Annotated in this window: 47 protein-coding genes and 2 pseudogenes; 29 read left to right on the top strand and 20 right to left on the bottom strand. The window is 51.6% G+C overall.

Features of this window, described 5'->3' with window-relative positions; genetic code table 11:
• Both EHN07_RS11260 and EHN07_RS11255 read left to right on the top strand, forming a co-directional pair.
• The coding region (locus EHN07_RS11260; protein WP_124024232.1) for an Ig-like domain-containing protein at positions 1-771 on the top strand (771 nt) is incomplete at its 5' end.
• Positions 772-829: 58 nt separating this feature from the next.
• Positions 830-1,180, top strand: coding sequence for a tryptophan synthase subunit beta (locus EHN07_RS11255; RefSeq protein ID WP_124024231.1), 351 nt, complete (start codon positions 830-832; stop codon positions 1,178-1,180).
• A 71-nt stretch (positions 1,181-1,251) separates the two neighbouring features.
• Here the strand turns inward: EHN07_RS11255 and lapD are convergent, their stop codons facing one another.
• Genes lapD through EHN07_RS11230 form a run of 5 tightly spaced genes read right to left on the bottom strand, consistent with a single transcriptional unit; the run spans position 1,252 to position 7,891 of the window.
• Positions 1,252-3,192 (bottom strand): cyclic di-GMP receptor LapD, encoded by a 1,941-nt coding sequence (lapD, locus tag EHN07_RS11250; protein WP_124024230.1) that lies wholly within the window; start codon positions 3,190-3,192, stop codon positions 1,252-1,254.
• Positions 3,193-3,201: 9 nt separating this feature from the next.
• The gene (gene lapG, locus EHN07_RS11245) at positions 3,202-3,879 is read right to left on the bottom strand and encodes a cysteine protease LapG (protein WP_244202391.1); all 678 of its coding nucleotides are present in this window, start codon (positions 3,877-3,879) and stop codon (positions 3,202-3,204) included.
• A gap of 50 nt (positions 3,880-3,929) precedes the next feature.
• Entirely contained in the window at positions 3,930-4,790 is an 861-nt protein-coding gene (locus EHN07_RS11240) for an amino acid ABC transporter substrate-binding protein (RefSeq protein WP_124024229.1), read from the bottom strand.
• A 1-nt stretch (position 4,791) separates the two neighbouring features.
• Positions 4,792-5,706 (bottom strand): amino acid ABC transporter substrate-binding protein, encoded by a 915-nt coding sequence (locus EHN07_RS11235; RefSeq protein WP_124024228.1) that lies wholly within the window; start codon positions 5,704-5,706, stop codon positions 4,792-4,794.
• On the bottom strand, positions 5,696-7,891 hold the full coding sequence (locus tag EHN07_RS11230) for a putative bifunctional diguanylate cyclase/phosphodiesterase (protein ID WP_124024227.1): 2,196 nt from the start codon (positions 7,889-7,891) through the stop codon (positions 5,696-5,698). Before EHN07_RS11230 ends, EHN07_RS11235 begins: the two co-directional genes overlap by 11 nt.
• Positions 7,892-8,643: 752 nt before the next feature.
• On the opposite strand from EHN07_RS11230, the gene EHN07_RS11225 reads away from it, so the two are divergent.
• The 11 genes and pseudogenes from EHN07_RS11225 (at position 8,644) to EHN07_RS11180 (ending at position 21,946) form a co-directional block, all read left to right on the top strand.
• A complete protein-coding gene (locus EHN07_RS11225) occupies positions 8,644-10,836 on the top strand; it encodes an EAL domain-containing protein (RefSeq protein ID WP_124024226.1) in 2,193 nt (730 codons plus the stop codon).
• A 59-nt stretch (positions 10,837-10,895) separates the two neighbouring features.
• Positions 10,896-12,998 carry a methyl-accepting chemotaxis protein gene (locus EHN07_RS11220; RefSeq protein ID WP_244202390.1) on the top strand — a complete coding sequence of 701 codons (2,103 nt, stop codon included), beginning with the start codon at positions 10,896-10,898 and terminating at the stop codon, positions 12,996-12,998.
• Positions 12,985-14,055, top strand: coding sequence for a chemotaxis protein CheB (locus EHN07_RS11215; RefSeq protein WP_124024225.1), 1,071 nt, complete (start codon positions 12,985-12,987; stop codon positions 14,053-14,055). The genes EHN07_RS11220 and EHN07_RS11215 overlap by 14 nt, the downstream gene beginning before the upstream one ends.
• Complete coding sequence (locus EHN07_RS11210; RefSeq protein WP_124024224.1) at positions 14,052-15,476, top strand: CheR family methyltransferase; 1,425 nt, start codon at positions 14,052-14,054, stop codon at positions 15,474-15,476. The genes EHN07_RS11215 and EHN07_RS11210 overlap by 4 nt, the downstream gene beginning before the upstream one ends.
• Before the next feature lie 8 nt (positions 15,477-15,484).
• Positions 15,485-17,629 (top strand): hybrid sensor histidine kinase/response regulator, encoded by a 2,145-nt coding sequence (locus tag EHN07_RS11205; protein WP_124024223.1) that lies wholly within the window; start codon positions 15,485-15,487, stop codon positions 17,627-17,629.
• A gap of 24 nt (positions 17,630-17,653) precedes the next feature.
• Positions 17,654-18,022 carry a response regulator gene (locus EHN07_RS11200; RefSeq protein WP_124024222.1) on the top strand — a complete coding sequence of 123 codons (369 nt, stop codon included), beginning with the start codon at positions 17,654-17,656 and terminating at the stop codon, positions 18,020-18,022.
• A 4-nt stretch (positions 18,023-18,026) separates the two neighbouring features.
• A complete protein-coding gene (locus EHN07_RS11195; protein ID WP_244202389.1) occupies positions 18,027-19,715 on the top strand; it encodes a diguanylate cyclase in 1,689 nt (562 codons plus the stop codon).
• Positions 19,712-20,239 carry a chemotaxis protein CheW gene (locus tag EHN07_RS11190; RefSeq protein ID WP_124024221.1) on the top strand — a complete coding sequence of 176 codons (528 nt, stop codon included), beginning with the start codon at positions 19,712-19,714 and terminating at the stop codon, positions 20,237-20,239. The genes EHN07_RS11195 and EHN07_RS11190 overlap by 4 nt, the downstream gene beginning before the upstream one ends.
• Complete coding sequence (locus EHN07_RS20865; RefSeq protein WP_425267180.1) at positions 20,223-20,582, top strand: hypothetical protein; 360 nt, start codon at positions 20,223-20,225, stop codon at positions 20,580-20,582. Before EHN07_RS11190 ends, EHN07_RS20865 begins: the two co-directional genes overlap by 17 nt.
• A pseudogene (locus EHN07_RS20660) lies at positions 20,583-20,756 on the top strand (acetyl-CoA C-acyltransferase); the annotation flags it as partial.
• Between the two features lie 506 nt (positions 20,757-21,262).
• Positions 21,263-21,946, top strand: a complete 684-nt coding sequence (locus EHN07_RS11180; RefSeq protein WP_124024220.1) for a porin — start codon at positions 21,263-21,265, stop codon at positions 21,944-21,946.
• 216 nt (positions 21,947-22,162) lie between these two features.
• Here EHN07_RS11180 and EHN07_RS11175 read toward each other — a convergent pair whose 3' ends face one another.
• A complete protein-coding gene (locus EHN07_RS11175; protein ID WP_124024219.1) occupies positions 22,163-23,338 on the bottom strand; it encodes an oligogalacturonate lyase family protein in 1,176 nt (391 codons plus the stop codon).
• Between the two features lie 391 nt (positions 23,339-23,729).
• Here EHN07_RS11175 and kduD point away from each other — a divergent pair, with 391 nt between their 5' ends.
• Positions 23,730-24,491, top strand: coding sequence for a 2-dehydro-3-deoxy-D-gluconate 5-dehydrogenase KduD (kduD, locus tag EHN07_RS11170; RefSeq protein ID WP_124024218.1), 762 nt, complete (start codon positions 23,730-23,732; stop codon positions 24,489-24,491).
• Positions 24,492-24,546: 55 nt separating this feature from the next.
• On the opposite strand, the gene EHN07_RS11165 is transcribed toward kduD, so the two are convergent.
• The 5 genes from EHN07_RS11165 to EHN07_RS11145 all read right to left on the bottom strand — a co-directional run bounded on the left by EHN07_RS11165 (position 24,547) and on the right by EHN07_RS11145 (position 29,998).
• Positions 24,547-25,677 carry an oligogalacturonate lyase family protein gene (locus EHN07_RS11165; protein WP_124024217.1) on the bottom strand — a complete coding sequence of 377 codons (1,131 nt, stop codon included), beginning with the start codon at positions 25,675-25,677 and terminating at the stop codon, positions 24,547-24,549.
• Between the two features lie 77 nt (positions 25,678-25,754).
• Positions 25,755-27,044: an ABC transporter substrate-binding protein gene (locus tag EHN07_RS11160; protein ID WP_124024216.1), complete on the bottom strand. Its 1,290-nt coding sequence runs from the start codon at positions 27,042-27,044 to the stop codon at positions 25,755-25,757.
• A 15-nt stretch (positions 27,045-27,059) separates the two neighbouring features.
• On the bottom strand, positions 27,060-28,187 hold the full coding sequence (locus EHN07_RS11155; protein ID WP_124024215.1) for an ABC transporter ATP-binding protein: 1,128 nt from the start codon (positions 28,185-28,187) through the stop codon (positions 27,060-27,062).
• Positions 28,188-28,200: 13 nt separating this feature from the next.
• A complete protein-coding gene (locus EHN07_RS11150) occupies positions 28,201-29,115 on the bottom strand; it encodes a carbohydrate ABC transporter permease (protein ID WP_124024214.1) in 915 nt (304 codons plus the stop codon).
• Positions 29,108-29,998, bottom strand: a complete 891-nt coding sequence (locus EHN07_RS11145; protein WP_124024213.1) for a carbohydrate ABC transporter permease — start codon at positions 29,996-29,998, stop codon at positions 29,108-29,110. Before EHN07_RS11145 ends, EHN07_RS11150 begins: the two co-directional genes overlap by 8 nt.
• A 665-nt stretch (positions 29,999-30,663) precedes the next feature.
• Here EHN07_RS11145 and wzz(fepE) point away from each other — a divergent pair.
• Positions 30,664-31,779 carry an LPS O-antigen length regulator Wzz(fepE) gene (gene wzz(fepE), locus EHN07_RS11140; protein WP_124024212.1) on the top strand — a complete coding sequence of 372 codons (1,116 nt, stop codon included), beginning with the start codon at positions 30,664-30,666 and terminating at the stop codon, positions 31,777-31,779.
• A gap of 63 nt (positions 31,780-31,842) precedes the next feature.
• Here wzz(fepE) and EHN07_RS11135 read toward each other — a convergent pair whose 3' ends face one another.
• A complete protein-coding gene (locus EHN07_RS11135; protein ID WP_124024211.1) occupies positions 31,843-32,166 on the bottom strand; it encodes a cupin domain-containing protein in 324 nt (107 codons plus the stop codon).
• 173 nt (positions 32,167-32,339) lie between these two features.
• Positions 32,340-33,263, bottom strand: a complete 924-nt coding sequence (locus tag EHN07_RS11130; RefSeq protein ID WP_124024210.1) for a LysR family transcriptional regulator — start codon at positions 33,261-33,263, stop codon at positions 32,340-32,342.
• A gap of 113 nt (positions 33,264-33,376) precedes the next feature.
• On the opposite strand from EHN07_RS11130, the gene lysA reads away from it, so the two are divergent.
• Positions 33,377-34,636 (top strand): diaminopimelate decarboxylase, encoded by a 1,260-nt coding sequence (lysA, locus tag EHN07_RS11125; protein WP_124024209.1) that lies wholly within the window; start codon positions 33,377-33,379, stop codon positions 34,634-34,636.
• On the opposite strand, the gene EHN07_RS11120 is transcribed toward lysA, so the two are convergent.
• Complete coding sequence (locus EHN07_RS11120) at positions 34,609-35,637, bottom strand: LacI family DNA-binding transcriptional regulator (RefSeq protein ID WP_124024208.1); 1,029 nt, start codon at positions 35,635-35,637, stop codon at positions 34,609-34,611. The genes lysA and EHN07_RS11120 overlap by 28 nt on opposite strands.
• A gap of 317 nt (positions 35,638-35,954) precedes the next feature.
• On the opposite strand from EHN07_RS11120, the gene EHN07_RS11115 reads away from it, so the two are divergent.
• The 3 genes from EHN07_RS11115 (at position 35,955) to EHN07_RS11105 (ending at position 39,643) form a co-directional block, all read left to right on the top strand.
• Positions 35,955-37,292 (top strand): PTS sugar transporter subunit IIC, encoded by a 1,338-nt coding sequence (locus EHN07_RS11115; RefSeq protein WP_124024207.1) that lies wholly within the window; start codon positions 35,955-35,957, stop codon positions 37,290-37,292.
• 7 nt (positions 37,293-37,299) lie between these two features.
• Entirely contained in the window at positions 37,300-38,727 is a 1,428-nt protein-coding gene (locus EHN07_RS11110) for a glycoside hydrolase family 1 protein (protein WP_124024206.1), read from the top strand.
• A gap of 109 nt (positions 38,728-38,836) precedes the next feature.
• On the top strand, positions 38,837-39,643 hold the full coding sequence (locus tag EHN07_RS11105) for a GntR family transcriptional regulator (protein WP_425267179.1): 807 nt from the start codon (positions 38,837-38,839) through the stop codon (positions 39,641-39,643).
• Between the two features lie 25 nt (positions 39,644-39,668).
• Here EHN07_RS11105 and galR read toward each other — a convergent pair whose 3' ends face one another.
• A complete protein-coding gene (gene galR / locus EHN07_RS11100) occupies positions 39,669-40,676 on the bottom strand; it encodes an HTH-type transcriptional regulator GalR (RefSeq protein ID WP_124024205.1) in 1,008 nt (335 codons plus the stop codon).
• Between the two features lie 505 nt (positions 40,677-41,181).
• Between galR and aas the strand changes: the two genes are divergently transcribed.
• Positions 41,182-43,341, top strand: coding sequence for a bifunctional acyl-ACP--phospholipid O-acyltransferase/long-chain-fatty-acid--ACP ligase (aas, locus tag EHN07_RS11085; RefSeq protein ID WP_124024202.1), 2,160 nt, complete (start codon positions 41,182-41,184; stop codon positions 43,339-43,341).
• Complete coding sequence (gene lplT, locus EHN07_RS11080) at positions 43,334-44,530, top strand: lysophospholipid transporter LplT (RefSeq protein ID WP_124024201.1); 1,197 nt, start codon at positions 43,334-43,336, stop codon at positions 44,528-44,530. Before aas ends, lplT begins: the two co-directional genes overlap by 8 nt.
• 35 nt (positions 44,531-44,565) lie before the next feature.
• On the opposite strand, the gene EHN07_RS11075 is transcribed toward lplT, so the two are convergent.
• From EHN07_RS11075 to EHN07_RS20655, 5 genes and pseudogenes are all read right to left on the bottom strand, one after another.
• The gene (locus EHN07_RS11075) at positions 44,566-45,606 is read right to left on the bottom strand and encodes an NADP(H)-dependent aldo-keto reductase (RefSeq protein ID WP_124024200.1); all 1,041 of its coding nucleotides are present in this window, start codon (positions 45,604-45,606) and stop codon (positions 44,566-44,568) included.
• Between the two features lie 144 nt (positions 45,607-45,750).
• Positions 45,751-45,969 (bottom strand): YgdI/YgdR family lipoprotein, encoded by a 219-nt coding sequence (locus EHN07_RS11070; RefSeq protein WP_124024199.1) that lies wholly within the window; start codon positions 45,967-45,969, stop codon positions 45,751-45,753.
• Between the two features lie 125 nt (positions 45,970-46,094).
• Positions 46,095-46,808, bottom strand: coding sequence for a TerC family protein (locus tag EHN07_RS11065; RefSeq protein ID WP_124024198.1), 714 nt, complete (start codon positions 46,806-46,808; stop codon positions 46,095-46,097).
• 76 nt (positions 46,809-46,884) lie between these two features.
• On the bottom strand, positions 46,885-47,571 hold the full coding sequence (gene mutH / locus EHN07_RS11060; protein WP_124024197.1) for a DNA mismatch repair endonuclease MutH: 687 nt from the start codon (positions 47,569-47,571) through the stop codon (positions 46,885-46,887).
• 150 nt (positions 47,572-47,721) lie between these two features.
• A pseudogene (locus tag EHN07_RS20655) lies at positions 47,722-47,808 on the bottom strand (hypothetical protein); the annotation flags it as partial.
• 440 nt (positions 47,809-48,248) lie between these two features.
• Here EHN07_RS20655 and rppH point away from each other — a divergent pair.
• The 8 genes from rppH to EHN07_RS11020 all read left to right on the top strand — a co-directional run bounded on the left by rppH (position 48,249) and on the right by EHN07_RS11020 (position 54,838).
• Entirely contained in the window at positions 48,249-48,779 is a 531-nt protein-coding gene (gene rppH, locus EHN07_RS11055) for an RNA pyrophosphohydrolase (protein WP_034457550.1), read from the top strand.
• Positions 48,780-48,791: 12 nt separating this feature from the next.
• Positions 48,792-51,038 carry a phosphoenolpyruvate--protein phosphotransferase gene (ptsP, locus tag EHN07_RS11050; protein WP_124024196.1) on the top strand — a complete coding sequence of 749 codons (2,247 nt, stop codon included), beginning with the start codon at positions 48,792-48,794 and terminating at the stop codon, positions 51,036-51,038.
• A gap of 174 nt (positions 51,039-51,212) precedes the next feature.
• Positions 51,213-52,088, top strand: coding sequence for a prolipoprotein diacylglyceryl transferase (lgt, locus tag EHN07_RS11045; RefSeq protein ID WP_124024195.1), 876 nt, complete (start codon positions 51,213-51,215; stop codon positions 52,086-52,088).
• Positions 52,089-52,094: 6 nt separating this feature from the next.
• Positions 52,095-52,889: a thymidylate synthase gene (thyA, locus tag EHN07_RS11040; protein ID WP_124024194.1), complete on the top strand. Its 795-nt coding sequence runs from the start codon at positions 52,095-52,097 to the stop codon at positions 52,887-52,889.
• A gap of 185 nt (positions 52,890-53,074) precedes the next feature.
• Positions 53,075-53,548, top strand: coding sequence for a prepilin peptidase-dependent protein (locus EHN07_RS11035; RefSeq protein ID WP_124024233.1), 474 nt, complete (start codon positions 53,075-53,077; stop codon positions 53,546-53,548).
• Positions 53,539-54,099, top strand: coding sequence for a prepilin peptidase-dependent protein (locus tag EHN07_RS11030; RefSeq protein WP_124024193.1), 561 nt, complete (start codon positions 53,539-53,541; stop codon positions 54,097-54,099). The genes EHN07_RS11035 and EHN07_RS11030 overlap by 10 nt, the downstream gene beginning before the upstream one ends.
• On the top strand, positions 54,096-54,530 hold the full coding sequence (locus tag EHN07_RS11025) for a DUF2509 family protein (RefSeq protein WP_124024192.1): 435 nt from the start codon (positions 54,096-54,098) through the stop codon (positions 54,528-54,530). The genes EHN07_RS11030 and EHN07_RS11025 overlap by 4 nt, the downstream gene beginning before the upstream one ends.
• Positions 54,512-54,838 (top strand): prepilin-type N-terminal cleavage/methylation domain-containing protein, encoded by a 327-nt coding sequence (locus EHN07_RS11020; RefSeq protein WP_124024191.1) that lies wholly within the window; start codon positions 54,512-54,514, stop codon positions 54,836-54,838. The genes EHN07_RS11025 and EHN07_RS11020 overlap by 19 nt, the downstream gene beginning before the upstream one ends.
• Positions 54,839-54,915: the final 77 nt, after the last annotated feature.

The following is a 54,915-nucleotide window of genomic DNA, read 5'->3' as shown; positions in this document are numbered from 1 at the left end:
CATCATGTGACGATGGATACCCACGCTGATGCCACGATCGTTATTGATAAAGTAACTGGTGACAACCACATAGACTCGCAAGAAGCGCGTCACCATACGACGCATATTACCGGTCAGATTGATAGTGATGATGTCAATGCCAACGATCATATGAACGCCACTATCAATGGCAAACATTATGATGTGACATTGCACGAAGAGAATGGGCACTTGACCTACGATATTCCGGTTAATACCGCCGAACTTCATGCCGGTAAGAATCACGTGGATGTTGCAGTTATTGCTCACGATAATCATGGCAATACCAACGTTATTCATCAACAGGCTAGTATTACGGTGGATGATCCATCCCATCGTGGCAAGCATGACGCGAACGTCGCGGACAGCTCGCAGCATGCCGCTCCGGAAGATGATGAAGATGGGTTAAGCAATCTGTTTGGTGACAGCCATGAGCCGCTCTCCTTCAACCTTGCCCATGATTCGAAAGGCCATCACGGTGACGAAGAGGCTAAGGTCTTTACCGGTAAAGAAAACCAGGCTCATGAGAAAGTCGATCTCAGCGATCTGGCGCATGAGCTACATGAAGGCACGGATATTACGCAGATGATTAAGGGCGGTGATGCACACCATAGCAAGGGAGGCGCTGCCGATGCGCCATCTGCAAGTCCAGCAGATGGCGGCGATGCGCGCCATGTGAGCTATGACTCAGCCGGGGCCGCAACCCATTCGCTGGATCATCTGATCGCCAAGCCTGAACATTACCATTCATAATTGATCCCTCCCGCCCTTAACCGGGCGGGATATCACCTGCAATTAAAAGGTAGCGAAAATGTATTACGTACAACGTAATGAACAAGGCCAGCTTACGCGGGTTGAAAACGAGCCATTTAGCGGCATGACCGGTGAGGTTTTTTCACAGACCGCGGAGATTGCCGCGTGGAATAATGCCCGCAGCATGGTTGATGAGACGTCGCTGCATCGTGAGTTGTTGCAACGAAGCGATCTGGAAATGGTTCGCGTGCTGGACGACCTGATATTCCTGCTGATTCAAAAAGGGGTGATAAGCATTACCGATCTGCCGCCAATGGCGCAGGTCAAGCTGATGAATCGTGCGCAGGCACGTCAGGGATTGGGCGGTCTGGAGGATTTACTGAATAGTGACGATCAGGGCATTTTCTAAATATTCGTTATCCTTTCGGACTGCAATGATAAAGGGTGGCTAAGCGCTTCGTCTTATCCACCCTTTAGGCATCAGAACGGCGCGGGCTCGCCCAGCAGCTGCCCCATGGCGCCATAAATTCCCACCTCTTGCAGAACCCGTAGCTCGCCTGCAGTTTCCACGCGTTCGGCAATCAATGGCAAATCAATATTGTTGGTCGCGCTGTGCAACACATAAATAAACAAGCGCTTATCGTTTTCGATATCAATATGGCGAATATAGGTGGAGTCGATTTTCAGGTACGCCAGCCCCCACTGTGATAAATGGCCAATCATATCGAAGCGGCTGCCGAAGTGTTGCAGGCCCAGGCCGCAGCCGTACTGATTGAGCGACTTGATAAACAGCTCCATCTGCTCAGGCTCTGGTAGCTGATTTTCATCCAGCTCCAGAATTAATCGGCCGGCAAGCTGTGGGTTAAGCTTGAGCGGGGTAAGCAATTGCCTGATGGTTGCCTCATTTGCCAGTGAGTTGCCGGACAGGCTGAGCGCCAGCGATCCAGGATAGCTTTTCAACTGTTTCAGCGTCAGGCTTAACATCACCTGATCAAGACGCTGGCTCCAGCCGAAACGGTGGATCCACGGCAGGAAACGCCCCGCGGTAATGCTGTTCCCTTCTTCATCAATGATGCGTGACAGCACCTTATAGTGAATGATCTCCTGGGTGTTCTGGCACCTGACGACCGGCTGGAAGAAGAGCTGGAACTGCTCTTTACTCAGCGCATTCTCGAGACGGGTAAACCACAGGTGCTGATCTTCGGTAGCGGTGAGGGTGTCCACTACCGGCAGAACATTAGTTTGATGTGTGGTATGAGTCTCGGCTTCCATCAGCGCGCGGTCAGCCTGTACGAACAGCGACTGCGGGGAGTCACCGTGGCTAAACGGCACCATTCCGGTATACGCCACCGGATTCATATCAGACATTCCGGTGGCATAGAAAGAGGCCAGCTGCTGATGAAGTGAATGTTGCAGGTTCAGCATTTCATTATGCGTGATGCCCGGACAGAGCAGGGCAAACTCCCCTCCGCGAATACGGGCAACAATGCTGTCGGCGTTGGCGTGCTGGTTTTTCACCACGTTCATCATATCGGCAATATGCCTGAGCAGGTTATCGGTATGCGGGCCGCCAAAACGTTGGTTTAAGCCACCGAGATCCTGAATCCGTAGCAACAGCAGATAGCCGGAAGAAGACTCTTCGTCGCTTAAACGCGTTTGCATCTGCAGGTCGAAAGCGCGGCGGTTGGCAACCCCGGTCTGGCTGTCGAGATAGGCTTCGTTGTGCAGACGTTCGCTGTGCTCAGCCTGATCTTCAAACAAGGTTTTAAGCTTGGTGACCATCAGGTTCATCGCTTCAACCACGCGGCGCAGCTCAGGGGTTTTCGGTAAGTCAATTTGGGTCAGGTATTCACGGCGAGTAATCGCCTGTGATTGTTTAACCATATAGTCGAGCGGGCGTAACTGACGGCGTAATAGTGCGGCGCCGGCCAGAATACACACCGCGCTACAGGCCAGCATCCACAGCAGGTTCGCCAGCGTGCTTTGCCACAAACGCTTTATCGCAAATACCGGATTACTCACCACTTCAACGCGGGCCGCCTGTTGCCAGCCGCGCATAATGGTGGCTTCTGCGGGCTGTGCTGAGACATCAACCAGCGCGACAAACCAGGCTGGCACCTCAGGAACAGATAAAGAGGCGGTACGCTCAAGGATAGTTTTACCGCTAGCCTGATCGATAACCCGGATAGCATCGTAGTAGCCGCTATCAAAAATCGAACTGACCATCAGTTCAATCATCGCGGGATCGTCAACGTGCGGGGTGAGTGATAAACCCAGCGCGGTGGCCGCATCCTGCGCGTGCGAAAGCAACTGATTATTGTACTGCTCCCGAGAGCTTTCGAGATTCACAATAAAGCTGCCGCTGAAAATAATCAGCATAAAAACAAAGATAGCTATAAGAAGCTGTTTGAAAAGTGACACAGGCTTATCCTATTCATCAGTCGGGAAACCTTCTTCCCGCATTTTTTTCAACACATCCTGCCAGCGAGAAAGGCGCTTGCTATCCCCGACTCGTTTATTATTCTGACTTCCCGGTAACCACAGGCCGCTATCATTAAAGGAATACACAGGTAATAAATCGGTACGCTTGGTTGCAGGTAAAATATTATCCATCAAACTATCAAGGACTATTGGTATTGCATCGGGCGTCTGATACCAGGTTAACACCATATGCGCCCTGTCCAGACGCAAAGCTTTAACATAGGTAATACGCAGCTTTTCTCCTGAAACACCTAAATGGCGCAACGTGAAATACTTAGCGATAGCATAATCCTCGCAGTCCGCTTCCCCTTTGCGCAGCGACTCTATTGGAGTCGCCCAGTAATCCACCGCATGCCAGATATCCGTATCTTCACGGTAGCGCAGCTTCTGGTTAAAAAAGCGATTCACGGCGCTTAATTGTTCGGACTCACTCTGATTGCGCAACTGTAGCAGCAGCTGTTGCCATGCATCAATGCGCTGCCCGGCATCCGCCGTGGCGGGGCCATAGAGGGCGTCGGTGCGTTGCGTAATAGTGGTGAAATCCCAGGCTGCACGTAACGAGCTTGCTGCCAATAAAAACAACAGTGCGCCAGAAAACAGCAGCTGCCGGGATAATCTGATGCGCAAGAATTGCCTGACCGAGTTCAATAACACGTCCACATAGAGATACTTAATATTTAATTATTCTGGGGACTTTTCATCATCACTTTCTGCACCAGCCATTTATTAGCTATCTGCGCGTGCCGTGGTGACCTGAGGATTTGCTCCAGCGTTTTATCAACAAATGCCACAAACAGCGGATCATCCTTTCTCATCATAAGGCCATATTTCATTTTTTCACCAACAACTTCATGAGAAACGGTGAAATCTTCCGGATGCTCGCTTTGGTTGATGAACTGATAGGCCAGGATATCATCCAGCAGCAGAGCGGCGGTACGCTTTTTCGCCATCATCTCGAAAGCCTCTTCCGTGGTGTCAGAAGTCACAAACGAAATACTAAGCTTTTTTTCACGATTAATTCTGTTCAGCTCCAGCAAATCTTTAGAGCCGCGTGGCGTACTGATCGTGCGCCCTTGTAAGTCATTAAGAAAATGAATGTTGTTGTAGCGCAGGGAAATTATCCGCATATTGGCAACATAGTAATCGCTGGAAAAAGCGACGCTCTTCTTTCTTTCCGGTGCAATGGTATTAACGCTACAGTCCAGATCTATTTTGCTGGAGTTTAATGCGGAAACACGATCGGTAAAGGTAACGGGAATATAGTGAATAGCGAGCTTCTTCATGCCGAGCGAAAGACGAAGGTCATCGGCAATGATATTACACAATGAGATGGTATAACCGGTGACCGTGCCATCAGCCTCACGAAATGAGAATGGTTTTAGCTGACGATAACCAATGTTTAGCGTGCTGCTGGCTTTAATATGGTCAAGCGTATGAGAGGTTGGTTTGGCAGCAAGAGGTTGGGATACGATGGGTAAAGGTAACAATATCAATACGCTGAGCAGATGTTTAATCTTTTGATTAAATGACTTTTTCATTTCAGTTGGCGTTGTTTGATGTTGATGAAATTAAGGATTTTAGCGCCGTCGACATAGGGATATTGAGATTTATCGCTTTTGGCGCAATCGGCGACATAAACCAGCGTTGATAAAGCTTCGTAAAGTCTTTACTGGTAAGAATGGATTTCATTGCCTGGTCGACAAAATTTTTAAATTGCTGGTCATTTAATGGCAGCAGTAGCCCCGCAGGCGTCGGTGGGCTAAATACTTCGTCCGATATTTCGAGCATCTCAGAATGTGGCGACAGCATCATCATCCCTTTAAGCAACACGTAACTGGAAATCAAAGCGGGTAGCTCCCCTGATTCCACACTCTGAAAGGCCTGGTTGTTGCTGTTATCGAGCTCGATATTGAGGTTGAGCTCGTTCATTTTATTGAGCTGGTGCAGCTGGTCGACATAAATGGTGCCGCTTTTGACCAACACGCTATGTCCGGCTAAATCTTCGATAGTATCGGTATGGTTATTTTTACGTGTGATAAAGCGGGTGCTGGAATAGAAAAAAGGGAGGGTGAATTCTGCCTGCTGGTGGCGTAATTCTGAATAAAATGCCGGGATACACATCATATCCGTTACATGATTTTTGATTAAAACAAACTGCGAGGCGGTGCTGCTTTTGATCCAGCGTATTTTGAGATCTTTTATGTTCAGCTTAACTTTCAGGGCATCAACTATTTTATTACAAATATCGATGGAATAACCCACAGGACGCTGGGACTCAATATAGGAGAAGGGGAACGCATCATCCTGATAGCCGAGGTTTATAGTTTTAGTTTCGGCTATCCTCTCAAGAACTGGCTGGTTATAGCTGTTGTGCGCCTGACTCCGTGAGCTTATCAGCAGCAATAATGCAATGGTGCCATGCAGGGCACCATGAAACCACGACTTATCCGACATGGCACACTTCCCCATCGATCATCTTATTTCCAAAGGTCGGCTGCAGGTCTTTTTCTGGCAGCGGCCGGCTGTAATAGTAGCCCTGTACGTTCTGGCAGGAAATATGGCGTAAAATAGTGCGCTGTTGTTCGGTTTCGACCCCTTCAGCGGTGACGCTCATACCATATTTCTGGGCAAACTGAATCAGCATCACAACCAGATACTGGCTGGCGTTCTCTTGTTCCAGTTTCATAATCAGCGTGCGGGCAATTTTAATGCGCGTGAACGGATAAATAAGCAAATAATCCAGCGCCGCATATCCCGTTCCGAGGTCATCCATCGCAATGGAAATGCCCATTGCACGAAGGCTATTGAACACCGGTAAGGCGATGGACTGATCTAATTTTTCAGATTCGGTAACTTCTATTTCCAGACGATTGGCTGCAAGGCCACTTTGTTTCAGCGCATCAACAATGATATCGATCAGCCCCGGGCTATGCAGCTGATAAGCTGAAACATTAACCGCAACTTTTATTGATTCCGGCCACTTAGCGGCAGCCATACAGGACTGACGAATAATCCATTCACCCAGGCGGATAATCAGACCTGACTCTTCGGCAATATTAATAAAGTAGTCCGGATAAATCAGCCCCTTCGTTGGGTGATTCCAGCGAATCAACGACTCGTAGCCACAAACCGTCTCGTTTTCCAGATCGATAATCGGCTGGTAGTGCAGCACAAACTCATTGTTATCAATACTGTTAATAATTTCCTGATTCACAAACACGCTGTTGGTGTGCTTCATCATCATGCCATCTTCAAAGAAGTGATAGCAGCTACGTCCGCTGTGTTTTGAAGCATACAATGCCAGGTCGGCGTTAATCATTAAGGTGGTTGCGCTATTACCCTGTGAAGGAGCGGTGACAATACCGACGCTACAGCTGATGGCAAAAGAGTTGCTGCCGTAGGTAAAGGGAATGCTTAACGCCCGCACAACTTTCTGCGACAGCGCGCTCGCTTCCTGGTAGTTGTCTGCCTTGACGCTTTGCAGAATCGCGAATTCATCCCCGCCTAAACGCGCGGCAAAATCCGTTGGCCCTAACAGCAAAGCGAGACGCTGCGCCACGCCGATAAGGACTTCATCTCCGGCTGAGTGGCCGAAAGTATCGTTGACCGGTTTGAAGTTATCAAGATCGATCAGCAGCAGGTTGAAAAACTGCCCGTTCTGATTCGCTTCGCGGATGCATTTATCCAGAGCCTGGCTAAAGGAGGCGCGATTCGGGAAGCCCGTCAGTGAGTCATGGTGGGCCATGTACTCCATTTTTTGCGACATATCCTGCATGCGTTGCAGGTAATCGCGCTCCACCATGGCGACTCTTAGTTTTTCTATGGCGGCAGCAAGTTTACCGATTTCGTCATCCTGGTCCAGGAAAGGGGTAATGCGATCGGTTTGTTCGTGCGCAATACGCGTCAAAGAGCTAATCAGCACGGGCACCGGGCGGAACAGGCGACGCATAAAGATAGTCACCAGCGCAAGCGTTACCAGTAAAATCAGGGCCAGAATGATAAGGGTTTTCTTCAGCATCGCATCATAAGCCGCGTACAGCTGGCTTTTATAACCGATGCTACTGATCAGACTGCCAAGGATTTCCCCTGATGAGGAGAGAATAGGGACGGCGCTAATAAAGCACTCTCTGCCATTGATAGTGGCAAAACCGATGTAATAGTTCACCAAAACGGCGGTGGCTTTTTGCCCTTTAAAGATAATTTTGGCTTCCGGTACTTCAGAGCTATTGCTGATGCCCTGGAAACCTTTTTCCGGCGTATAAAGGAAAAGCCAGGTGGGATTACGGGTCTGTACCGATGCCAGCGCCAGCACATCCACCGGGTTATAGCCGGTTTGAATAATGGAGTCCGGGTCACCGAGTTTATGCTCTGAGACAATGCGGGTAATCTGCCCCGTGGCGCTCGTTCCTACCGCGACATTGGTATAAACGTTGCGCACGATATAAGTCATAATCTGAGCGTTCGCCTGTGCCTGATGTACCCATTGCTGGTAGGAGAAGCTGTCAATCAGGCTCCAACCGGTACAAGCGCCTGCACCAAACGCAACAAGAATACCCGCCAGCAAAAACTGGGTTATTTTCCCCGCGATAGAATGATGCCAACCTTTTACGCGTTTAAGCGAAAAAAAACTTTTAGCCACAGATGGTTAGTTTCCTGATAAGTGCGAATAATTCATGAATTAAAAATTTTTTGATCGGCGTGTTGTTATATCTGGTCTGACTGTTGCTGTTATGTGAGTTTTTATGAAGAGTGTCGGGCTTTGTCTCAACAAACATAAACCATTATGTAACATCGTTGCTGAGAAGATAAATAAAGGCAAAAATGATGCGCCGGGACTATAGATAACACGGCTGGTCAAGTCAATGATAAAAATGCATCTTCAGCACTAATTAATGTATTGATTGACGTGTGGTAAAACTCCACTTAAATAAAGACCGAGCAAGCCGTCTGGCAATGTCTTTTAAACCACATAAAAATCTATTTTTCATAATTGGAATGGTCTTTAATTTATTGTTTTTTATGATTTTTATCTTGATTTTGTGGTTTTTCTCATATGTTATGATATTGTTCGGTGTCCATTTATACCTATAAGTGGTAGTTCTTTTTTTCACAAAACATGAATACAATTACCAATGTTTTCAGCGTTCCTATGATTTCTTTCATTCGTAACCCGTCAACTTTATAAAAATAATGAATCGTGTTTGTTAATTTCTTGTTTGTGTTATTGCTTGAGATTAAAACAGGTACGTTAATTTTTATATCCAGGTAAATGTTAAATAATTGCGATGCTTGTTTTATTTCATTATATCTTCTACAAGATTTACTCCCATTAAACCATACATTCGCCAATCACATGAATAACACACGAAAGCATAAACACGGGTTAAATTCTTGAACTCTATAGCGAGCGATAGCACAACGTTTACCAATAAACAGTGGGTTTTTCCGCTGCTGTTACCCTGCCTGCTTTACGCTCTGGCGACGTTGCTCAGCAGCCATCTTATGGTTAATGGCCAGCCGTTGGTGATCTATGACCTGGAACTGGCCGCTATTACAGCCGTGCTGGTTTTGTTTGGCTACCGGGCCGTTTCTGGCCTGTTTCTCCTTGCGGCTCTGACGCTTTTGTTGCGCCCTGAAGGGGACTTTTATGATCTGCTTTGCTACATGGCCGCGGCATGTATTAGCTATTTTTTGTACACCAAAAGTACCGGCTGGCGGAGCGCTGCAAGCTTTGGGCGGATAAAACTAACCCTCCAAAGAATTATCTGGCTATGCATTTGTAATGCTGTGCTCAATACGCTGATGAATGAAGCGGTGTATCTGCTTACCACCAGTAACGCCGGTTTCATCGTGGCCTTTAAACAATTGTTCACCGCAGAAACCCTGGTCAGGATCCAGGGGATGATGAATGGCTGCGTCACTGGTATTCCTCTGTTTTATACCTTATTAAGAATTATTTGCCGCCCGAAGTATTGGCTGACTTGCCTGAGGGCGATGAAAGTCCAGTTTTCACAGAATGTCAGCCTGTTACAATTTACCTTATGGGCAGCGACGCTGATTGCTTTGATGAGCTGTCTGAACATCCCTTTCCAGGGCGGGGTGATATTCACATTCTATAGCCTGATACTGATCTTCCCGCTCATGCTGTGGAGTTCGGTTCGCATTGGCTATGTATTCACCACTCCGGTCTGGACTGTGATGATGATCATGCTGGCGAAGAACAACGCTAACTTCATCGCGCAAAATGATGACTTCATGCTGCATCAGGTGGTGGTTTCAACCGCTATTTTTATCTTTACCCTGACGATTGTCATTATGGGGGTTCTGGCCCGCTTTAATGCGTTACGTTTCGAGCAGCTGCTCCATATGGGGCTGACCGATCCCATGACCAATATGCCCAACCTGCGGGCATTACAGGCCGATATCAAAACCTCTCCGGATTCGATCGTCTGCCTGATCCAGGTTCCTGAAATGGAGCTGTTCTCCCGGCGTTATGGCCTGCACTTTCGTGCCAGATACCAGAAAAAACTGGCAGCGTATCTGCGTGAAAAACTCAACGCCGATGAAAAGGTCTACTACCACGCAGGCTTCGGTCTGTTGCTAAGGCTTGAGCAGCCAAACTGGGGCAGACTGAGTATCCTCTACAAATCGGCCAATACCTTTCGCTATTTACACAATAATCAGCAGCTTGGCTTTCGTAGCGGCCTCGGCTATTGCCGGGCAACGCCGTTCTGTAACGACGTTTACCGTCTGATCGGCAAGCTCGGTATCGTCTCCGGGCTGTCGCTGGTGAATGGTAAACCTGAGAATCTGGAAGCGCAGTCCAGCCGGGCGATTGAAAGCCACATTGTTGGGCGTACCGACATCCGCACGGTGTTGCAGAAAACGCTGGATAACGATGCCTTCGTCTTAATGGCGCAGCCGATTGTCAGTACCCGTGGCGAGGAGCGCTATCACGAGATACTGCTGCGTATGCTTGATGAAGAAGGGCGCTTTATTTCACCTGACCGCTTCCTGCCGGTGGCGACCGAAGCGGGACTGGCGCCGGATATTGATCTTTGGGTTATCAAGAACACCTTGAAAAATATGCAGCTGCATCCCGAGCGCTGTTTTTCTATTAACCTGGCGCCGGTCACCGTTTGTCGTACCAGCTTTGTGCATGACGTTCAGCTGCTGCTGACGCAGTTTGGCGTCGATCCGCAACGCATCATCTTTGAAATCACTGAGGCGGATGCGCTGTCCGATACCGAGCAGTCGCAACGTACGGTGATCTCGCTCAAAAGCCTTGGATGCCGGGTGGCAATTGATGATTTTGGCACCGGATTTTCCAGCCATGCCCGGCTAAGAGACGTCAGCGCAGATATCCTGAAAATAGACGGCTCCTTTATCCGTGAAATTACTGAAAACGAACTCAGCCACTACATCGTTGAGTCGTTTTGCCATGTGGCGAAAATGAAGAATATGCAGGTGGTGGCTGAGTATGTTGAAAATGAAAAAATTCAGCGCTGCCTGGAAAGCATGAACGTGGAGTGGCTGCAGGGTTATCACATTGGTAAGCCTGTGCCGTTACTTACTTTAGTTTGAATTTGCTGTGAAACGGTAATTCAGTATTAAGTTCACCTTAGTTAGATAACTGGAATCCTATGCATAATTTCTTAAAAATGCAGCGACCGACAGAAGGCGTTGAGTCATTAAAAAGTACGGAAAATTTTCTGACGGGCTGGCTGCATAATTTGCATATCGGCGTCGCCATGAAACTGGGCCTGATGCTGATTTCATGTATTGGCGTACTGCTGGTAAGTGCTTCTTTCCTGCTCTCCTCCTACTTAGCGACGCAGCTGCAAAGCAATGCGTTGGAAGTTCTGCGTTCTAATACCCGCATTTTCCATAACAATATCACCACCGAGTACAAGCGGGTGATGAGGGACGCTGAACGTTACAGCAACGTTTATATCAATAATTATCAGAATAAGTCCTCACAACCGCTGCATTCGCTGGATGCCAGCGCGCTGAAAGCGTTATTAACGGATACGAGCATCAATGCTCATTTCACCGAAATAACCAACGTAGTCGCTTCTACCTTTGTGCGTGAAGGCGATCAGTTTGTGCGTGTTTCCACTTCCGTGCCGGGCAAAGAAGGAAGTATTGCCACCTCGACCGTGCTAAGCCATGACAACCCCGCGCTGGATTTGCTGGTTAAAAATAAGCCTTTTTCCGGCGTGGTGGTGTTATACGGCAGGCAATTCATTGGCCACTACGAGCCCATCGCCGATAAAAATGGCCAGGTTGTGGGGGCGGTAGCGATTGGTTTTGATGTCAAACTTGCGCTGCAGCCGGTCATCAAAGAGCTATTAGCGGTGCATATTGGTGATGGTGGCTACGCTTACGTGCTGGATGCCGGATTTAATCCGGGCATGATGGTGGCTCACCCAACGCTGGTTAATCAGCTTGTTGGCAATGTGATTGATGCCCATGGCTACAAGCGTTTCTCCGATATTCTGGCGCGTAAAAATGGCACGGTGTATTACGAAACCGTCAGTGGATATGGCGCTGCCGCACGTAAACGCGTTGCGGTATTTGAATATATTGATGGGATAGACTGGATAATCGCTACCACCAGCTATGTTGATGATGTTGAGCGCAGCAGCACCCTGGTACGCAATAGCCTGCTGCTTTTCAGCCTGCTGCTGATGCCGGTTATCTTACTGCTGATTGCCGCAACCAGCCGTATCCTGATTTCACGCCGTCTGAAAAACGTCCTGAAAATTTCTCAGTCGATTGCCCAGGGCGATCTCACGGTTGATATTCACGTCGATCACCATGATGAAATCGGCGAGTTACTGAGCGCCAATGAGAAAATGCGTGCCGCCCTGCACGCTCTGGTCGGCGGCGTGGTAGCCCACGCCCAGCACGTTCATAAAGCAGCGTTAAACATTACTGAAGCGGTAGACGGACAGGCTTCTACCAGCGTGGAAACCTCTTCATCGGTTGCGGAAATTACCTCAACGATGGAAGAGCTGTCGGCCTCTTCCACGCAGATTGCCGAACATTCACGCGCGGTAGTCGATATTGCCAATGTGACGCTTGATGACTGTAACAAAGGCTCTGACTCAATGGGCGAGCTGCTCACGCGCATGGCCGATATTGACAGCGACAACCAGCAAAGCATGCGTGAAATCATGATGCTGGGTAACAAGTCGAAAGAGATTAGTCGCGTGATGGTAATCATTAATAACGTTGCGGATCAGACTAAACTCATCGCCTTCAATGCGGCGCTGGAGGCCTCAAGCGCCGGAGAGTCCGGCAAACGTTTCTCGGTGGTGGCAGCAGAAATTCGCCGCCTGGCCGACTCCGTGACTGAATCTACCTTTGAGATTGAGAACAAAATCAGCGAGATCCAGAACTCGATAAATCGCCTGGTGCTGAATGCCGAAAAAGGCAGCAACAGCATTAAAGCAGGGACGCAAGCCTGTAAAGTCAGCGCCGATCGCTTACACGATATTGTGGCAACCGCTGAACAAACTTCTACCGCGGCCATGCAGATCTCCTTGTCGACGCAGCAGCAAAAAACAGCAAGTAATCAGGTTGTTATGGCGCTGCGCGAAATTGTGGTCGCCAGCAATTACACCTCGCAATCCATTAAAGACATTTTGTCCATCAGCCAGGATATGACTCAGCTGTCTGAAGAGTTAAACCAGGCCACGCAGTCGTTCAAATTGTCGGATAAAGCTGATGACCAGGCCTAAAATCCGGGTGCTGATCGTCGATCATTGCAGCATCTCGCGCAACGATCTGATCAGGCAGCTTGAGATTAATAACCATATTGAGGTTGTAGGCCAGGCGGTGCATCGTGAACAGGCGGCAAGCCTGGTGCAAAAGATGGTGCCACAGCTGCTGGTACTGACGCTGGAGTCACCGGGGTCGGAAAACGTCGAAACCGTTGCAACGATTATGGCGACCTGCGCGATCCCTATTATGGTGATGCGCTACTACCCAGATGCACAGTGGGACGCGGAGTTCATTACCTGCGGTGCTCTGGCGGTCGTCAACAACCAGGGGGAGTCAGCACTGGCGACTAAAGCCCTGCATCGGCAGGTCGAAATGCTGGCCGGGGTGAAAGTGATTCGCCATATCCAGGGGTTGCGCCACCATTCGGAGGCGGCGTCAAAAAATCTTCCCCCGCCTTCTGAGCTTGCTTCCGCGTATCCCTGTGAGTGGCCCTATGTATTGGCGATTGCCTGTTCAACCGGTGGGCCACAGGCGCTCAGTAAGTTATTGCAGGCCCTGCCGGTAAACTTTCCCTGCCCGATACTTATCGCGCAGCATATTGCCGACGGTTTTGCCAAAAGTATGGTGCAGTGGCTGGATAGCGTCACGGGGCTTCAGGTGCAGCTCGCTCAGCAGAATGATGTGCTGTGCGCCGGGCACGTTTATATCCTGCCTCCTGAACACCATCTGGTGGTCAAACAGTACCATCGCTTAGCCGCGATCCCCCGTCAGGTGAGCGATGTCTACCACCCAAGCTGCAATATGCTGCTGGAGTCGGTGGCTGAAGTTTATGGCGCAAGAGCGGTAGGGCTGATCATGACCGGTATGGGCAGCGACGGGTGCCGGGGCATTGAGGCGATCTATCATCATGGCGGTAAAACGCTGGCCCAGGATGAGCAGACCTCCGTCGTATTCGGCATGAATAAACTCGCCATTGATAAAAAGGTTATCCATAAAATTCTGCCGCTGGAAAAGCTGGCTGGTGCTTTAGTCACGATGGCTGATTTTGGGCATCCTGAGGGCCAACTGCCATGATCCCAAATATTGCGGCATTTAAAACTCTGATCAAGGATCGTGTGGGCCTGCATTTTTTTAAGGGTATGGAAGGCTTGCTTAATGCCGCGCTGCACCAGCGTATCTCCGAACGGGGAAAAGAGAGCTTTGCGGAATACTATGAAAAACTTAGCGTCTCGACGACCGAGTTTGACAAGCTTCTTAGCCTGCTGACGATCAACGAAACCTACTTTTTTCGCGAGCCGGACGTGCTGGATATCGTCTGTGACAAGCTGGTGCCGCGCATGCTTGAACAACGCAGCGGGCCGGTGCGTATTTTAAGCGCGGGCTGTTCATCGGGCGAAGAAGCCTATTCGCTGGCGATAAAGCTCCATCAGAAATTCCAGCATAAATTTGCCGACAACGTTGAGATTCACGGCTGTGACATCGATAGTAAGATCCTGGAAAAAGCCAGGAGCGCAAATTATTCCAGCTACTCCTTCCGCGGCGTCGATCCTCTGTTGCAGCAAACCTATTTCACGCGCAATGGCAACCAGTATCAGCTACACGATGTGATTCGCACTAAGGTGGCGTTCCAGCGTGCCAATATTGTCAAAGAGCAGCTGCTGCCCAAATTCGATATTATTTTGCTGCGTAACGTCTCCATTTACTTCGATGTTGAAACGCGCCGCACGCTGCATTTTAATCTGCTGACCATGCTGCAACCCGAAGGCGCACTGTTCTTTGGTAACGCCGAAACCCTGGCTAATAACTTTGGCATCCTGCGGCTTAAACAGGAGTTCGGCAATTTTTACTTCTGCCAGCCGAAAACATCGCGCGCTCAGATTCCGGCCACAGAAGTCAAACCACGCCTAATCACCCCGGTGATCCCAGTTGAAGCCCCGTTTATTGCCGCTAAGGTTCCTTCCGCGCAGCAGTGCGATAGCTGGATTAAAAAGGCGCTCGCCTGTGTGGCGGACAAACGCTTCGCCGAGGCGGAAACGCTGATCGAGATGGTGTTAAATACCGATATTCATCATCAGCAAGCGCTGGTTATCAAAGGCGCTATTGCGCTGGAAAAATGCGAGTTCGAGCAAACGGCCGTCAGCGCCAAACAGGTGCTGGCGCTGGATGAATGGTCTGCCGAGGCGAAAATGCTGCTCGGGCTGGCGATGATGTGGCAGCAGCATACCCAGCAGGCGATCGCCTGGTTTAAGCAGGTTGTTTATCAGCAGCCGGGCTACTGGCCAGCTCATTACTATCTGGCTGAAATGTATCGACAAAGTGAGTTATACCGCCCGGCACAGCGGACTTATCGTATCACGCTGCAATTACTCAACGCTGAAATGAGTCGGGCCGATAACGCCTGCACGCTGCGGCTGCCGCTCTCATTTCTCAGCCATTCGTTTCGTTTTCTTTGTGAACATCAGCTGGCGCAGCTTCCTACTCAGGATGGACAATAGATAATCCTATGGCTATCGATCTTAAAAAATTCGTGCTGCGCTTTATCGATGAAGCAAATGGTCATTTGCAGACCGTGAAAGAAGGGGCATTTTTGCTCATCGCGGGGCAAAACAGCGAGGCGCAAATCGGCGAGATGTTCCGCGCGGCGCATACCCTGAAAGGGGGGGCTCGCATGCTGAAATTACCGAGCATCGCTGATGTCACCCACCAGCTGGAAGAAATTTTAAGCGAGCTGCGTGACAGGAAGCTTGAGCCTGACCAGAACCTTGGCGCCCTGATCCTTCAGGCTTGCGATTATATCGCTAACCTGCTCGATCGGCTGGCCGCGAGCGATGGTAATAATCAGCTGCCTCCGGCAGATGGGGCGCTGTGTGAACAGCTGGCGCGCGCCAGTCGCGGAGAAATGGCCAGCGATAGGGTAGTGGCCCCCACGCCAGCGGTAGAAAAAACTCTTACCCTCCCAACGCTGGATGCGCTGGACGGTGGGTTAAAACAAGCGGGTTCAGTACGGGTAAAACTCGAAAAGCTGGACGATCTGATTAATATTCTCGGGGAAGTGGTGGCCAGCCACGATCGCCTTGAACAGCAGGTGCATAGCCTGGTTAAGCTGGGGCCGCATCTGGCGCAAATGGATGCGGAACAGCTGCGCCAGCAGGTGCTGCAGTTCAGCCACAGGCTAAAAGAAGATTTTCAGGTTCAGCATCTGCAGATGTATGAACTGTATGACGTTGCCACCACCATTCGTATGCTCCCGATGTCAATGCTGTTTGAACCCGTTTCGACGCAGGTGCGTGAGCTTGCGGCATCCCTGAACAAGCAGGTAGATTGCCGCATTCTGGGGGGGGAAGTGGAGATCGACAGGCAGTTAATCGACAGGCTTTCTGAGCCGTTAACCCACCTGTTGCGCAATGCTATCGACCACGGCATCGGCGAAGCGGCGGAACGCCTGGCGCTAGGAAAATCGGCGCGTGGTGCTATCACCCTGACGACGCAGCAGGACGGGCGCGGTATCTTGTTGCGTGTGGAAGATGATGGGCGTGGCTTAAATTATTCGGCGATCCGCGCCAAAGCGGTGGCACGCGGCTTAGTTGATGCTGAGGTGGTTGAGCAGCTTTCAGAGCAGGAGTGCAACGAGCTGATTTTCCATCCTGGTTTTTCAACCAGCAAGATTGTTACCGAGCTCTCCGGTCGCGGCGTGGGGCTGGATATCGTTCGCAAGACCATTGTCACCGATCTGCAGGGCACATTGCAGGTGCACAGCCGGCCAGGCATGGGGACCAGCTTTATTATTCGTTTACCCATCTCTCTGGCGATGATGCGCATTTTGCAGTTTGAACTGCAGGGCCATCTGTTTGGCCTTGCGGCGCAATACGTTGTTGAAGTGGTTAACTATTCTCGCAATGAGATTCGCGACATTGCGGGCCGCCCGGCCATTATTCTGCACAACGAATTTATTCCGGTTATTTCAGCGGCTGAATTGCTGCGCATTCAGGAGCGGCCGGGGAGCCAGCCGCTCTCGGCTCCGGCGGGCAACTCTTTGTTACTTATCATCATTCAGAACCAGTTTGGCAAGATGGCGATGCTGGCGGATAGCCTGCTGGATGAGCGCAACATGATGATTAAACCCCTGCCCAAACATATGCAGCAGCACTCGTTAGTCTCCGGCATGGTACTGAGCCAGGATAACCAGCTGGTGAGCGTTTTGCAGGTTCCGGTTCTGATGGAAATGGCTCAAAAACAGAAGCAGACGCGGACTGCGGCGCCTGAGCCGGAAACACGACGCAACGCCTGGCATGTGCTGGTCGTTGATGACTCATTGAATACGCGTGAAATTGAAAAAAATGTGCTGGAAGCACACGGCTATCAGGTCACGCTCGCCGAAGACGGGCTGTCGGGGCTACAAAAAGCGCGTCTGACGCAGTTTGATGCGGTACTGACGGATGTAGAGATGCCGGTGATGGATGGATTCTCGCTCACCAAAGCGCTGCGTGCCGAAGAAAATTATCAACATACTCCAATTATTATCGTGACTTCACGGGCTAAAGAAGAAGATCGCCGCCGGGGAATTCAGGTGGGCGCGGATGCTTATATAGCCAAGGGTGATTTCGAACAGGATAGCCTGATAGAAACATTAAAAATGCTTTTATGCTGAAGGGCTTAATAAGTGAGAAAAAATATGCGTGTTTTATTAGTAGATGACGATTTGTTTGCCGCCGAGCTGGCTTCGGTATTTCTGGAAATGAGCGGTTATGAAGTGATTCTTGCCGAAAGTGCCATAAGCGCATTAGCCAGCCTTGGTTCTGACAGCGATATCGACTTAGTCATCAGCGATTTTCATATGCCCGAAATTACCGGGCTGGATCTGTTAGCGATGTTACGCGCCAACGGCTGGAACAAACCATTTATTTTACTCAGCGCCAGCGAGATGACTGATATCACTATCATCCCGGATTGTTGGGTGAAAAAAGATGAAAATATGGCAGAAAGAGTGGTGGCGGTAGTGAATGAAATACTGCAGCCGGGCGCAGCGGTTGAGCAATTATAACATCATGATGAAACAAGAACTTATGCAAAATACGATGAACACTGCGCAGGATAAAATCGCGCGCCTGCGCCAGCGTTTTTTGCAACGGATCCCCGTTATGCTGGCTCAGGCCGACGGGCTGCTGGAAAAATTACTCACCGGGCCGGATAACGTGGCAAGCAAGCAGCTTCATCTTTTGCTGCATAGCATTCACGGCACCAGCGCCTCATTTGGCTTTACCAAAATTGCCAGCCAGGCTGCGGAAGGCGAACGCCTGTTCGCCGACCCCTCGGTGGCCAACATCTGTTACCAGCAGCTTGGCGAAATACTAAAGCGGCTATACGCGTTGACTGAAGAGCAGGCGGAAAGCGGGCGTCGCGGTGGCGACTCATTAGTGAAGTTCCCGATAGCCGCTTCCAGCCAGGAAGAGATAGCCATTAACCGCACCATTAAGCCTGTTTATCTGTGCGATGATGAGCGCGAGCAGGCGGAGCTGCTGGCAACCCAGCTGCGCTGTTTTGGCTTTATTTGTTATGTATTTACCAACACGGCTGATTTTACGAAAGCCGTGTTGTCACAGCCGCCGTCGGTAGTGATTATGGATGTCAGCTTCCCGGATAACGCCTACGGCGGCCCGCTGGCGATGTCCGATCTGAAAAAGAAAGTCGGCACGCCATTCCCGGTGCTTTATCTTTCCTGCCACAGCCATTTCCACGCCCGCATCAATGCGATTAAAGCCGGGTGCGACGGTTACTATGTCAAACCGGCCTCAACGACGGATTTAGTTCAGGAGCTGCACCGCTTAACCCAGCCGTCGCTGAAAAAACCGTACCAGGTTCTGCTGATTGACGACGAGCCAGAAGTTGCGCAATACAATGCAGAAATGCTGCGCATGGCGGGCATGGAAGTACATGTTCTAAAACAGATCCCACACTTGCTGAACGTTCTTAATACCCATCCGATCGATATTGTGCTGATGGACTACCACATGCCGGAATACAGCGGTGAAGAGCTGACGAAACTGATCCGCCAGATCCCACAGCATATCGGTTTGCCTATCGCCTATCTCTCAAGTGAGACCAATAAGAAAACGCAGTTTGGGGCGATGAGTACCGGCGCGGAAGATTTCATTATTAAACAGGCCGATCCGCAAGAGTTGATTAATGCGGTTTCGATTCGTGCGGAAAGAATGCGTACGCTGCGTGCGCGGATGTCACAGGATAGCCTGACGGGCCTGTATAACCACTCGACGACAACGCACTACCTGGAAAGCGCAATCACGGAATCTAATTACAGCGGCATTCCCTTTAGTCTGGTGATGGTCGATTTGGACCGATTTAAAAATATCAACGATACCTACGGCCATGTCGCGGGCGATCAGGTCATTTTGGGGATCTCGCAGCTTTTTTCCCACCGTCTGCGCAGCACTGATATTGTCGGGCGCTATGGCGGTGAAGAGTTCGCCATCATTATGCCGAACACCACTAAAGATCAGGCGGCGGCGGTAGTTGAGAGATTGCGTCAGGGGTTTGAAAAAATTTCCTTCTCCGTTAACCAGACCCATTTCAGCAATACTTTCAGTGCGGGGATCGCCTCCTGGCGTGCGGGCGACAAAATAGAAACTATACGTGAACGTGCGGACCAGGCGCTCTATGCAGCAAAGCAGCAGGGGCGTAACCGTTATTGCCTGGCCGCAGATAAGGATGTCGCATGAGTTCTCAACTGGAACACATACTCAGCCACTATCAAGACGAAAGCCGTGAAATTGCCAACGTCGACGAACCGGTTCGCAGCCTTGTGCTGTTTAAGCTTGCGGATAAAAACTATGCCTTTTACGGCTCGCAGATAAAAGAAATCCTGGCGGAACGCCCTGTTTCCTGGGTGCCCGGCTGTCCGCCATCTCTTGAAGGAGCGATCAATCACCGCGGGCGCGTCGAGTCGGTTATTACCATTAATCGGATAATTGAAGCCCCGGAACAGCCTGTGCCAGGCAAACGCACCCTCCTTATTGGCCGTGGTAAAAAAATGCAAAGCGGCATTTTGATCGATAAATTAATTGATGTGCTGGACGTGGCCGAAAGCCAGATTCATCCCGCCGCGGATAATTTATCTGCCGCCCTGCAAAAAGTAGTGGCCGGCATTGTCCCCGTTGGTCGTGAATATTTTGCCCTGCTGGATCTGGACCTGGTCTTTGAGCGCTACCTGGAAAGCAGTGGCTACGATGACACACGCGCTTAGCCTTGCGGCGGTACGCCTCACCCTTGGGCCCCAGCGTTTTTATATTCCGGCCACTCAGATCCAACGTTGTTCGCTGGTGGAATATGAAGCCGAAGGGATTGCGCGATTCAGTCAATGGCTAGGGTTGCCCGATGAGCCTGAACAGGGGTTACACCTGCATTTATTTATTCCGGCAAGCAATGTTGCTCAGGGCTGGTATTTATGGGGGGAGCTGGAAAACGTGCTATTGCCACCGAGCGATATTTATCCCCTGCCTGAATTATTAAAGCAGTGCTGTAAGTTACCCGCGTTGCGCGCCTTGGTCGGTGATGGAGGCTGTAGCCCATTGTTAAGCTGGGAATAGTCGAAGCGTTGTCTTGAGCGTGCGGGCTGGCCGCTTGATGAGCTGGATCTGATTGAAGCAAACGAGGCTTTTGCCGCACAGGCCCTTTCGGCGGGCAAAATGCTGGAATGGGACAAACGTAAGGTCAATGTTAACGGCGCGCTGGCGACGTTGTGTATCGGAGGTGGGCAGGGGGCTTTAGCGAGATTGATACTCAGCATTAGCTCTGCTTATCAACAGGCAAGGCACTTTCTGAACGAAGGTGCTTTTAGCGGCATCCCATTTTTATTGGTTTTATTGCCTTTTCTGCTTCATTTCTCTGTAGCTATTAAGGTTCATCCTACATTGTTTCCTGCGATCCTGCCGGTAAATATAGCCTGTTTATGGCATCGCTTACTATGCAGTGCCCTATCGACAGGGGGGGCGTTACTTAATTTTATTTAAAGTATGAATGAAATTAAGTAAATCTATTTAAATGTAATTGAAGTAATGTTTCAGTTGTGATTTTTGGCGTTTTTGCGTGATGTTTATCGCTAAATATCGTGATTGCTTGTTTGTTTTGTTGATGCCCATCACGAACGCTGGCATACGTATATTTTGACATAAATATTTACGATCTCGATCACTAAAATAATGTTCATTTAAAAATAAAATTCAGTTTCATAAAAATGAAATGATATTTCAATGAAAGGATTGAGATTATGTTGAAGAAAACTCTGGGCTTGGCGGTGTTGATTGGCGCATCTTTCGCAGCGCAAGCTGTTACTGTCGACTTGCGCCATGAATACATTGACAACGAAAAGAACGCAGACCGGGTATCTGTATCTCATCGTTTTGCAAATGGATTTGGTTTTGGTGTCGAAGCAAAATGGAGATCGGGTGGCGATAATACGGATAAGCCATTCACTGACTTTGTTGGCAACGGTCATGAAGAAAATATTAGCTGGCAGTGGAAAGCAAATAAAAACTTCTCGCTACAGCCTGGTTTCGCTATTGAAAGTAAAGATGATCGTTCCATATACAAACCAAGCTTACGTGCGCAATATAGCTTCGACAGCGGTTTTTATGTCGCTACACGTTATCGCCATGACTATACGCGTTATCCATCCAATGCGAATAAAGAGGATGATAAAGTAAACCGTGGCGATTTATGGGCTGGTTATGTCTTGGATGAGTGGCGCTTCGAGCTAAACTACCTGTACAAACGCAGTGAGCATAATATTCGTGCAAACAATAAAAAATGGGATGATGAATATAACATGAAGGTTGCTTACAAGTTAGACAAAAACTGGGCGCCTTATGCTGAAGTTGGTAATATTGCCGATAGCAAAACGACTGACGAACGCCAGACGCGTTATCGTGTCGGTGTCGCCTATTCCTTCTGATAGTTTAATTGGTTAATACCCTCTCAGGCCTCCGCAATAGCGGAGGCTTTTTTATATCGCGGTAAAATAAAATGATTTACTCAGTCTGATAACCAAACCTATCTCTTTCGTAAAGCATATGAATACGGGATTGGTGTTCTGAAGAGAGGCCGATAAAAAAAGCCCTCTCATATTATGAGAGGGCAAGGGCCTACACAGGGCATACTCTATTATCTATCAGGCAGGAATTAACTCTGGATTAGCCGGCATTTTGGCAATATAGAGCGCAGGCTTGCCGTCTTTATCGGAGCTGAAAAGAATCGCGCGGTCATCCGGAGTAAATGAAGGATGCGGGTGGGTAACCTGGCGGCTATTAGCGAATGTCGCCCAGGAAGTATCATGGCGTGCCACGCGGAAATAAGCTTTTTTCGCCACATCGAATGCCCACAAATATGGATCGTTTTCGATGGTATAACCGCTGGTGTCTTTAACATCGACCGGGGTGCCTGAACCATCGCCCACTAACAGCGTGCCGTCGAAGTTGCTCATCAGGTGTGAACACGCAGGCATCTGCATCACTTCTTCGTTAATACCGGTGTCCGGATTGTAGCTGTAAATGGTTCGGCCTTGTTGGCCTTTCAGATAAGAAACGTACATCAGCGAAGAACCGTTTGGCACCCAGAATTCATGCGTGCAGCTTTCACCTTCCGCGTGCTCTTTAACTTTACGCACGTTGCTGCCATCTTCGTTAACCATCCACATACGCGCATCAACCAGATCGTGCGGGCCTTCGTGGCAGAATGCGACGGTGCTGTCATCAAACGGACGATAAATTGGGTGGCCGAGCCAGTTTTTTTCCTGATGAATAACGGCGCTTTCGCCGGTTTGCAAATCAACGCGCAGCAGGCGGCAGTTTGGCCCTTTATGGAAGAAGTCATGGAAGATTTTCCAGTCGTTCAACGGCACCCAGTCGTCTTTTGAAATCTCAATGCCCACAAGCTTGGTGCAATCGCTGTTGGCCACCCAGGTGCCATAACCCACCCAGTCTTCCGGTACGCGATACACTTCGCGCTCAACCAGCGTCTCAAGATTGACTTCCAGCAGCGTGCGTTCGTTTTTCACATAATAGAGGGATTTATCATCCGGCGAGAGGAAGCCGCCAAAGGTATTGTCGCCGCTGCCTTCGGTTAACTGCACCGCTTCGGCGGCATTGATATCCAGCAGATAGTAGTTCCAGTTGCCATCAAACTCCCCGGCAAACAGCAGCTTGCTGCCATCATGGGTAAAGCATTTTTGATAGAAGTAATTACGATGACAGGTTACTTCCGGTGGCGTTAAGCGGGTGACTTCGACGCCCGTGTCTGGGTCTTTGCTCACTTCATAATCCAGCTTAACCCGCATACCTTTAGCCATGATGCTCTCCTTTGAATGACAATTCGTAACTGTCTAAAATTTATGATCGAACTTCTGGTGTTAATTTATCAAAACATTGTTTCAATATATGTGATTGTATTCACTAAACGGCAAAGCTACGCACAATAGTTGCAGCAGGCAACGGGATTTTTTGCCGCAGGGGGCAGGGGAACGTGATCAAAATATCAAATTTGAAAAGTATTACCCAAAAGTTGAAACAACGTTTCATTTCTAATTGAAAAGACGTTTCAACAGGATTACTATTCACCCATCAAAGATTACGGAACAGTGTTTTCACCGTAAGTGATTTATCAATAGTGCGGCGAACGCCGACAATTTTTCCAGGATGCTTGCACTAACAGCAGGCCCGTATAAAAAAAAGGAAACCTACATGATTTTGGATTCGTTCTCCCTGAAAGGTAAAGTTGCTGTTGTTACTGGTTGTGATACTGGCCTGGGCCAGGGCATGGCTATCGGTCTGGCAGAAGCGGGCTGTGACATTGTTGGTATCAACATTGTTGAACCCGCTGAAACCATCGAACGCGTTACGGCAATGGGCCGTCGTTTCCTGAGCCTGACCGCTGACCTGCGTCAGATCGACGGTATTCCTGCTTTGCTGGAGCGTGCGGTTGCTGAGTTCGGTCAAATCGATATCCTGGTTAACAACGCCGGCCTGATTCGTCGTGAAGACGCGATCAACTTCAGCGAAAAAGACTGGGACGACGTGATGAACCTGAACATTAAGAGCGTGTTCTTCATGTCTCAGGCGGTTGCGCGTCAGTTTATCGCTCAGGGCAAAGGCGGCAAAATCATTAACATCGCTTCAATGCTTTCTTACCAGGGCGGCATCCGCGTGCCTTCTTACACCGCATCGAAGAGCGCTGTCATGGGCGTGACCCGTCTGCTGGCGAACGAGTGGGCGCAGCACGGTATTAACGTGAACGCCATCGCCCCGGGTTACATGGCGACTAACAACACTCAGCAGCTGCGTGCTGATGAAGAGCGCAGTGCGGCAATTCTTGAGCGTATCCCTGCTGGCCGTTGGGGCCTGCCAGAAGATCTGAAAGGTCCAATCGTGTTCCTGGCCTCCAACGCTTCTGATTACATCAACGGCTACACCGTGGCCGTGGATGGCGGTTGGTTAGCTCGTTAATTTAACCAGCAATAACAACCTTAAAAAACGCCTCTCAGAAGGCGTTTTTTTGTTTTTATACTTTGGCCAGATAGAGGGCCGGCATACCTTCTTCATCAGACGTATACAGCACCCATTGATTATCCGGGCTGAACGAAGGATGGGGATGCGTCACCTGGCGGTCGCCATCAACCACTTTCCAGGAGGTATTGTGGCGGCAAACTGCCTGTTGCGTGCCTTTTTTCAGATCGAACACCCAAATAAACGGATCGTTAAGATCGATATTTCCGGTCTTGTGCGGCGCGCCATCGCCTACCACTAACGAACCATCGTAGTTGCTCATCAGGTGCGAGCATGGGGGAATGGTACGAAGCTGGCGATTCTCAAGGGATTGCGGGTCGGCAGAACATAAATAACGGTGGGCATCGCCTTCTTTGTGCGCCACGTAATAGAGCGCGGAGCCGTCCGGCACCCAGAATTCGTGGGTAAAGCTTTCGCCTTCCTGATGCTGACGAACTTTGCGCAGGTTGCTGCCGTCCTGGTTAATCAACCACATGCGGGCATCAATGGCATCGCGCGGGCCTTCATGGCAAAACGCCACGGTTTCATCGTCGAACGGGCGATAAATCGGGTGGCCCAGCCAGCGTTTTTCCTGCAGGATGACCTGCTGCTCGCCGCTGTTTAAATCAATGCGAATCAGGCGGCATTGCGGATTGGTAAAGTAGAAATCGCGGAATTTCTGCCAGCTGGTTAGCGGCGACCAGTCGCTCTTTTTAATTTCAATCCCCACCAGCTGGCTGCAATCAGAATTCGCCACCCAGGTGCCGTAAGCCACCCACTCATCATCGACTTCATACACCACATATTCTTCGAGCGATTCCAGATCGACGCGGCGCAGCTCGCGGGTATTTTTCACATACCACAGCGACTTATCGTCTGCCGACAAAAATCCGCCGAAGGTGTTATCGCCAGCGCCTTCAGTCAGTTGCGTAGCGATTTGCTTTTCCAAATCCACAGAGTAGTAATTCCAGTGCCCTTCAAACGCGCCACCGAAAATCAGCCGCTGTCCGTCATTGCTGAAACATTTTTGATAGAAATAATTGCGGTGGCAAATCACGTGGGGCGGGGTTAAACGCAGTACTTCTGTACCTGTATCCTTGTCGCGGCGGGCGCGAAAAGAAAGCTGAATTTTCTTACCTTTAGCCATAACGAAGTTTCCTGTTGAGTTAAAAAAATGCCCTGCACCGCAAGCGGGGCAGGGCAGAGAATTAAACGCTCGGTTGATTAACGCATTGCGCGTTTCAGAATACGGTTACCCTGGCGTTCGAACTCGGCTGCGGTCTCTTCTACGGTTTTCTGACCATAGTCGATGTACTGCAAAGAGGTCCCGAACAGGGAAACAATCTGCGGATCGTCAAAATACGGCGAGGTTGGCAGTTTATTTGGCAGAGATTGCGCCAGTTTCAGGCCTGCAACCGCCGGATCGTTATCTTTAATCACACCATCAGCGGTCAGCTGGGTTACCGCCGCTTTGCTTAACGGTACGCCACGCTCCAGACCCAGTGCTTCCACACCTTGCTTTTCATTGAGCAGGAAGTTGATAAGCATTGCCGCTTCTTTTGGATGCTTAGTGGTTTTGCTGATAGAGAACATCTGTGCCGGTTTGAAGAACATACCGGCATCAGTAGCGCCCGGCAGCATCGGGTAAGAACCCAGCTCAAGCTTCGCCGGTGGCTTCAGGTTGTCGGAATACTTCTTAATGGTGGAGTTCCACATGTAAGTTCCCGCCCACTCACCTTCAATCCACGGCTTCATCTCATACATGTTGCTCTTACCAAATGAGGCATAGTATTTGGTGTCAGGCATCACGTGGCTGTCGATGAGCTTTTTATACATGCCAAAGAACTCAACCCACTGCTCTTTGGTGTAGCCGAACTGCTTGTTCGCCGTGTCGATTTCAGGAATATTGTATTTCTGCACCATGTAAGAGCGCAGCAGAGAGAGCGTATCCTGGTGCTCTAATACCACCGGGAAATACTGTTTGCCCAGTTTGCTTTCGAACGTTTTACCCGCAGTCATCAGCTCATCCCAGGTTTTCGGATAAGAGATGCCCGCTTTTTTCCAGGTTTCGTCGTTGAAATAGAACACACGAGCGGTCACGGAAATCGGAATACCGTTCAGCTTGCCGTCAACCGTGGTGGATTGCAGCTCTTTCGGATCAAACTGCGCCAGATCCAAATCGCCCTTCACGGTATTCAGGTCGTAGAAGCCAGTCCCGTTTTTAGAGAAAATCGGCAGCCAGTTCCAGTTGGTTTGCATCACATCCGGCTCGGTACCGCCGGCAATCTGCGTGGTCAGACGGGACAGGTGACCATCCCAGCCGGTGTATTCAGATTTCACTTTAATGTTCGGATGTTGCTTCTGGAACTCTTCAACCGCTTTCAGTGTGACCTGATGGCGGCCGTTACCCCCCCACCAGGACATGCGTAAATCCACTTGATCTGCCGCGAATGCAGAGCCGGCAGCCATAGCTAAGGTAGAGGTAATCAGGGTACTTAACAGCACTTTTTTCATTATCATAGACTCCTGTCAGAGAGAGATGTTTTGTTCTGTTTTAGCGTCGAAAATATGACATTTTTCCATGTCAAACTTGAAATACACCTTGCGGTGAAGGCCTTTCTCAATCATCGGCTTAGCTTCATCGGAAGGGATGCGGCAGGTCATTTCAAAATCAGCTACCTTCAGGTAGATAAAGAATTCATGGCCCATATTCTCTACGCGCACCATTTCACCGCTGGAATGGCTCTCAGCGAAGGGTTCATCGGAGAGGGAAATAAACTCGGGACGGATACCGAAGAAGATGTCCTGATTTTTGTACTCGGCGCAGCGCTGCTGCTGGCGTTCGTTCAGCGCCAGGGTGTCGTTACCGACGCTAATTTGCAGGCGGCCTTCTTTCTCAATCAGCTTACTCGGGCGAATGTTCATTTCTGGCGCGCCGATAAAGCCCGCCACGAACATGTTTTTCGGGTAGTGATAGAGGTTATCCGGCGTATCCACCTGCATGATATGACCCAGTTTCATCACGCAGATACGGTCGCCCATGGTCATAGCTTCCGTTTGATCGTGCGTCACGTAAACGGTGGTTGCAGGTTTCCCACTCTTCTTGAGCTGTTTGTGCAGGTCGGAGATACGAATACGCATCGAAGCACGCAGCTTGGCATCAAGGTTGGATAACGGTTCATCAAACAAGAACACATCAGGTTTTTTCACAATCGCGCGCCCTACGGCCACACGCTGTGCCTGGCCGCCGGACAGCTGGCGCGGCAGGCGGTCCATCAGCTCATCCAGTTCGAGGATTTTTGCTGCTTCATTAACCTGGGTTTCAATCTGCTCTTTTGGCAGCTTGCTCAGTTTCAGACCGAAGGCCAGGTTTTCACGCACCGTCATGTGTGGATACAGGGCGTAGTTCTGGAACACCATCGCGATACCGCGAGATTTAGGTGCCAGGTTATTCACCACGCGCTCACCGATTCTCACTTCGCCGCCGCTGATGGTTTCAAGACCGGCGAGCATACGCAGGGTGGTTGATTTCGCGCAGCCAGAAGGGCCGACGATAACCATAAACTCACCGTCTTCAATCTTCAGATCGATACCATGAACCGCCTGGAAGCCGTTGGAGTAAACTTTTTGCAATTTGTTGAAAATAACTTCAGCCATGATATTCCCTCACTTAACCTTTAATTCCGCTGCTGGTCACGCCTTGTACGAAGTAGCGTTGAGCCAGGAAGAAGATGATGATCGATGGCAGAATGGAGATGCTCGCCATTGCCAGAATTTCGTTCCATGGAGCGCCTTCCGTCACGTCGATAGACATTTTGAGCGCCAGTGCAATGGGGTATTTGTCTACGCTGTACACATAAATCAGCGGCCCGATAAAGTCGTTCATCGACCACATGAACTGGAACAGGGCGACAGAGATAATGGCCGGTTTCAGAATCGGCACTACCACATACCACAGCACCTGGAAGGAGTTGCAGCCATCAATTTGCGCGGCTTCTTCCATATCGCGCGGAACCCCACGCAGGAACTGGATCAACATGAAGACAAAGAAGCCCTGGGTGGCGAATGCCATTGGCAGCCACAGCGGCAGGTAACTGTTCAACATGCCCATTTCACGGAACATCAGGTATTGCGGAATTAACAGCACGGTGCTTGGCAGCAGCATGGTGGTAATCAAGGTTGCGAACCAAAACTTCTTGAACGGGATGTCGAAACGGGCAAAGCCGTAAGCGACAATGGTTGAAGAGATAATGGTCAGCAGCACTTTGGGAATCACATACTGCATGGTGTTGAGCATGTAGTGACCAAAGGTGTACTCGGTACCAGTTTTCCAGCCGTTGACGAAGCCGTCGCTGGTTGGGTTCGCCGGCCACAGGCTCAGCGTGGTGAAGATCTCATGGTTCGGCTTAAACGCCGCAGAGAACATCCACACCAGCGGGTAGAGCATTAACAGGCCGACAAACGTCAGTATCACATAGCGAATGTTACGGCTAATTTTTTCACGGCGTAACGTCTGTGCAATCTCTTGCTCTGCCAGTTCCGTCTGGCTTGGCGAACCGAGCTGGTTGGTGGGGATATCAGCCATTTTTGCCTCCCTTATCTGCGGAGTAGAACACCCAGTATTTCGATGACTTAAAGGCGATGGAGGCAAAGACCGCCACGACCAGGAACAGAACCCACGCCAGCGCTGCGCCATAACCCATATCAAAGTATTTGAACGCGGTGTCGTAGATATAGAGCGAGAACAGGTAGGTGTAGTGAGTTGGGCCGCCGCCGGTAATGATGTACGGTGCGGTAAACTCCTGGAACGCCTGCGTGGTCTGCATAATGAAGTTGAAGAAGATAACCGGCGTAATCAACGGCACGGTCACTTTCATGAACATCTGCCATTTGGACGCGCCGTCAATCATTGCCGCTTCATACTGCGACTGCGGAACGTTCTGCAGTGCCGCAAGGAAGATAACCATCGCGGAACCGAACTGCCAGACGCGCAAAAGCGTCACCGACATCAGCGCCAGAGAAGGCTCACCCAGCCAGTTCACCGGGTCCAGTCCAAACACGCCGATAAAGCTGTTGAGCAGACCGTCGATAGCAAACAGCGCACGCCATAATACGGCGATGGCAACGGAGCTACCCAGAATGGACGGGATGTAATACGCAGTACGGAAGAAGCCGATGCCGCGCAGTTTAAAGTTCAGCACAAAGGCGATGCCGAGTGCAAAAGCGAGTTTTAACGGAATGGTTAAAAACACGTAAGCGAACGTCACGCCCATGGATTTCCAGAAGAGTGAATCTTCGGTCAACATGTAGCGATAGTTCTCAATACCGGTGAATACCGGCGGGTTCATCAAATCGTACTCAGTAAAACTGAGGAAGAAAGATGAAACAAACGGGAAGGCAGTAAAGACTAGCAACCCTATTATGTAGGGCGATATCCATGCCAATCCCAGCATTCTGTTTTCATTCATACATACCTACCTGGCGATCGAGGGTTTAAAAAATTTTCCAGAATCGTGGATAAAACTCATTGCCTCACCCGCGTGGCAAAACGGATGGGTCGGAAAGCGGTGGGCGTGTTCGACATATTCATTCCCTGATAATTGGTTGATAATTAAAATTTAAATCACTGTTATCGCGGCTTGTCAGTCAAGATTGACTGATGGATTTCATAAACATCCAAACCACGGTTCCTGATTAGTAAAACAGCGTTTTAAATAATCTTATTACGATTTGTAACTGAGTCATTCGATTCATGATGGAAATGTGATCAAAGTCGAAACGCTGTTTCGTTTATGTGAAATGAACGAGGTTTTAAGCGTGAGAAGAATTTAAAGGCGCGGGATTTCGGCTTTTAACAGGGCAAAAGTTCGTAGTTGTTTTTCAGAACATTCCTGGGAATAATGGCGACAGATATAAGAATGTTAAGCTGCGTGGCAAGGTTGATTCTTTGTTGTCAATGTGTTGCTTGGTGGTGTTTTTTGGTTTTGGTTATTTTTATTATCACTACAGATATGCCATTTTCTTATGGCTTAAAAATCCAACCTGTTTCTTATTTTGCTGGCCTAAGCGCTGCTTAATTTTCCCTTCTGAAAGTTAAACAGGTGTTTTTAATCAATTTAACTACTGGCTCGTTATGTCTTCGATAGAAATGAAACCCAACCAATTAGAGAACACGTCTCCTTATCCGCTTATGGCAACGCAGCATGAAGAGATAGACTTACTGGGTCTGTTGTCCACTCTTTACGCGGCTAAAAAGCAGATCGTCGCGATTACGCTGTTGTTTGCGCTATGCGGCCTGGCGGCCAGTTTTCTGCTGCCGCAAAAATGGACCAGTGAGGCGGTTGTTACGCCGCCGGAAAATGCCAATATTATTGAGCTGCGTCGCGCAATCGTGAACATGACGGTGCTTGGCGTGGAGACAAATCTTGATGCGATAAGCCTCTATAACCTGTTTTTAAAGAAATTTGGCTCGCAGGAGCTGCGTGAGAAATTTCTCGCAACTTCTCCGTATGTCCAGACTTTGCTGACCAGCCGTCATGTTGATAACAGCGAATTATATCGTGCCATCGTCGGCGTCTCGCAAAAATTCAAAGCCGTGGATAACAGCGATCCTAAAAAAAGTGACGATACTGGGTACACTTCATGGACGCTGAGCTTTACCGCTCCTGATGCGGAAGATGCCCAGCAGGTACTGCAAAGCTACGTTGAGTTTATTGCTGGTGAAGTGAAAAAGGATGTCATCACTAATATCAAAAATGCTGTTGAGCTAAAGGTCGCTTTTGAAAAAGAGAAACTGGCGCTCGATCGTGTAAATCTCGAAAATCAGCACAAGGTGAAACTGGAACGTCTGGGTTACTCATTGCAGGTAGCGAATGCTGCCGGCCTGGCAGCGCCGGTATACAGCAGCGGACAGGCGGTAAAAGACGATCCTGATTATTCCGTTTCTCTCGGCGCTAATGGCCTTGCGGAAAAGCTGAAGATTGAGCAATCAATTAAAGATGTGGCGCAGTTAAACCCCGCTATCCAAAACCGTGAACACACTCTGCGTGTGTTAGCCGCGATTAATCCTGGCGATATCAATTTCCAGCCGTACCAATTCCAGATGCAGCCTTCACTGCCGCTGAAAAAAGAGGGGCCGGGTAAAGCGCTGATTATCGTATTAGCGGCACTGGTGGGGCTGATGGTTGCGGCAGGCGTGGTACTGGTTCGCAGCGCGCTGTCATCGCGGATGAATATCGAAGCAATGTAAGCTCATCAATGGCATTAGCAACGGCACTTTTCTGCATGCAGGAAGGTGCCGTTTTTTTATGGCTTACTTGAGGAAATCTTCACGCATTGGGGTGAAGGTATCAAGCAGGGTACCGGCTTCCAGGCAAACGCAGCCGTGCATAACATGCGGCTCTTTATACAGCGTATCACCCGCAGTCACGCGGTGCGTCTCTTCACCGATGGTGAACTCAAATACGCCGGAGAGCACATAGGTTAACTGCTCATGCGGATGATTATGCAGCGGGCCGACGGCGCCGGTTTCAAAGTTAACCTGTACACCCATCATTTTGCCGTCGTGCGCCAGAATGCGGCGGCTGACGCCTGCACCTAAATCTTCCAGTTTGGTATCTTTAATAAAAGTGAACATTTCTCGATCCTTGTATGTGAAACGTTGTTTCATTTAATGAATCGTATCCTGAAAAATCGCTTTGCGATAGTAGGCACCAGAGAATTGTAAGGTGGATCACGCTTTCCTGCCTGAGGCCGTGGCGTATTCACCGCTAGCGGGTTGGGCGGTTCAGTGATTGTCCTGGGCTTCATTCAGGCGTCGAGCAGGGTGTTTAGCGGCTTAATGTAGAGCTGCATACTATTTTGCAGATGTTCACTAAAAGCGCTAACCAGTGCCGAAGCAGGGCGGTGCAGCGGGCGAATCAGGCTCACGGTAAAGGGGACCGCCACGCTAAAGCGTCTTGCGACGACGCCGCTGGAAGCGTAATCCAGCGCGGTCAACGGATTGACCACCGATATGCCTGCGCCCGCCCGCACCATCGCACACACCGAGGCCGCGCTGTGCGTCTCCATGACCATTCGCCGCTTAACCTCGTGCTCCTGAAAGAGCGAATCCAGCAGCTGGCGATAGCTGTCGGTGCGCGACAGGCTAATATAATTTTCCCCGGCAAAATCCTGTGGCGTCAGCACTTTTTTATCGGCAAGGCGGTGCCCGGCTGGTAGCACGCATACTTCATTTAGCGTCAGCAGCGTCTGGCGCTCCGTACCGGCAGGCGTCACGGTATTCTCGGTCAGCCCTAAATCGTGGCGCTGGGCGGAGAGCCACTCTTCTAAAAGCGGCGATTCCTGCGGCACGATATTCAGGCTCAGTTCCGGGTAGCGCGCCAGAAACGGCTGCACTAATCCCGGCAGGAAAGATTGCGAAAAGACCGGCAGACAGGCGATGGAAAGCTCGCCCTGGCGAAATTCGCGCAGGCTCTCAGCGGCATTCAATATTCTGTCCAGCCCGTACCAGGAGCGCTGTACTTCTTCAAATAAACGCAGCCCCTGTACGGTGGGGTGCAATCGCCCGCGGCTGCGCTCGAACAGCTGCAGGCCAATCAGCTTTTCGAATCGGGCCAGTTCGCGGCTGACGGTAGGCTGTGAGGTATGCAGCAGTCCTGCGGCTTCGGTAAGATTACCGGCGGTCATCACCGCGTGGAAAATTTCGACATGGCGCAGGGTAATTGAGGGCATCAGGTTCTCCTTTATCCATATCAGTTTTGCATAGATTCGAGAGAAATCGATATTTTTTCTTCACATCCAGCTGTGGCGTAATAGCCGAAAATAAAACCTTGCCGGAGCCAGCCATGCCACGCCCGCTTAATCACACCGATACCGCGTTGAATGCGCAAAACCTGCGGGCTTTGCCTGCTGAATTTGGCTGCCCGGTCTGGGTTTATGACGCCGATATTATTCGCCAGCAGATTGCCCAACTGCGCCAGTTTGATGCGATCCGTTTTGCGCAGAAAGCCTGCTCCAATATTCATATTCTGCGCCTGATGCGCGAGCAGGGTGTGAAGGTCGATTCCGTATCCCAGGGCGAAATTGAACGCGCGCTGGCCGCAGGCTATAGGCCGCTGGAAAACCAGGACGATATCGTTTTTACCGCCGATATGATTGACCAGCCAACCCTTGCGCTGGTGGCTGAGCAACAAATTCCGGTCAACGCCGGTTCTGTCGATATGCTGCAGCAGCTTGGCGAAGTTTCGCCGGGCCATCGCGTCTGGTTACGTGTGAACCCTGGTTTCGGTCATGGCCACAGCCAGAAAACCAATACCGGCGGCGAAAACAGTAAACATGGTATCTGGCATGCTGATTTGCCGCAGGCGCTGGAGGTTATTCAACGCTACAGGCTGCATCTGGTGGGGATCCACATGCATATTGGTTCGGGGGTTGATTACGGCCACCTTGAGCGTGTTTGCGGTGCGATGGCGCAGCAGGTGATTGATTTCGGGCAGGATCTGGAAGCGATTTCCGCAGGCGGCGGGCTATCGATTCCCTATCGTGAAGGGGAAGAGACCATTGACACCCGTCACTATTACGGCCTGTGGAATGCCGCGCGTGAGAAAATCGCCCGCCATCTGGGGCACCCGGTGAAGCTGGAAATTGAACCTGGGCGCTTCCTGGTGGCGGAATCCGGGGTGCTGGTGGCTCAGGTGCGCTCGGTTAAGAATATGGGCTCGCGCCACTTTGTGCTGATTGACGCCGGGTTTAACGATTTGATGCGTCCTTCAATGTACGGCAGCTACCACCATATCTCTGCTCTGGCAGGAGACGGACGCGATCTTGCCGGGCTTCCTCTGGTTGCAACGGTTGTCGCCGGGCCTTTATGTGAATCAGGGGATGTGTTTACGCAGCAGGAAGGCGGCAAAGTGGAAACGCGCGCGCTGCCGCCGGTACAGGTGGGGGATTATCTGGTGCTGCATGACACCGGCGCGTACGGCGCCTCTATGTCTTCTAACTACAATAGCCGCCCGCTGCTACCGGAAGTGTTGCTGGATAACGGGCAGGCGCGGCTGATTCGCCGCCGCCAGACCATTCAGGAATTGCTGGCTTTAGAAGTGTAAAACGGCCCCGGTCCCACAGATTCTCGTAGCACCAGCTTGCCAACAAACGGTGGGATCGCGTTAAGCACCTCACCGTTTGCCAGTTTTATCGCCCGATCGATGGCGGTTGTGATCATGCTGTCGATAGGCAAATAGACGCTGGATAACGCAGGTTCTAACCACTGGGCGCTCGGCGCGTCATCAAAGCCAAATAGCGAAATATCCTGTGGGATACGCCGGCCTGCCTGGTGCAACGCTTTCGAAGCGCCAAGGGCCATATCATCGTTACAGGCAAACAGCGCGCTAAACGGCACGCGGCTTTCCAGCAGTTCATGGCACAATTTATGGCCGAGCGTCATGCTCGAATCGCCATATTTCACGCGTTCCTCGCTAAAGGTAATCCCATGCTTTTGCAACGCTTTGCGATAACCCATCAGGCGCGCCTGCCCGGTCGGCGTGGAGATTGGCACCGTGATACAGGCAATGTCGCGATGCCCTTGCCGAATTAAGTAGTCGGTGGCCTGAAACGCAGCATCCTGTTGCTCAAAGAATACGCAGCGATCGCGCGCCTGGCTGACGTCGCGGTTAATCACCACTAAAGGCACTTTGATGCTGTTCATGAGCGACAGTAATGTACGTTCATTCATAAAGCGGGTGTACAGCACGATGGCGTCGCAGTGGCGGTCTACCAGCATCTGAACGGCTTCCAGCTCTTTTTGCGGCGTGTCGTGCCCGTCCGTAACGATCAGCTGTTTGCCCCAGGCCTCAGTCTGGCGCGAGGCCTGTTGCAGCAGGCGGCCAAAGTAGAATCCATCAAAAGTAGAAACCACCAGCCCCACGCTATTGCTGCTGCGGTTGGCAAGGGAGCGCGCCAGAAAGTTAGGCCGGTAGTCCAACTCTTCCATGGCGCTAAAGACCTGTTCGCGGGTGCTCTGTTTGACTTGTCCGATCCCATTAAGCACGCGTGATACCGTTGCTTTGGAAACGCCAGCGCGTAGCGCGACATCCAGCATTGTTACCATCAATTCATTCCTGATTAAGACGCTTGCCGCATGGCCGCATAATCTGGCTAGCTTATCACGCGTCGCTGATGAAACCCCGGGCTTGCGGCTTCGCGATGCTATTTGTCGCGCCGGATCACGCTTTTATCCGATGCAGGCTCGTTGGGTTAATTTGGCATACCAAATTAGCCACCATCGGCGGCATTGGAATCCCAATTGCACGATGTGGGATATTTGTCACGGAAATGTTACGCACCTGCTTCTACTTTTGGTATACCAAACGGCTTCTCACCCCTCGTCCTGAATAATAAAAAAACGATAACACTGAGGTATACCCTATGGCTATGCAGGAAAAGTTAATCGACTCGCTGGGAAGTTTCGCCACTAAATTCAATAGCTACCGCTATATTATGGCGATCAAAGCTTCCTTTATTACCCTGATGCCGGTCATCATCGTCGGGGCGTTCTCCGTACTGATCTCTAATATGGTGCTGGACCCGAAAAACGGGCTGGCCAGTTTTTCTGCACTCTCTTTTCTCGCTCAGCTAAAGCCGATTACCTCGGCAATTAACTATGCCACGCTTAACTTTTTGAACATCGGCGCGGTGTTTCTGATTGGTATTGAGCTGGGGCGCATTAACGGCATCAAAAGTCTGTTTCCCGGCCTGCTGGCGGTGATCTGCTTTATCTGCGTAACGCCGACGACCATCGAAATGATGGTTGATGGTGAAATGCACCAGGTGAAAGATATTCTGGCGCGCCAGTTTTCTGATACCCGTAGCCTGTTCCTCGGCATGTTTATCGCCATTTTGTCGGTGGAGATTTACTGCTGGCTGGAACAACGCGAGGGGCTGAAGATAAAAATGCCCGATACCGTACCGCCTAACGTTTCCGCCTCTTTCTCCGCCTTGATCCCCTCGATCATTACCGTTACCGCGATTGCCACTTTTGGATTTATTTTCCACCAGACTACCGGCATGTATTTGTATGACGCGGTGTATCAGGTGGTGCAGCAACCGCTGGAAAAAGTGGTGCAAAGCCTGCCGGGGATCCTGCTGTTGATGTTCGTAGCCCAGCTTTTCTGGGTTATCGGGATCCACGGCAACCAGATGATTAAACCTATCCGCGAGCCGCTGCTGCTCGGGGCGATTACCGTCAATATGAGCGCATTTGAGCAGGGCAAAGAGATCCCCAATATCATCACCATGCCGTTCTGGGATGTGTATATGAGTATTGGCGGGTCGGGTCTGACTATCGGCCTGCTGATTGCGGTGATGATTGCCACTAAACGAAAAGAAATGAAAGAGATAGCTAAGCTCTCATTCGGTCCAGGGATCTTCAATATTAACGAGCCGGTGATCTTTGGTATGCCGATTATGCTTAACCCTATTTTGGCTATTCCCTTCATTATTACGCCACTGGTTACCGGCACGATTGGCTACTTTGCAACGGTGATGGGCTTTGCCGGTAAAGCGGTGGTGATGGTGCCGTGGACTACGCCGCCATTGATCAACGCCTGGCTTTCTACCGCGGGCTCCATGGGCGCGGTCGTGACGCAACTGGGCTGTATTCTGGTTTCGGTGCTGATTTATCTGCCGTTTGTGAAAATTGCCTCGCGCCGCGCGGAGCTTGCGCAGCTGCAGGCCGAGCAGCAACAAATGGCCAACAACGCGTGAGGAAGGCATGAGCAACGTAAAAATCACTATCCCGGAAGGCTTTATCCTCGGCGCTGCGGCATCGGCCTGGCAAACGGAAGGCTGGAGCGGCAAAAAAGAGGGGCAGGACTCCTGGCTTGATGCCTGGTATAAAAATGACAGGCATGTCTGGCACCAGGGGTATGGCCCGGCGGTCGCTACCGATTTTATTAACCGCTACCGTGAAGATGTGGCGTTAATGAAACAGGCGGGGCTGACGCACTACCGTACCTCGATCAACTGGTCGCGCTTTTTCACTGATTATGAAAAGGGCGTGGTGGATGAAGAATACGCGCGCTACTACGACAATCTCATTGATGAAATGCGCCGTACCGGCATCGAGCCGATGATTTGCCTTGAGCACTATGAATTGCCTGCCACGCTGTTTGAAACCTACGGCGGCTGGGCGGCGAAAAAAGTGGTCGAGCTGTATGTGCTGTACGCTGAAAAAGTCTTTGCCCGATACGCCCACAAGGTGAATCGCTGGTTCACCTTTAACGAGCCGATTGTCGTGCAAACACGGGTTTACCTGGACGCGCTACGCTGGCCCTATGAGCAAAACACTCATAAGTGGATGCAGTGGAACCACCACAAGAACCTCGCCACGGCAAAAGTGGTGAAGCTGTTTCGTGAAAAAGGGTACAGCGGCAGCGTGGGCTGCATTCTTAACCCGGAAGTCACCTATCCGCGTTCAACTGCCGCACACGATCGACAAGCGGCGCAGATTTACGACCTGTTCTACAACCGCGTATTTTTAGATCCGCTGGTGCACGGCGAGTACCCGCCACAGCTGATCGAACTGCTGGAAAAACACGGCATACAGTGGGATTACACCGAGCAGGAGCTGGCGATAATCCGTGAAAATACCGTGGATGAACTGGGGATTAATTTATATTACCCGCACCGGGTAAAAGCACCGTCACGCGCCTGGAACCCGGAAACCCCATTCCATCCTGCTTATTATTACGAGCCGTTTGAATTACCAGGGCGGCGCATGAACAAGTCGCGCGGCTGGGAGATTTACCCGCGCATTATTTACGACATAGCGATGCGGATCAAAACGGAATATCGCAATATTCCGTGGTTTGTCGCTGAAAGCGGGATGGGAACCGAAAACGAAGCGCAGTTCCGCAATGCCGATGGGGTGATTGAGGACGATTACCGCATCGCGTTTATTAGCGAACATTTATACCAGGCGCTGCGTGCTCGCGAAGAAGGCGCAAACTGCCAGGGCTATATGCTGTGGGCTTTCACCGATAATGTCTCGCCAATGAACGCTTTTAAAAATCGCTACGGGCTGATTGAAATTAATCTGCAAAACAACCGTGAGCGCCGCGCTAAAAAATCTGCCCATTGGTACCGGGCGCTGGGCGAAACCCGCACGTTGCAGCTCAGGGTTGACGATGAATGGAAATAATCATGCAGGAGATGGCTGATAAAGAAGGAAAAAGCATGGAGTTTATTCTCAGTCTGATTCAGATGAATAAGTTGATAAGCTAACGGGTATACAACAGCGCCTGAACCTCATGGCGCTGAGAATCAACCAGGCGGGTGATATCGTGGACAAGGTTGTGCTTTCGCCAGAAAAAAAACAGTATCAGGAAATAGGTGAGGATCTGCGCGCGCAAATTATGCAGGGGTTATATCCGATCGGCTCACGTTTGCCGCCCGAACGTAACATTGCGGAGACTTATGGCGTTAGCCGCACCATTGTTCGTGAAGCGTTGCTGATGCTTGAACTGCAGGGCACGGTAGATATCCGTCAGGGATCTGGCGTGTACGTCACTCGCGTTCCGGGCGAACACGAAGTGGAAGAAGAAGCCTTTTTCAGCAGCGATATCGGCCCGTTTGAAATGCTGCAGGCGCGCCAGCTGCTGGAAAGCAATATTGCGGCATTCGCCGCCAAAATGGCAACCAAAGCTGATATTGACAACCTCAAGCGCATTCTTGAACAAGAGCAGCGGGCGATTGCGATAAACGATCTGAGCCAGGACAACTGCAAAATGTTTCATCTGGTTCTGGCTGGCGCTTCACAAAACCAGATGCTGCTGGCAACGGTAGAAAATATCTGGCGCCATCAGGACAGCAGCCCGATGTGGCAGCAGCTGCGGGCGCACATTGATACGCGCAGCTATCGCCTGAAATGGCTGGGGGACCTGCAAACCATTCTGGCAGCGCTGCGTCGCCGTGATGTGATGGGGTCGTGGCAGGCGATGTGGCAGCATCTGGAAAACGTTAAAAATAGCCTGCTCGAACAGTCAGATTCCGATGCGCCTGATTTCGATGGTTATTTATTCGAATCGGTTCCTCTCTTCCAGGGAAAGCTGATGTAAAAAGCCTGCCGGCTCACGCTGCCAATTATTCGCCAGACCAGGCGATGACCGAGTGGCGGCGTACCAGCGTCGGGCTAAACATATGGGTGATTTCCGGCAGCTCGCGTTTTTCGGCCAGCGCCAGCGCCAGCTCTGCGGCCTGTGCTGCCATGGTGATGATTGGGTAGCGCACGGTGGTCAGGCGCGGGCGCACGTAGCGTGAGATGAGAATATCATCGAAGCCAATCAGCGAAATCTCTTTTGGCACCTCAATCCCGTTATCATTGAGAACGCCCATCGCACCGGCGGCCATAGAGTCGTTATAGCAGGCGACCGCAGTGAAATTTTTCCCCCGGCCTAACAGCTCCGTCATTGCCTGCTCGCCGCCGCTTTCGTCCGGCTCGGCATAAGTGACTAAGCGATCGTTAATCGACAAACCGTGCTCCGTCAGCGCATCGTAGTAACCCTGAAGTCGATCGTCCGCATCGGAGATCTGATGGTTGGAACACAGATAGCCAATTTTGGTATGGCCCTGCTGAATCAGATGGCGGGTGGCAAGCCATGCACCATAACGGTCATCAAGGGCGACACAACGCTGCTCAAAGCCGGGCAGGATGCGATTAATCACCACCATGCCGGGCATCTGCTTCATCAGCGAAATCAGATCGCTATCGGGGATCATCTTCGCGTGGACCACCAATGCGGCACAGCGATGGCGAATAAGCTGCTCTATGGCCTGCCGTTCTTTCTGTTCGTTGTGATAACCGTTACCGATCAATAAAAAGTTGCCGGTGCGGTATGCCACTTGCTCGACGGCTTTGACCATCGCGCCAAAGAACGGGTCGGAAACATCCCCCACAATCAGACCAATGGTTTCAGTGGTTTGCTGGGCGAGCGCCCGGGCATTCGCGTTGGGATGGTAATTGAGTTCTTCCATCGCGCTGGTGACGGCGAGGCGTGAGGCTTCGCTGGCTTTTGGTGAAGCATTAATCACACGAGAGACAGTGGCGACAGAAACGCCTGCCAGTCTTGCTACATCCTTTATTGTCGCCATGGTAAATATTCCTGTGGGTAAGCGTTTACACAAGTTAAGTGTTACGGAAAAGGCGCGTTACTTCAAGGTCGCAACGCTCGCCATCGTCGCAAACTTACCGAAAACCCGGGGCGTACTGGTGTCAGCGTTACACTACGCAGGCCCGGGGGGGCAGGTGGCGCGGAAAGAATAGCCATGTTACGGATTTTTAATGATTTCAGCCTAAATCTTTGCTTACAGTTTGCAGCGTGCTGTTGCTATTTCGCGATGGCGAAACGGGCGCGGTCACTGCTACATTTGTCATCCCAGAGGTATTGATTGGTGAGAATTCTGGTTACGTTGTTAAGTACAATTCTTTTGCACCGACCTGCGCAGATGCGCAGGTTTTTTTTAGCCGATTTTCAACAACCTCCTTTACTCAAACTCTCGCTCCTGTGTACCCAAACTATCGCTCCTGTGCAATTAGTCATGTAATCTGCCACTACATTTAAGTGCCCGCAGCTTATTCATGACAAAGGGAGTTGCTATGCTATTTGGTTTTTTCCGTACGCTGTTTCGTCTTCTGTTCCGGGTGCGGCTCTATGGCGATCCGCAACCTCTTTCCCAGTCGCGGGTGCTGATTGTCCCAAACCATGTCTCTTTTATTGACGGCATCTTGCTGGCGCTTTTTTTACCCGGCCGCCCGGTTTTCGCGGTCTACTCTTCTATTAGTCGGCAGTGGTATATGCGTTGGCTAAAACCGCTGATTGAATTTGTGCCGCTCGACCCGACAAAACCGATGTCGATAAAACATCTGGTGCGGCTGGTGGAGCAGGGGCGCCCGGTGGTTATCTTCCCGGAAGGGCGCATCTCAGTAACCGGTTCGTTGATGAAAATTTACGAAGGCGCCGGGTTTATTGCCGCAAAATCCAATGCGACGGTTATCCCTGTGCGTATCGACGGTGCCGAGCTGACCTTTTTCAGCCGCCTGAAAGGACTGGTCAAACGTCGTCTGTTTCCGCGTATCAGCCTGCATATTCTGCCGCCAACATCAGTGCCAATGCCGGATGCGCCCCGAGCGCGCGATCGCCGTAAAATGGCGGGCGAAATGCTGCATCAGATAATGATGGAAGCGCGTATGGCGGTGCGCCCTCGCGAAACGTTATATGAGGCATTGCTTGCTGCCCGCTATCGCTATGGCGAGCGGAAAAACTGCATTGAAGATATTAATTTTAAGCCTGATACCTACCGCAGCTTGCTGACTAAGTCGCTGTTTGTCGGCCGAATTCTTGATAAATACAGCGCGCCGGGGGAGACCATTGGCCTGATGCTGCCGAATGCGGCAATCAGTGCGGCGGTGATTTTTGGTGCCTCATCTCGTGGTCGCATTCCGGCGATGATGAACTACACCGCCGGGGTGAAAGGGCTAACCAGCGCGATGACCGCCGCGCGGCTCAAAACAATCTTCACCTCGCGCCAGTTCCTTGATAAAGGCAAGTTATGGCATCTGCCAGAACAGCTCACCCAGGTGCGCTGGGTATTCCTTGAAGACTTAAAAGCCGATGTGACTTTAGCTGATAAGTTGTGGATCTTTGCTCATTTACTGTTGCCGCGCCTGGCGCAGGTAAAACAGCAGCCGGAAGATGCGGCGATGGTGCTGTTTACTTCCGGTTCTGAAGGCAACCCCAAAGGCGTGGTGCACAGCCACAAAAGCCTGCTGGCGAACGTCGAACAAATTCGCACCATCGCTGATTTCACTGCCAACGACCGCTTTATGTCGGCGCTGCCGTTATTTCACTCTTTTGGCCTGACGGTGGGGTTATTTACCCCGCTGTTAACCGGTGCGGAAGTTTTCCTCTACCCAAGCCCGCTGCATTACCGCATGGTGCCGGAGCTGGTTTATGACCGTAACTGCACCGTGCTGTTTGGCACCTCGACATTCCTTGGCAACTACGCGCGTTTTGCCAACCCTTATGACTTCTTCCGTTTGCGCTATGTGGTGGCGGGGGCGGAAAAACTCCAGCAAAGCACCAAACAGCTGTGGCAGGATAAATTTGGCCTGCGCGTGCTGGAAGGCTATGGCGTGACGGAGTGTGCGCCAGTGGTTTCCATCAACGTTCCGATGGCGGCGAAAGTAGGCACCGTAGGGCGTATTTTGCCAGCGATGGATGCCCGTCTGGTGGCCGTTCCGGGCATCGAAGAGGGGGGGCGGCTGCAGCTGAAAGGGCCGAATGTCATGAAAGGTTATCTGCGCGTGGAAAATCCGGGCGTGCTGGAAGCGCCGGTTGCTGAGAATGCGAACGGCGAAATGGAACAAGGCTGGTACGATACGGGCGATATTGTCACATTTGATGAACACGGCTTTTGTATTATCCAGGGGCGAGCTAAACGCTTTGCCAAAATTGCCGGTGAAATGGTTTCGCTGGAAATGGTTGAACAGCTGGCGCTGGGCGTTTCGCCGGAAAAAATGCATGCCACCGTTATCAAAACCGATGCCGCCAAAGGCGAAGCTCTGGTGCTGTTCACCACCGACAGCGAGCTAAACCGTGAAAAACTGCTGCACTATGCCCGCGTAAACGGCGTGCCTGAACTGGCCGTACCGCGCGATATACGCTTCCTGAAACTGCTGCCCGTGTTGGGGAGCGGTAAGCCTGATTTCGTCAGCCTGACAGCGCTGGTCACCCAGCCGGAGAGAGAGAATGCATGATCGTGTTGTGAACAATACCTCTATTTGGTCCAGAGGGATGATGGCCGTTACCGGCGCGCAGTTTTTATCCGCATTTGGGGATAATGCGCTGCTGTTCGCCACCCTTGCGGTGCTGAAACAGCAGTTTTACCCTGACTGGAGCCAGCCTGTGTTACAGATGGTTTTTGTCGGCGCATATATTTTGTTTGCCCCATTTGTCGGCCAGGTTGCGGATAGTTTTGCTAAAGGGCGAGTCATGATGTTTGCCAACGGCCTCAAGCTGCTTGGCGCGGCGGCGATCTGTGTGGGTCTCAACCCCTTCGTGGGGTATCTGCTGGTCGGGATTGGCGCGGCGGCCTACTCGCCGGCCAAATACGGCATTCTCGGTGAGTTAACGACGGGCGAGCGGCTGGTAAAAGCCAATGGCCTGATGGAGTCTTCGACCATTGCCGCCATTCTGCTTGGCTCGATGGCCGGTGGCATCCTGGCTGACTGGAATATTGTGGCGGCGCTTGGCGTGTGCGTGCTGGTCTATGCTGGTGCGGTGCTGGCTAACCTCTACATCCCGAAACTGGCCCCGGCACGCCCAGGGCAATCATGGCGCTTTGCTCCAATGACGCGCAGTTTCTTCAGCGCCACCCGCGTGCTCTGGCAAAGCGGCGATACTCGTTTCTCGTTAGTCGGCACCAGCCTGTTCTGGGGCGCAGGCGTCACGCTGCGTTTCTTATTGGTGCTGTGGGTGCCGGTAGCATTAGGGATTACCGATAACGCGACGCCCACTTACCTGAACGCCATGGTTGCCGTGGGGATTGTGGTGGGCGCGGGTGCGGCGGCAAAACTGGTGACGCTAAAAACCGTGGCGCGCTGTATGCCAGCCGGTATTTTTATCGGCGTTGGCGTGTTGTTCTTCGCGCTCCAGAATGCGCTGCTGCCCGCTTATCTGCTGCTGTTGCTGATTGGTATCATGGGCGGCTTCTTTGTGGTTCCGCTTAATGCGCTGCTGCAGGAGCGTGGCAAACATTCGGTTGGCGCGGGCAATGCGATTGCGGTGCAGAACCTCGGTGAAAATACCGCAATGTTGCTGATGCTGGGATTGTTCTCGCTGGCGGTTAAAACCGGGGCATCGATTGTTGGTATCGGTATCGGCTTTGGCGCCGTATTTGCGCTGGCGATTAGCGGATTATGGGTTTGGCAGAGGCGTCAGAGATAGTTTTTCTCCTCTCCGGCGGAGAGGAGACTTGCACATTAGGGTGCCGGGTAGGTATAAACCCGGTTTACCGCTTCCAGCTCTTCAAGCACGTCTTCATTTAAGTCCAAATACAGGCTTTCAAGATTGGTTTTCAACTGCTCAAGCGTGGTGGCGCCTAACAGCGTGCTGGCGACAAACGGCTGGCGGCGGACAAACGCCAGCGCCATTTGTGCCGGGTCGAGATTATGTCGTTTAGCCACCTCAACATAGGCGGCAACCGCGCGCTGAGTTTGTTCACCGCTGTAGCGCGTGAAACGGCTAAACAGCGTGTTGCGCGCGCCAGCTGGTTTGGCTCCGTTGAGATATTTCCCGGTCAGCGTACCGAACGCCAGGCAGGAGTAAGCCAGTAGCTCAACCCCTTCGCGCTGGGTGATTTCGGCCAGCCCCACTTCAAAACTGCGGTTCACCAGGCTGTAGGGATTCTGAATGGTGACAATACGCGGCAAATCATGTTTTTCCGCCAGCTGCAGATAGCGCATCACGCCCCACGGCGTTTCGTTGGAAACTCCGATGTAGCGGATTTTCCCGGCGCGCTGGAATTCAGTTAGCGCTTCAAGCGTTTCAAGCAGCGTCACCGGCAGCGCATTATCGCTCCATTCGTAGCCCAGTTTGCCAAAGCAGTTGGTGGCGCGCTGCGGCCAGTGAACCTGATAGAGATCGAGATAGTCGGTTTGCAGACGCTTCAGGCTGGCATCCAGCGCATCGCGAATATTTCTGCGATCCAGTATCTGATTAGGGCGAATACCTGCGTCGTTGTTGCGACTCGGGCCGCTCACTTTCGAGGCGATAATCAGCTTTTCACGATTCGCACGCTGTTTTAACCAGTTACCGACGTAGGTTTCGGTTAGCCCCTGGGTTTCCGGGCGGGGCGGTACTGGGTACATCTCAGCCACATCAATCAGGTTAACGCCCTGGTGAATGGCGTAATCAAGCTGTGCATGAGCGTCGGTTTCGCTGTTTTGCTCACCAAAGGTCATGGTTCCCAGCCCTAGCGTACTTATTTCAAGAGCGCTGTGGGGGATACGATGATATTGCATAGCCGCTTTCCTTATTCTTCGGTCTTATCGGCCAGCAGGCTGCCCGATAAAAATGGACTATCAACATGGCAGAGGGAAAGCAAAAGAGGAAGAGGGGCGGCGAAGAAAAGTGTGGCAGGCCAGCATGGCGCTGACCTTTATTCGTTAACGCTCAATGATTTGTGAAACATCGTCACGGTTGATTTGCATTTCATTGCCTTGCGGATCGCGATAGCTCACCAGGCCGGTATCATCATCAACCTGGGGTTTTCCATCGGTCAGGATCATTCGACCATCTTTGGTCGCCATCACGTAATCGCTGCTACAACCTGAAACCGCAAATGCCAGACCGACAGCGGAAATCAGAACGGCCCATTTTTTCATCGTTATTCGCCTCGTGGGGTATGGAATGACATCTATAGTCTAGTAATAACCCAGCAAAGTGGAGAACGTAAGCAGTAAATTCTTAAAAGGAACGCGGGGGAAGCGGAAAAATTCCCCCGGGAGGGTTACAGCGGGTTCTTTTTGTTGCGGACCAGATTCAGCGTTTCGACAGCAATTGAGAAGAACATCGCAAAATAGATGTAGCCTTTCGGCACATGAATATCGAAGCTTTCAAGAATCAGGGTAAAGCCCACCAGCAGCAGGAATGACAGCGCCAGCATTTTTACCGACGGGTGGCGTTCGACAAAATCGCCAATCGGTTTCGCGGCAAACATCATCACCATCACGGCAATGACCACGGCGGCCATCATAATGAAAAGATGATCGGAGAGGCCAACGGCGGTGATCACCGAATCCAGGCTGAAAATAATATCCAGCAGCATGATTTGCACGATAGCGCCGAAGAAAGAGTGAACGTTGGTTTTTATCCCTTCCTCTTCCCCTTCGATAGACTCGTGGATCTCTTTGCTTGCTTTCCAGATTAAGAACAGCCCGCCGAGCAGTAAAATCAGATCGCGCGCCGAGAACTCATGGCCCATAACGCTAAACAGCGGATGGATCAGGTGCGTCATCCAGGCGATTGAGGCCAGCAATACCAGTCGCATAATCATCGCCGCACCCAGGCCCAGACGGCGGGCCTGCGCCTGCTGGGCTTTCGGCAGCTTCGCCACCACCAGCGAAAGGAAGATGATATTGTCGATACCCAATACGATCTCCAGAATCGTCAGGGTGCCTAGCGCCATCCACGCGTTAGGATCGGTAATCCATGAAAATAACATTAAAAAAATCCTGCCAGAAATGGGGAAAACGTCAATTATAAACGCCAGCCTGGAACGGGGCGCAAGTTAAATGAAGTCACAACGAGAAATGACGGGCCAGCAGCGCCGCAGTAAAGTTCTTTTTCAGATAAAAACCGCGCGGTAGCGTCAGGATGGGGGAGCCATCGGCGCCCACGGCATGGGTCAACGCTCTACTGTTGGCCGCTTTGGGGCGCAGCTGCAGCACTTCTCCGTGGCGAGCGGTGATGCGCTCGACTTGGCCCAGCACAATCAAATCCATCAGCTCTTCCCAGTCCTGGCGTAGCTGGCGCTCTTCGGCTGGGGAAGGCGCCCACAGCAGCGGCGAGCCAATATGGCGTTCGGCAAGGGGGATTTGCCGCTCCCCTTCAACCGGTACCCACAGGACGCGTTTTAATTTATGGCGCACATGGCTGGTTTCCCATACCACACCGGTATTACCCGTGAGCGGCGCGACACACACAAAGGTGGTTTCGAGTGGACGACCAAGACGGTCAACCGGAATGGTTTTTAGCTCAATCCCCAGGGCGGCGAAATCTTGTTCGGGTTTACTCCCGGCGCTGGCCCCTAGCCAGAGTTCGAGCAACACGCCGATCCAGCCTTTATCGCGTTTAAGATCCTTTGGGATCGGCAAACCCGCCAGGGCTGCCAGCTCACCTAAGGTATAGCCTGCCAGCTTCTGCGCCTGGGCCAGCAAAATCTGTTCGTTTTCTGGAGGGTGAAGTAAAGGACTAAGAGTTTGCATGCTGCCTGCTGGTCAAAAAATAGACGTGTTTTACCCACAGTGTGGAAATAGTTTAGCGCGTCGGGGATAAGAATGACAATTAACTGATTTTTCATCATTTTTATCGCCACAATTTGCCATTTATCGTTGCTGCAAAAACCTTTTCCCATTCTGGTCACCGGCAATGAACAGGATCTTACACCGGGTTATCCACAGAAAAATGGGATAACTGGTAAAAAAGCTCACTACTGGTTCGATTTACAGCCTTGACTGGGGGGTAAATCCATTTTTTCACCAGATTGTGACTAACTTGTTGGCACAATCTGTGGATAAAAACCGCATTGGTCGATCTTTCGTCAGTGAAAGATCTTTGCATGTGACGATCATCACATTACTTAGCAAAGGGTGAATGGTTTTTTGTTTATTTTATTGAATACATTATATATTTTATTTCTTATTTTTGTGGGGTAAGCAGACTTATCCTAAGTTGTCCCGCGTGTATAAGGTAGTTCTTCACAGTTATATCCACAGAAAAAGTGAATAAACTGCCGGGCTGTCGATCGCCAATGTTTATAACTCGGTCATATTTTGTGAGTTATTCAACCGTTATTCCTTTTACCGGCGGTGACACAGTGGTTTACCGCCTGTCGCTTGTATGAAACAATCGCCCTAATCTAAGTTTGTTTTGAGGTAGTCCGGTGATCGATGATGATGGCTACCGCCCGAATGTTGGTATCGTAATCTGTAATCGGCAGGGTCAGGTGATGTGGGCCAGGCGCTTTGGTCAACATTCCTGGCAGTTTCCGCAAGGTGGCATCAACCCTGGCGAATCTCCGGAACAGGCCATGTACCGGGAGCTTTTCGAAGAGGTGGGTCTGCAGCGTAAAGATGTGCGCATACTCGCCTCGACCCGAAACTGGTTACGTTACAAGTTACCTAAACGTTTGGTGCGTTGGGACACAAAGCCGGTTTGTATCGGCCAGAAACAAAAATGGTTCCTTTTGCAGTTGATCAGCTCCGATAACGATATCAATATGCAAACCAGCAGTACCCCAGAGTTTGATGGCTGGCGTTGGGTGAGCTACTGGTATCCGGTTCGTCAGGTTGTCTCCTTTAAACGCGATGTTTATCGTCGGGTGATGAAAGAGTTTGCAAGCGTTGTTATGCCGCTGCAGGAAGTTGCGCCACCACGTAATAATGCGCCTGCATGGCGACGTAAAAGAGGTTAAGTCACGCCAAAAATGCTCACCCGTCTGCGAGAAATAGTCGAGAAGGTTGCCAGCGCTCCGCGCCTCAATGAGGCGCTGGATATTCTGGTTACAGATATCTGCCTTGCGATGGACACCGAGGTCTGCTCGGTTTATCTCGCAGATCATGACCGGCGTTGCTTTTACCTGATGGCGACGCGCGGCCTTAAAAAGCCGCGCGGCCGTACTGTGACTCTCGCCTTTGATGAAGGCATCGTCGGCCTGGTTGGGCGTCTTGCGGAGCCGATAAACCTTGCGGATGCGCAGAAGCACCCTAGCTTTAAATATGTTCCTGCCGTTAAAGAAGAGCGTTTTCGCGCCTTCCTTGGGGTGCCTATCATCCAGCGCCGTCAATTGCTGGGGGTGCTGGTGGTCCAGCAGCGGGAGCATCGCCAATATGATGAAAGCGAGGAGTCCTTCCTTGTCACGCTAGCCACACAGATGGCCGCGATCCTCTCTCAATCACAGCTAACCGCCTTATTTGGCCAGTATCGCCAGACGCGTATTCGTGCGCTGCCTGCGTCTCCCGGCGTGGCGATTGCTGAAGGCTGGATGGATTCGACTCTCCCGTTGATGGAGCAGGTGTCCGAGGCTTCGACGCTGGATACCACGCTTGAGCGCGAACGTCTGACCGCCGCCCTTGAAGAAGCGTCTAACGAGTTTCGCCGCTACAGCAAACGCTTTGCCGCGGGAGCGCAAAAAGAAACGGCCGCCATTTTTGACCTCTATTCGCACCTGTTAACCGATGCCCGGCTTCGACGTGAACTCTTCGAAGAGGTGGACAAAGGCTCGGTTGCCGAATGGGCGGTTAAAAAAGTTATCGAAAAATTTGCGGAACAGTTCGCAAGTTTAAGCGACAGCTACCTGAAAGAACGCGCGGGCGATCTGCGCACGCTCGGCCAGCGCCTGCTATTCCATCTCGATGACACTATTCAGAGCCCAAACACCTGGCCTGAACGCTTTGTGCTGGTGGCCGATGAGTTATCTGCCACCACCCTTGCTGAGCTGCCGCAAAACCGCCTGGTTGGGGTGGTGGTGCGTGACGGGGCAGCCAACTCACACGCCGCAATCATGGTGCGTGCGCTGGGTATCCCAACCGTGATGGGAGCCGATATTCAGCCTTCGGTCCTGCACCGCCGTACCCTGGTTGTTGACGGCTATCGGGGTGAACTGCTGGTTGACCCGGAAACGGTGCTGCTGCAGGAATACCAGCGGCTTATCACCGAAGAGAATGAACTCAGCCGCCTGGTGGAAGACGACGTTGATAGCCCGGCGGCGCTGAAAAGCGGTGAGCGCGTGCAGGTGATGCTCAACGCGGGTCTGAGCCCGGAGCATGAACAACAGCTTGGCGGCCGTATTGATGGGATCGGGCTATACCGCACCGAAATCCCCTTTATGCTGCAAAGCGGCTTCCCGTCCGAAGAGGAGCAGGTCGCGCAGTATCAGGGCATGCTGCAGATGTTTAATGAAAAACCGGTCACGCTGCGCACCCTGGATGTCGGTGCCGATAAGCAACTGCCTTACATGCCTATCAGTGAAGAAAACCCATGCCTGGGCTGGCGCGGCATTCGCATCACGCTCGATCAGCCCGAGATTTTCCTGGTGCAGGTGCGAGCCATGCTGCGTGCCAATGCGGCAACCGGTAACCTGAGCATTCTGCTGCCGATGATCACCAGCATCGACGAGATAGACGAGGCGCGTCGCCTGATCGATCGCGCCGGGCGTGAAGTGGAAGAGGTGCTCGGCTACGAGCTGCCAAAACCGCGTATTGGCGTGATGGTTGAAGTCCCTTCAATGGTCTTTATGCTGGGGCATCTTGCCAGCCGGGTGGACTTTATTTCGGTGGGCACCAACGACCTGACGCAATATCTGCTGGCGGTCGATCGCAACAATACCCGCGTCGCCAGCCTGTATGACAGCCTGCACCCGGCGATGCTGCGCGCGCTGAACCATATTGCGCAAGAAGCTGAACGCCATGCTATCGACCTGTGCCTGTGCGGAGAAATGGCGGGCGATCCCATGTGCGTTGCGCTGTTAGTGGGGATGGGCTATCGCCATTTATCGATGAACGGCCGCTCGGTGGCCCGCGTCAAATACTTGCTGCGCCATATTAGCCTTGAGGAGGTGCAACAGCTCACCCAGCGCAGCCTTGAAGCTCAGCTGGCCACAGAAGTGCGCCATCAGGTGGCATCGTTTATGGAACGGCGCGGAATGGGTGGTTTGATTCGCGGCGGGCGCTAAGACGCTCGTCGTTTCCGCATCTTCCCGTGCTCTTACATATCTTTTACAACTTCACCGACTTAACCCGGGTGGCCTTTGTGCTATGATCCGCTGCTTTCGGAGCGCATCCGCACAGATGCGTACTTGCAACCCATCGTCGGCTTTCGGTGGGGTAACAATGGTTTGTGGTGACAGATGAATAGTGGCTATCTGCATTTCCCTGAATTTGATCCGGTGATTTTCTCCATCGGGCCAGTCTCTCTGCACTGGTATGGCGTGATGTACCTGGTCGGCTTCGTGTTTGCCATGTGGCTTGCCGGCCGTCGTGCTAACCAGCCAGGCAGCGGCTGGACGAAAAACGAAGTCGAAAACCTGCTGTATGCGGGCTTCCTTGGGGTATTCCTCGGCGGGCGTCTTGGGTATGTCTTCTTCTACAATCTGCCCGCGTTCCTTGCCGACCCGCTCTACCTGTTTAAAGTCTGGGATGGCGGCATGTCCTTCCACGGCGGCCTGGTCGGGGTTATCTGCGTGATGATCTGGTTTGCGCGCCGCACCCGCCGTTCGTTCTTCCAGGTTGCTGATTTCATTGCGCCACTGATCCCATTTGGCCTCGGCGCTGGCCGCCTGGGCAACTTTATCAATGGCGAGCTGTGGGGGCGTGTCGATCCCAACTTCCAGTGGGCGATGCTGTTCCCGGGCTCGCGCAGTGAAGATATCGGCCTGCTGGCGACCCATCCTGAATGGCAGTCGCTGTTTAATACCTACGGTGTCCTGCCGCGCCATCCTTCCCAGCTTTATGAAATGGTGCTGGAAGGCATTGTGCTGTTTATCATCCTTAATCTGTTTATTCGTAAGCCACGCCCGCTGGGTGCGGTATCCGGCCTGTTCCTGATTGGCTACGGCCTGTTCCGCATCATTGTTGAATTCTTCCGCCAGCCGGATGCCCAGTTTACCGGCGAGTGGGTTCAGTACATCAGCATGGGGCAAATCCTCTCGATTCCGATGATTGTCGCGGGTGTGATTATGATGGTTTGGGCCTATCGTCGCCGTCCACAGCAGCAGCTTTCGTGAGGAAATATGCAACAGTATCTTGATTTGATGAAACATGTGCTGGAAAACGGCACGCCAAAAGATGACCGTACCGGCACCGGCACGCTGTCGATTTTCGGCCATCAGATGCGCTTCAATCTGCAGGATGGTTTCCCGCTGGTGACCACGAAACGCTGCCATTTACGCTCCATCATTCATGAGCTGTTGTGGTTCCTGAAAGGGGACACCAACGTGGCCTGGCTGCATGAGAATAACGTCTCTATCTGGGATGAATGGGCAGATGCAAACGGCGACCTCGGCCCGGTATATGGCAAACAGTGGCGCTCATGGGCCACCCCTGATGGCCGCCATATCGACCAGCTAACCACGGTGATTAACCAGCTTAAAAACGACCCTGATTCGCGCCGCATTATCGTTTCGGCCTGGAACGTGGGTGAACTGGATAAAATGGCGCTGGCCCCTTGCCACGCGTTCTTCCAGTTCTATGTGGCGGACGGCAAGCTTTCCTGCCAGCTGTACCAGCGCTCGTGCGACATCTTCCTCGGCCTGCCGTTTAATATTGCCAGCTATGCGCTGCTGGTACATATGATGGCGCAGCAATGCGACCTGCAGGTGGGGGATTTTGTCTGGACCGGTGGGGATACCCATCTGTACAGCAACCACCTTGAACAGACGCGTCTGCAATTAACGCGTGAGCCGCGCGCGTTGCCAAAGCTGGTTATCAAGCGTAAACCTGAGTCGCTGTTTGACTACCGCTTTGAAGATTTCGACATTGAAGGCTACGATCCGCACCCTGCGATCAAAGCGCCAGTCGCCATCTGACGGCTGCGAGCCTGCCATAACCGGTGCCATTTGCGCGCCGGTTTTTTTTTGCCTGAATATCGCCTTTACGAGCCGCTTTCCGGCTCTTCTGCAATTTATCGTAACGGTAAAACTCTGCTTCGGGCTGCCCCGAAAAACGCAAACTTGCCGCTCGCGCAGAATTTTCCCGCTGGCACACTGCGGTGATGAAAACCAAACAGTATGGCTTTAGCCTGATCGAAATAATGGTGGTGATGGTCATCGTGGTCATGCTTAGCGCAGGCGGCGTGTATGGCTGGCAACAATGGCAGCAGCAACAGCGCTTGTGGATGACCAGCCAGCAGATTCGTAACCTGCTCGAACAGCTGCGCAGCGACGCGAACTGGCATAACCACGACCATTTATTAACCGTGAGCCGCACGGAAAAAAAGTGGTGTCTGACAAGCAAACTGGTTGTGGTGAATGCTTGTGGCTCTGGCAAGCGCTGGCAGCTGCTCCAGCCTTTTGCCGATGTTGAGATCGCAGAGATAACGCCAGGCATCGGGTTTTACGGGCTGAGGAATACCGCCTGGCCGGGCCATATTTTATTGCAAAGCCCGGCGGGGCAGTGGCACGTGGTGCTATCCGCTCAGGGAAGAATACGCCTCTGCGAGGTTAACGGGAGTCACAAATGCAGCTAAATCAGCAGGGATTCACCTTACTGGAAACGCTTATCGCCATGACATTAAGCAGTATCGTTCTGCTCGGCGCCGGCCGGTTATTTCCAGCCCTGCAGGGAGCCATATTGCTACAGTACCAGCGAGAAACCCTGCAGGAATCGCTCTGGCAGCTGGCGTTCAGTCTCGGAAAGCAGCTCCAGCGCGCAGGCTATTGCCATGGAACTTGCCAGGGTGAGGGGCTGGTTCTGGGCAAAGAAGGGGGATGTGTTCTGCTGCAATGGGACGGCAACAGCAATGGACGCTGGGAACCCCCAGGTCATGCTGAAACCGAGCGGGCTGGTTTTCGTCTCAGCGGTGGCAATCTGGAAGTGATGCGCGGGGCAACCAGTTGTGAAGGTGCAGGCTGGGAGAAAATCTCCGATCCGGCAATGATGGTCATTCGGTCATTCTCGGTAACCCGACAGGCGCGGCTTTCAATGCCGCCATTATTAATTATTAGTCTGGCTGCCACCTTTAAAAACGGACAGCACCCGGTGTCAACGCGGCATATCGTTGTAGGATACAACCTGTGAACCATCGCGCCGAAAGAGGAAATATCACCCTTGGGTTTATCTTGCTGCTGTTTGCCTCAGGGATATTAATGCTCGGCGGAGTGCAGCAGCAGTTAAGCCACCAGCGGCATCTGGTCGGCAGCGAAGTGGGGTTTATTAAGCAATACGCGCAGGCACTCTCTGCTCAGGCCTGGGGAAGCCAGCTATCCTGGCAGCCGCGGCTCGGCTGGCAGTGCCAGCAGGAGCCAGAAAAAGGCTGGCAGGCCTGTGTCGTATCGGACGCGAAAAATGAAGTGCTGATGGCGGCGCGGGGGATGTTTCCGGGGCCAGCCGCGCCGCTGACCTTATGGCGCTGGGGGAGGATAGAGCATTCACAGTGGCTTTCCGCACCTCATGGCTGGCTGGATTTTTGCCCCTTAGCCGAGGTGTCCCAATGTCTGTTACCCCAGTGAAATCATTACAGCATGGGTTCAGTATCATCGAAGTGCTGTGCGCGATGGTGCTGTTTTCAGTTGTTATGCTGGCTTTATTGGGGTATCACCGGGCGCTACAGCAGGGCTTTCAGTCACAGTGGCAAACGCGAATGCTGTGGCGTTTAGCGCTGGAGATGAGCGAACCTGACGCCCCATTGCCAACCCGGGCATGGAAAGTCAGTCAGCAGCAGACATCGGCGGCGGGATGTGTCAGCATCACCGTGACGATTACCAGCCCGGGTGGGCGGAACGGGCAGCTGTCGCGGTGGTATTGCCCACAAAAATAGAAACGTCAGGAGCAGAAGCTTGCTGACAAACAAGGAAAAAGCGTGGTTTTCCCTTCCTTGTGGCGATCGGCCGAAAA

The sequence above is a fragment of the Buttiauxella warmboldiae genome (assembly GCF_003818135.1).
GTDB lineage: Bacteria > Pseudomonadota > Gammaproteobacteria > Enterobacterales > Enterobacteriaceae > Buttiauxella > Buttiauxella warmboldiae.
This window is presented reverse-complemented; position numbering and strand designations above follow the sequence as displayed.

Coding starts and splice junctions, on each gene's coding strand:
- EHN07_RS11255 (WP_124024231.1), top strand. CDS start 830: ATGTATTACGTACAACGTAATGAACAAGGCCAGCTTACGCGGGTTGAA.
- EHN07_RS11240 (WP_124024229.1), bottom strand. CDS start 4,790: ATGAAAAAGTCATTTAATCAAAAGATTAAACATCTGCTCAGCGTATTG.
- EHN07_RS11235 (WP_124024228.1), bottom strand. CDS start 5,706: ATGTCGGATAAGTCGTGGTTTCATGGTGCCCTGCATGGCACCATTGCA.
- EHN07_RS11220 (WP_244202390.1), top strand. CDS start 10,896: ATGCATAATTTCTTAAAAATGCAGCGACCGACAGAAGGCGTTGAGTCA.
- EHN07_RS11215 (WP_124024225.1), top strand. CDS start 12,985: ATGACCAGGCCTAAAATCCGGGTGCTGATCGTCGATCATTGCAGCATC.
- EHN07_RS11210 (WP_124024224.1), top strand. CDS start 14,052: ATGATCCCAAATATTGCGGCATTTAAAACTCTGATCAAGGATCGTGTG.
- EHN07_RS11205 (WP_124024223.1), top strand. CDS start 15,485: ATGGCTATCGATCTTAAAAAATTCGTGCTGCGCTTTATCGATGAAGCA.
- EHN07_RS11200 (WP_124024222.1), top strand. CDS start 17,654: ATGCGTGTTTTATTAGTAGATGACGATTTGTTTGCCGCCGAGCTGGCT.
- EHN07_RS11195 (WP_244202389.1), top strand. CDS start 18,027: ATGATGAAACAAGAACTTATGCAAAATACGATGAACACTGCGCAGGAT.
- EHN07_RS11190 (WP_124024221.1), top strand. CDS start 19,712: ATGAGTTCTCAACTGGAACACATACTCAGCCACTATCAAGACGAAAGC.
- EHN07_RS20865 (WP_425267180.1), top strand. CDS start 20,223: ATGACACACGCGCTTAGCCTTGCGGCGGTACGCCTCACCCTTGGGCCC.
- EHN07_RS11180 (WP_124024220.1), top strand. CDS start 21,263: ATGTTGAAGAAAACTCTGGGCTTGGCGGTGTTGATTGGCGCATCTTTC.
- EHN07_RS11175 (WP_124024219.1), bottom strand. CDS start 23,338: ATGGCTAAAGGTATGCGGGTTAAGCTGGATTATGAAGTGAGCAAAGAC.
- kduD (WP_124024218.1), top strand. CDS start 23,730: ATGATTTTGGATTCGTTCTCCCTGAAAGGTAAAGTTGCTGTTGTTACT.
- EHN07_RS11165 (WP_124024217.1), bottom strand. CDS start 25,677: ATGGCTAAAGGTAAGAAAATTCAGCTTTCTTTTCGCGCCCGCCGCGAC.
- EHN07_RS11160 (WP_124024216.1), bottom strand. CDS start 27,044: ATGAAAAAAGTGCTGTTAAGTACCCTGATTACCTCTACCTTAGCTATG.
- EHN07_RS11155 (WP_124024215.1), bottom strand. CDS start 28,187: ATGGCTGAAGTTATTTTCAACAAATTGCAAAAAGTTTACTCCAACGGC.
- EHN07_RS11150 (WP_124024214.1), bottom strand. CDS start 29,115: ATGGCTGATATCCCCACCAACCAGCTCGGTTCGCCAAGCCAGACGGAA.
- EHN07_RS11145 (WP_124024213.1), bottom strand. CDS start 29,998: ATGAATGAAAACAGAATGCTGGGATTGGCATGGATATCGCCCTACATA.
- EHN07_RS11135 (WP_124024211.1), bottom strand. CDS start 32,166: ATGTTCACTTTTATTAAAGATACCAAACTGGAAGATTTAGGTGCAGGC.
- EHN07_RS11130 (WP_124024210.1), bottom strand. CDS start 33,263: ATGCCCTCAATTACCCTGCGCCATGTCGAAATTTTCCACGCGGTGATG.
- lysA (WP_124024209.1), top strand. CDS start 33,377: ATGCCACGCCCGCTTAATCACACCGATACCGCGTTGAATGCGCAAAAC.
- EHN07_RS11120 (WP_124024208.1), bottom strand. CDS start 35,637: ATGGTAACAATGCTGGATGTCGCGCTACGCGCTGGCGTTTCCAAAGCA.
- EHN07_RS11115 (WP_124024207.1), top strand. CDS start 35,955: ATGGCTATGCAGGAAAAGTTAATCGACTCGCTGGGAAGTTTCGCCACT.
- EHN07_RS11110 (WP_124024206.1), top strand. CDS start 37,300: ATGAGCAACGTAAAAATCACTATCCCGGAAGGCTTTATCCTCGGCGCT.
- EHN07_RS11105 (WP_425267179.1), top strand. CDS start 38,837: ATGGCGCTGAGAATCAACCAGGCGGGTGATATCGTGGACAAGGTTGTG.
- galR (WP_124024205.1), bottom strand. CDS start 40,676: ATGGCGACAATAAAGGATGTAGCAAGACTGGCAGGCGTTTCTGTCGCC.
- aas (WP_124024202.1), top strand. CDS start 41,182: ATGCTATTTGGTTTTTTCCGTACGCTGTTTCGTCTTCTGTTCCGGGTG.
- lplT (WP_124024201.1), top strand. CDS start 43,334: ATGCATGATCGTGTTGTGAACAATACCTCTATTTGGTCCAGAGGGATG.
- EHN07_RS11075 (WP_124024200.1), bottom strand. CDS start 45,606: ATGCAATATCATCGTATCCCCCACAGCGCTCTTGAAATAAGTACGCTA.
- EHN07_RS11070 (WP_124024199.1), bottom strand. CDS start 45,969: ATGAAAAAATGGGCCGTTCTGATTTCCGCTGTCGGTCTGGCATTTGCG.
- EHN07_RS11065 (WP_124024198.1), bottom strand. CDS start 46,808: ATGTTATTTTCATGGATTACCGATCCTAACGCGTGGATGGCGCTAGGC.
- mutH (WP_124024197.1), bottom strand. CDS start 47,571: ATGCAAACTCTTAGTCCTTTACTTCACCCTCCAGAAAACGAACAGATT.
- ptsP (WP_124024196.1), top strand. CDS start 48,792: ATGCTCACCCGTCTGCGAGAAATAGTCGAGAAGGTTGCCAGCGCTCCG.
- lgt (WP_124024195.1), top strand. CDS start 51,213: ATGAATAGTGGCTATCTGCATTTCCCTGAATTTGATCCGGTGATTTTC.
- thyA (WP_124024194.1), top strand. CDS start 52,095: ATGCAACAGTATCTTGATTTGATGAAACATGTGCTGGAAAACGGCACG.
- EHN07_RS11035 (WP_124024233.1), top strand. CDS start 53,075: ATGAAAACCAAACAGTATGGCTTTAGCCTGATCGAAATAATGGTGGTG.
- EHN07_RS11030 (WP_124024193.1), top strand. CDS start 53,539: ATGCAGCTAAATCAGCAGGGATTCACCTTACTGGAAACGCTTATCGCC.
- EHN07_RS11020 (WP_124024191.1), top strand. CDS start 54,512: ATGTCTGTTACCCCAGTGAAATCATTACAGCATGGGTTCAGTATCATC.